The sequence below is a fragment of the Ruegeria sp. CDSA034 genome, from assembly GCF_059612275.1.
Genome location: NZ_JBXWQH010000001.1, coordinates 568,207 through 625,273 on the forward strand (window position 1 = coordinate 568,207; position 57,067 = coordinate 625,273).

Annotated in this window: 50 protein-coding genes, 1 tRNA gene, 2 pseudogenes and 1 riboswitch; of the genes and pseudogenes, 25 read left to right on the forward strand and 28 right to left on the reverse strand. The window is 57.2% G+C overall.

Annotated features, from left to right (window positions below; translation table 11 throughout):
- The first annotated feature begins 1 nt into the window (after position 1).
- The 4 genes from AC2FLJ_RS02725 to AC2FLJ_RS02740 all read left to right on the forward strand — a co-directional run bounded on the left by AC2FLJ_RS02725 (position 2) and on the right by AC2FLJ_RS02740 (position 2,298).
- Positions 2-856 carry a hypothetical protein gene (locus AC2FLJ_RS02725; RefSeq protein ID WP_496704379.1) on the forward strand — a complete coding sequence of 285 codons (855 nt, stop codon included), beginning with the start codon at positions 2-4 and terminating at the stop codon, positions 854-856.
- A gap of 229 nt (positions 857-1,085) precedes the next feature.
- Entirely contained in the window at positions 1,086-1,334 is a 249-nt protein-coding gene (locus tag AC2FLJ_RS02730) for a hypothetical protein (protein WP_496704380.1), read from the forward strand.
- 142 nt (positions 1,335-1,476) lie between these two features.
- A complete protein-coding gene (locus AC2FLJ_RS02735) occupies positions 1,477-1,638 on the forward strand; it encodes a hypothetical protein (RefSeq protein ID WP_496704381.1) in 162 nt (53 codons plus the stop codon).
- A gap of 240 nt (positions 1,639-1,878) precedes the next feature.
- Positions 1,879-2,298, forward strand: coding sequence for a hypothetical protein (locus AC2FLJ_RS02740; RefSeq protein ID WP_496704382.1), 420 nt, complete (start codon positions 1,879-1,881; stop codon positions 2,296-2,298).
- Between the two features lie 333 nt (positions 2,299-2,631).
- On the opposite strand, the gene AC2FLJ_RS02745 is transcribed toward AC2FLJ_RS02740, so the two are convergent.
- The gene (locus AC2FLJ_RS02745) at positions 2,632-3,972 is read right to left on the reverse strand and encodes a tyrosine-type recombinase/integrase (RefSeq protein ID WP_496704383.1); all 1,341 of its coding nucleotides are present in this window, start codon (positions 3,970-3,972) and stop codon (positions 2,632-2,634) included.
- Between the two features lie 100 nt (positions 3,973-4,072).
- Positions 4,073-4,159, reverse strand: a tRNA-Leu gene (locus AC2FLJ_RS02750).
- A 144-nt stretch (positions 4,160-4,303) separates the two neighbouring features.
- Here AC2FLJ_RS02750 and AC2FLJ_RS02755 point away from each other — a divergent pair.
- Both AC2FLJ_RS02755 and lipB read left to right on the forward strand, forming a co-directional pair.
- Positions 4,304-4,963 (forward strand): DsbA family oxidoreductase, encoded by a 660-nt coding sequence (locus AC2FLJ_RS02755; protein ID WP_496704384.1) that lies wholly within the window; start codon positions 4,304-4,306, stop codon positions 4,961-4,963.
- A gap of 39 nt (positions 4,964-5,002) precedes the next feature.
- A complete protein-coding gene (lipB, locus tag AC2FLJ_RS02760) occupies positions 5,003-5,659 on the forward strand; it encodes a lipoyl(octanoyl) transferase LipB (RefSeq protein ID WP_496704385.1) in 657 nt (218 codons plus the stop codon).
- Between the two features lie 298 nt (positions 5,660-5,957).
- Here the strand turns inward: lipB and AC2FLJ_RS02765 are convergent, their stop codons facing one another.
- Positions 5,958-6,905 (reverse strand): cation diffusion facilitator family transporter, encoded by a 948-nt coding sequence (locus AC2FLJ_RS02765; protein WP_472723536.1) that lies wholly within the window; start codon positions 6,903-6,905, stop codon positions 5,958-5,960.
- Between the two features lie 84 nt (positions 6,906-6,989).
- Between AC2FLJ_RS02765 and AC2FLJ_RS02770 the strand changes: the two genes are divergently transcribed.
- Positions 6,990-7,415 (forward strand): MerR family transcriptional regulator, encoded by a 426-nt coding sequence (locus tag AC2FLJ_RS02770; RefSeq protein ID WP_496704386.1) that lies wholly within the window; start codon positions 6,990-6,992, stop codon positions 7,413-7,415.
- Between the two features lie 11 nt (positions 7,416-7,426).
- Here the strand turns inward: AC2FLJ_RS02770 and AC2FLJ_RS02775 are convergent, their stop codons facing one another.
- The gene (locus AC2FLJ_RS02775; protein WP_282118720.1) at positions 7,427-7,846 is read right to left on the reverse strand and encodes an HIT family protein; all 420 of its coding nucleotides are present in this window, start codon (positions 7,844-7,846) and stop codon (positions 7,427-7,429) included.
- 289 nt (positions 7,847-8,135) lie between these two features.
- On the opposite strand from AC2FLJ_RS02775, the gene ctaD reads away from it, so the two are divergent.
- The 4 genes from ctaD (at position 8,136) to AC2FLJ_RS02795 (ending at position 12,230) form a co-directional block, all read left to right on the forward strand.
- Positions 8,136-9,809: a cytochrome c oxidase subunit I gene (gene ctaD, locus AC2FLJ_RS02780; RefSeq protein WP_058277640.1), complete on the forward strand. Its 1,674-nt coding sequence runs from the start codon at positions 8,136-8,138 to the stop codon at positions 9,807-9,809.
- A 148-nt stretch (positions 9,810-9,957) separates the two neighbouring features.
- Entirely contained in the window at positions 9,958-10,986 is a 1,029-nt protein-coding gene (locus AC2FLJ_RS02785) for a bestrophin family protein (RefSeq protein WP_496695075.1), read from the forward strand.
- Positions 10,987-11,091: 105 nt separating this feature from the next.
- Positions 11,092-11,691: a 2-hydroxychromene-2-carboxylate isomerase gene (locus AC2FLJ_RS02790; protein WP_282118722.1), complete on the forward strand. Its 600-nt coding sequence runs from the start codon at positions 11,092-11,094 to the stop codon at positions 11,689-11,691.
- Positions 11,692-11,735: 44 nt separating this feature from the next.
- Positions 11,736-12,230, forward strand: coding sequence for a DUF2244 domain-containing protein (locus AC2FLJ_RS02795; protein WP_282118866.1), 495 nt, complete (start codon positions 11,736-11,738; stop codon positions 12,228-12,230).
- A gap of 21 nt (positions 12,231-12,251) precedes the next feature.
- On the opposite strand, the gene AC2FLJ_RS02800 is transcribed toward AC2FLJ_RS02795, so the two are convergent.
- Positions 12,252-12,737, reverse strand: a complete 486-nt coding sequence (locus AC2FLJ_RS02800; protein ID WP_058274249.1) for a GatB/YqeY domain-containing protein — start codon at positions 12,735-12,737, stop codon at positions 12,252-12,254.
- 183 nt (positions 12,738-12,920) lie between these two features.
- Here AC2FLJ_RS02800 and carA point away from each other — a divergent pair, with 183 nt between their 5' ends.
- Positions 12,921-14,087, forward strand: coding sequence for a glutamine-hydrolyzing carbamoyl-phosphate synthase small subunit (gene carA, locus AC2FLJ_RS02805; RefSeq protein ID WP_496695072.1), 1,167 nt, complete (start codon positions 12,921-12,923; stop codon positions 14,085-14,087).
- 80 nt (positions 14,088-14,167) lie between these two features.
- Positions 14,168-16,036 (forward strand): glycosyltransferase, encoded by a 1,869-nt coding sequence (locus tag AC2FLJ_RS02810; RefSeq protein WP_496704387.1) that lies wholly within the window; start codon positions 14,168-14,170, stop codon positions 16,034-16,036.
- Positions 16,037-16,039: 3 nt separating this feature from the next.
- On the opposite strand, the gene AC2FLJ_RS02815 is transcribed toward AC2FLJ_RS02810, so the two are convergent.
- Positions 16,040-16,687 (reverse strand): GntR family transcriptional regulator, encoded by a 648-nt coding sequence (locus AC2FLJ_RS02815; RefSeq protein WP_058273905.1) that lies wholly within the window; start codon positions 16,685-16,687, stop codon positions 16,040-16,042.
- Positions 16,688-16,787: 100 nt separating this feature from the next.
- On the opposite strand from AC2FLJ_RS02815, the gene AC2FLJ_RS02820 reads away from it, so the two are divergent.
- From AC2FLJ_RS02820 to AC2FLJ_RS02830, 3 genes are all read left to right on the forward strand, one after another.
- The gene (locus tag AC2FLJ_RS02820; RefSeq protein WP_496704388.1) at positions 16,788-17,432 is read left to right on the forward strand and encodes a pyrimidine 5'-nucleotidase; all 645 of its coding nucleotides are present in this window, start codon (positions 16,788-16,790) and stop codon (positions 17,430-17,432) included.
- An 86-nt stretch (positions 17,433-17,518) separates the two neighbouring features.
- Positions 17,519-17,767, forward strand: a complete 249-nt coding sequence (locus AC2FLJ_RS02825) for a hypothetical protein (RefSeq protein ID WP_282150952.1) — start codon at positions 17,519-17,521, stop codon at positions 17,765-17,767.
- 76 nt (positions 17,768-17,843) lie between these two features.
- Entirely contained in the window at positions 17,844-19,040 is a 1,197-nt protein-coding gene (locus tag AC2FLJ_RS02830; RefSeq protein WP_496704389.1) for a UbiH/UbiF family hydroxylase, read from the forward strand.
- A gap of 13 nt (positions 19,041-19,053) precedes the next feature.
- Here the strand turns inward: AC2FLJ_RS02830 and AC2FLJ_RS02835 are convergent, their stop codons facing one another.
- Complete coding sequence (locus AC2FLJ_RS02835) at positions 19,054-20,181, reverse strand: aminotransferase class V-fold PLP-dependent enzyme (protein ID WP_496695063.1); 1,128 nt, start codon at positions 20,179-20,181, stop codon at positions 19,054-19,056.
- Positions 20,182-20,411: 230 nt separating this feature from the next.
- On the opposite strand from AC2FLJ_RS02835, the gene hutC reads away from it, so the two are divergent.
- Positions 20,412-21,113, forward strand: a complete 702-nt coding sequence (gene hutC / locus AC2FLJ_RS02840) for a histidine utilization transcriptional repressor HutC (RefSeq protein ID WP_496695062.1) — start codon at positions 20,412-20,414, stop codon at positions 21,111-21,113.
- Positions 21,114-21,119: 6 nt separating this feature from the next.
- Here hutC and AC2FLJ_RS02845 read toward each other — a convergent pair whose 3' ends face one another.
- Together AC2FLJ_RS02845 and AC2FLJ_RS02850 are read right to left on the reverse strand one after the other, a co-directional pair.
- Positions 21,120-21,578 carry an Lrp/AsnC family transcriptional regulator gene (locus AC2FLJ_RS02845; protein ID WP_113789069.1) on the reverse strand — a complete coding sequence of 153 codons (459 nt, stop codon included), beginning with the start codon at positions 21,576-21,578 and terminating at the stop codon, positions 21,120-21,122.
- Entirely contained in the window at positions 21,575-22,030 is a 456-nt protein-coding gene (locus AC2FLJ_RS02850) for an Lrp/AsnC family transcriptional regulator (RefSeq protein WP_108858913.1), read from the reverse strand. The genes AC2FLJ_RS02845 and AC2FLJ_RS02850 overlap by 4 nt, the downstream gene beginning before the upstream one ends.
- A gap of 132 nt (positions 22,031-22,162) precedes the next feature.
- On the opposite strand from AC2FLJ_RS02850, the gene ilvC reads away from it, so the two are divergent.
- Complete coding sequence (gene ilvC / locus AC2FLJ_RS02855; RefSeq protein ID WP_058273912.1) at positions 22,163-23,185, forward strand: ketol-acid reductoisomerase; 1,023 nt, start codon at positions 22,163-22,165, stop codon at positions 23,183-23,185.
- Between the two features lie 73 nt (positions 23,186-23,258).
- Positions 23,259-24,161 (forward strand): DMT family transporter, encoded by a 903-nt coding sequence (locus tag AC2FLJ_RS02860; RefSeq protein WP_282118730.1) that lies wholly within the window; start codon positions 23,259-23,261, stop codon positions 24,159-24,161.
- Here AC2FLJ_RS02860 and glmM read toward each other — a convergent pair.
- The 9 genes from glmM to AC2FLJ_RS02905 form a co-directional block, all read right to left on the reverse strand.
- Positions 24,158-25,501, reverse strand: coding sequence for a phosphoglucosamine mutase (gene glmM, locus AC2FLJ_RS02865; RefSeq protein ID WP_496695057.1), 1,344 nt, complete (start codon positions 25,499-25,501; stop codon positions 24,158-24,160). The genes AC2FLJ_RS02860 and glmM overlap by 4 nt on opposite strands.
- A gap of 34 nt (positions 25,502-25,535) precedes the next feature.
- Positions 25,536-26,534: a dihydropteroate synthase gene (gene folP / locus AC2FLJ_RS02870; RefSeq protein ID WP_496695055.1), complete on the reverse strand. Its 999-nt coding sequence runs from the start codon at positions 26,532-26,534 to the stop codon at positions 25,536-25,538.
- Positions 26,531-27,451, reverse strand: coding sequence for a dihydroneopterin aldolase (locus AC2FLJ_RS02875; RefSeq protein WP_472723519.1), 921 nt, complete (start codon positions 27,449-27,451; stop codon positions 26,531-26,533). Before AC2FLJ_RS02875 ends, folP begins: the two co-directional genes overlap by 4 nt.
- A 103-nt stretch (positions 27,452-27,554) precedes the next feature.
- Positions 27,555-28,925: a multicopper oxidase family protein gene (locus tag AC2FLJ_RS02880; RefSeq protein ID WP_496704390.1), complete on the reverse strand. Its 1,371-nt coding sequence runs from the start codon at positions 28,923-28,925 to the stop codon at positions 27,555-27,557.
- Between the two features lie 73 nt (positions 28,926-28,998).
- Positions 28,999-29,640, reverse strand: a complete 642-nt coding sequence (locus AC2FLJ_RS02885) for a cell wall hydrolase (RefSeq protein ID WP_145975887.1) — start codon at positions 29,638-29,640, stop codon at positions 28,999-29,001.
- A gap of 186 nt (positions 29,641-29,826) precedes the next feature.
- Complete coding sequence (locus tag AC2FLJ_RS02890) at positions 29,827-32,388, reverse strand: putative PEP-binding protein (RefSeq protein WP_496704391.1); 2,562 nt, start codon at positions 32,386-32,388, stop codon at positions 29,827-29,829.
- Between the two features lie 43 nt (positions 32,389-32,431).
- Entirely contained in the window at positions 32,432-34,651 is a 2,220-nt protein-coding gene (gene glyS, locus AC2FLJ_RS02895; protein ID WP_496704392.1) for a glycine--tRNA ligase subunit beta, read from the reverse strand.
- Between the two features lie 9 nt (positions 34,652-34,660).
- Complete coding sequence (gene gltS / locus AC2FLJ_RS02900) at positions 34,661-35,875, reverse strand: sodium/glutamate symporter (protein WP_496704393.1); 1,215 nt, start codon at positions 35,873-35,875, stop codon at positions 34,661-34,663.
- A 7-nt stretch (positions 35,876-35,882) separates the two neighbouring features.
- Positions 35,883-36,407, reverse strand: a complete 525-nt coding sequence (locus tag AC2FLJ_RS02905) for a DUF6446 family protein (protein ID WP_496704394.1) — start codon at positions 36,405-36,407, stop codon at positions 35,883-35,885.
- 91 nt (positions 36,408-36,498) lie between these two features.
- Here AC2FLJ_RS02905 and AC2FLJ_RS02910 point away from each other — a divergent pair, with 91 nt between their 5' ends.
- On the forward strand, positions 36,499-37,131 hold the full coding sequence (locus AC2FLJ_RS02910; protein WP_058277621.1) for a MarC family protein: 633 nt from the start codon (positions 36,499-36,501) through the stop codon (positions 37,129-37,131).
- An 8-nt stretch (positions 37,132-37,139) separates the two neighbouring features.
- Here the strand turns inward: AC2FLJ_RS02910 and AC2FLJ_RS02915 are convergent, their stop codons facing one another.
- Entirely contained in the window at positions 37,140-38,069 is a 930-nt protein-coding gene (locus tag AC2FLJ_RS02915) for a glycine--tRNA ligase subunit alpha (protein WP_496704395.1), read from the reverse strand.
- 205 nt (positions 38,070-38,274) lie between these two features.
- Here AC2FLJ_RS02915 and AC2FLJ_RS02920 point away from each other — a divergent pair, with 205 nt between their 5' ends.
- Positions 38,275-40,008: a serine protease gene (locus tag AC2FLJ_RS02920; protein WP_496704396.1), complete on the forward strand. Its 1,734-nt coding sequence runs from the start codon at positions 38,275-38,277 to the stop codon at positions 40,006-40,008.
- A gap of 55 nt (positions 40,009-40,063) precedes the next feature.
- Here the strand turns inward: AC2FLJ_RS02920 and AC2FLJ_RS02925 are convergent, their stop codons facing one another.
- From AC2FLJ_RS02925 to metZ, 5 genes are all read right to left on the reverse strand, one after another.
- Positions 40,064-41,638 carry a thiamine pyrophosphate-binding protein gene (locus AC2FLJ_RS02925; protein ID WP_496704397.1) on the reverse strand — a complete coding sequence of 525 codons (1,575 nt, stop codon included), beginning with the start codon at positions 41,636-41,638 and terminating at the stop codon, positions 40,064-40,066.
- The gene (locus tag AC2FLJ_RS02930; RefSeq protein ID WP_496704398.1) at positions 41,638-43,086 is read right to left on the reverse strand and encodes a TrkH family potassium uptake protein; all 1,449 of its coding nucleotides are present in this window, start codon (positions 43,084-43,086) and stop codon (positions 41,638-41,640) included. The genes AC2FLJ_RS02925 and AC2FLJ_RS02930 overlap by 1 nt, the downstream gene beginning before the upstream one ends.
- Before the next feature lie 51 nt (positions 43,087-43,137).
- Positions 43,138-43,833: a hypothetical protein gene (locus tag AC2FLJ_RS02935; protein ID WP_496704399.1), complete on the reverse strand. Its 696-nt coding sequence runs from the start codon at positions 43,831-43,833 to the stop codon at positions 43,138-43,140.
- A 279-nt stretch (positions 43,834-44,112) separates the two neighbouring features.
- Positions 44,113-45,216 (reverse strand): GTP cyclohydrolase FolE2, encoded by a 1,104-nt coding sequence (gene folE2 / locus AC2FLJ_RS02940; protein ID WP_496695036.1) that lies wholly within the window; start codon positions 45,214-45,216, stop codon positions 44,113-44,115.
- Positions 45,217-45,385: 169 nt separating this feature from the next.
- Complete coding sequence (gene metZ / locus AC2FLJ_RS02945) at positions 45,386-46,576, reverse strand: O-succinylhomoserine sulfhydrylase (protein WP_496704400.1); 1,191 nt, start codon at positions 46,574-46,576, stop codon at positions 45,386-45,388.
- Positions 46,577-46,641: 65 nt separating this feature from the next.
- Positions 46,642-46,719, reverse strand: a riboswitch (SAM riboswitch).
- 121 nt (positions 46,720-46,840) lie between these two features.
- On the opposite strand from metZ, the gene AC2FLJ_RS02950 reads away from it, so the two are divergent.
- Positions 46,841-47,530 (forward strand): glutathione S-transferase N-terminal domain-containing protein, encoded by a 690-nt coding sequence (locus AC2FLJ_RS02950; RefSeq protein ID WP_282168565.1) that lies wholly within the window; start codon positions 46,841-46,843, stop codon positions 47,528-47,530.
- Positions 47,531-47,765: 235 nt separating this feature from the next.
- Positions 47,766-48,413, forward strand: coding sequence for a PAQR family membrane homeostasis protein TrhA (gene trhA, locus AC2FLJ_RS02955; protein WP_496704401.1), 648 nt, complete (start codon positions 47,766-47,768; stop codon positions 48,411-48,413).
- A 309-nt stretch (positions 48,414-48,722) separates the two neighbouring features.
- Here the strand turns inward: trhA and AC2FLJ_RS02960 are convergent, their stop codons facing one another.
- The 4 genes and pseudogenes from AC2FLJ_RS02960 to AC2FLJ_RS02975 all read right to left on the reverse strand — a co-directional run bounded on the left by AC2FLJ_RS02960 (position 48,723) and on the right by AC2FLJ_RS02975 (position 53,895).
- Positions 48,723-50,750 carry an oxidoreductase gene (locus tag AC2FLJ_RS02960; RefSeq protein WP_496704402.1) on the reverse strand — a complete coding sequence of 676 codons (2,028 nt, stop codon included), beginning with the start codon at positions 50,748-50,750 and terminating at the stop codon, positions 48,723-48,725.
- A gap of 84 nt (positions 50,751-50,834) precedes the next feature.
- Positions 50,835-51,530: pseudogene (locus AC2FLJ_RS02965) on the reverse strand (tyrosine-type recombinase/integrase).
- Positions 51,531-51,731: 201 nt separating this feature from the next.
- On the reverse strand, positions 51,732-52,514 hold the full coding sequence (locus AC2FLJ_RS02970) for a lysophospholipid acyltransferase family protein (protein WP_496704403.1): 783 nt from the start codon (positions 52,512-52,514) through the stop codon (positions 51,732-51,734).
- 481 nt (positions 52,515-52,995) lie between these two features.
- Positions 52,996-53,895 carry a LysR family transcriptional regulator gene (locus tag AC2FLJ_RS02975; protein WP_496695024.1) on the reverse strand — a complete coding sequence of 300 codons (900 nt, stop codon included), beginning with the start codon at positions 53,893-53,895 and terminating at the stop codon, positions 52,996-52,998.
- A 157-nt stretch (positions 53,896-54,052) separates the two neighbouring features.
- Here AC2FLJ_RS02975 and AC2FLJ_RS02980 point away from each other — a divergent pair, with 157 nt between their 5' ends.
- Together AC2FLJ_RS02980 and AC2FLJ_RS02985 are read left to right on the forward strand one after the other, a co-directional pair.
- The gene (locus AC2FLJ_RS02980) at positions 54,053-55,627 is read left to right on the forward strand and encodes an arylsulfatase (protein WP_496704404.1); all 1,575 of its coding nucleotides are present in this window, start codon (positions 54,053-54,055) and stop codon (positions 55,625-55,627) included.
- A gap of 446 nt (positions 55,628-56,073) precedes the next feature.
- A pseudogene (locus AC2FLJ_RS02985) lies at positions 56,074-56,787 on the forward strand (TRAP transporter large permease subunit); the annotation flags it as partial.
- Between the last annotated feature and the right edge of the window lie 280 nt (positions 56,788-57,067).

A 57,067-nucleotide genomic window follows, 5' to 3' on the forward strand; every position in this document is an offset into this window, starting at 1 on the left:
CATGAACCAGAACAACAGCCCACCAACTATGAAAATAGGGGCCGACCAAATCGGTCAAGATGACAGGTTTAACGTCCGTTTCGTCCTACTAAACCACGACAATGTAGAGGACCTCTCACGGGTCTGGGCTGCATGGAAAAAACGCCCCGACACCCATATGCCACCTCCACCTGTAAAGGTCTGGCATGATGGCGAGAACTATATCGTCGTTGACGGGCACCATCGTTTGGCCGCCTTCAGGAAAACCTTCAAGCCAAACCGCAAGGGCACCAGATGCACAGCTAAAATCGAGTGTGAGGTGGTCATTGGGGGGCTGACTGAGGCGCTGATCGCTACGGTCCGTGACAACAAACAGAAGCAAGCCGGTCTCTCCAAAACAGAGCGGACCAATGCGGCGTGGAAGCTGGTAAGGTTGACCGACCTATCCAAGAACCAGATTGCCACCGAGACAGGTACCGGAACCACGACAGTTGCTAGGATGCGAAAGGCATACCTCAGGCACACATCAGGCGAAATTAAAGAAGAACCTAAGCCGACTTGGAAGCTACAGGCAGAGTTCATCCAGCAGGTTGATATGACATTGGAAGAGATCAACGCTGAGCTTGACGGTGAACCCAAAGGGGGAACCAAATGGGTTCTCGAAGGTGAGGCTAGAAGTAAGTTCATATCGCGAGCCTCAAGCCAGCTTCGCAACAACCTCAGACGTGAATGCTGGTATGATGATGAGCTACTAGCTGAAGTCATACAGGCCACTATTGGCGAGAACCGCATGAACAGGGTTATGGATTGGCTTGTGGCACTTGATGATGACGAACACCCTAGCGCCCCTGTGGGCGATGGTGGTGAGGATTTCTGACCCCTCAAGCAGCACTAATGGACGCCCCTAGAGCGCCCTTCAGGGGTACCTAGGCTTCACCAAATGGTACAGGTGAAGGGCCTTTCAGAAAGTTAGGATGTAATAAAATCAACACCTTACGAAGGTGAAGAGGGCCCCAGGGTGTACCATTGGTATATGATCCAAAAACTTTTGCTCGATTTAACACTGTGAGCGTCGGGCACCAACAATAACCCAAGGAACAATCACGATGACAAAAGAAAAACAAATGCAAGTACAGGCGGCGTGGTTGCTCGTACTGAGCAAGAAACCGAGTACACGCCATCAAGTGGCAAACACTACAGGCATATCACCCAGTGCTGTGCGGCGAATGGTCAAGGTAAAGATGACGATGATCACAGCGGGTGTGATGCCTGCCGGTGATTGGATGATTGATCGAGACACTGCACAAGAACTTTTGGAGAAAGATTATGGAACACTCATCACAGAACCGCGCTGATAAGAAGCTGCGCCGAATTGGTTATGAAAACCGTAGGGCGTTCACGAAGCGTCTTAGAACGACCGCTCGTATTCGCTTGGGACACGAGAGGATTGACCGCCAACTTGCCCCTTGGGCCAACCGACCGGACCAATGGGGGAGCATGAGAGTTCGCCCTGAAGTGGTCGCTACGGTCAATGCAGTGCGGGAACACATGACGCAACAGATCGAACGGGAGGTCTCACAGAGTGAGGCGCTTTCATTCTTGGTGGAGCTTGGCGTGATCGCCATAACCGACCGCAAACGAAACACAACCAAAGACTAAACAGACTTCAAAGGACAAGACACACGTCAAAATGGTACACGCATCCGGTGACACAATTCCCAGCAATCTAGACACCTAAATGACCGTGGCATTGGAAGACGAGAAGACTGAGTTCAGGTTCTTTCTTTCAATAAACTCAGCATGGGTATTGTACTTTGTCTTAAAATACCAAGAATTTGACAGATTTTCGATTGCGTCCAGACAACACTGCAACGAAGTAATCTCCAAAAGGAGATCATCGTGTTTAGTAGCTATTTCCCCAAAATATCTCTGGTCAGTGCCGCTATCGGCACAGTGATATTGGCCGCGTGTGCACCTTCGCCCGCAGTAGAAGAATTTGCATCTGAGAATGCGATATCGCTGCGATACTCAGCTTGGGACACAGTTCCAACTCTCACAGCAGAAGCACGAGATAAAGCTGCAAGACACTGCGCGAAGTACGGGAAATACGCCAACTACAAAGGTGGAAACGCGGTCAGCCCTTTGACGGCTGAAGAAGTTCATACTTTTGCTTGTGAAAACGTCAAAACCGATGACAGCTTCATTATTGCCCAGCAAAGCGAACGACCCGACACCTATGTCTACCAAGTCCCGACTTACAGCCCAACGCAAACAAACTGTACGGTCATTGGCAACTACGCAAATTGCACAAGCTATTGAAGAAGCGTAGTTGCTAACTGCTGTCTCACCCCTATCAACTTCATATAGCTTAGTTCCCAATCCGAGCTGACTTGAGGCTTGTTCGCATGGGTTGAGGGGAACAATGGCAATCGAAAGCAGTAAACCGTTCACGCTGCGCCGGGTATCTGAACCAAGGGTCAATTTTGGCGTGGTGTAGTTTTCAACACGCTAGATTTACACTACGCAAAAAATATTAATTTCATTATTTTCCAGTTATTTAGATGAAAATATAGCTAGAATGTGTACGCTTCCTGCCGGGGTCACTAATCGGTGGAACAGCCCTTTTTGCATGACAACGACTTAACAACTAGCTTACAGCCCTGCCATCTCGCCCCACCTAGCGAACTCTCTAAGTCGCGCCTCACGCCCACCATAAGTATTCTCAGCGACCGACTGAGCAGAGTGCCCTAAATACCCTTGACGTACCTCTACAGGTGCCCCTGCATCCCTAAGTTTGTCACTGGCCCTGTGGCGCAGCCCGTGGACCTTCATACGCTTATCATCTGTGTTTTTTCTGACCGCCTTCATTAACGCAGCAGACGCGGCGCTAGGACCTCCGTCGCGACCATAAGAAGGGAACAGCGGCTCGTCACCTCCCCCCCCCCCCTCAACGCGCGCTCTTAGGGATTCCCTGAGGCTGTCTGAGGCTATCGGAACGTACCTGTCACTATTGTTGTTTTTGATGCCGTTGATTTCGTTGGGGGTAACAAAGATAGAAGGAGTTTCGCCGTTGAGTTCAACATCGCTAATGCGGAGCCCACACGCTTCGCCTAACCGCATGCCTGTTCCCTTCAGAACCTGCCACAAATCAGGCAAGTCTCTGCTTCGTCCACTTTCTAATGATTTTAGAACCGCATCAACGACGCTGTCAGGTAGTGGGACGTTCTTGTCCAGCGAGCTAACCTGTTCTTTTGGCCACGAAAGACGTTCGAATGGGTCTCGCCCTGCTGGTATTTCCAACTCCCTAACAGCGTGCCGATAGGCGGCAGCAACGATAATCATTTCACGCTGGCATGATTTAAGCGCCAGATGTTCGCCGTTGCGTTTCTTGAGGCTAAGTAAATGGTCTCGGAAGTCACGCGCTGCTTTACGGTCGATACTTTCAATGGTCACCTCTTCTAGAGGTTTCCTGAGAGCATCACTAAATCGACCAAAGGTTCGATCAATCCTGACCATCTCTTTGTGATCACCTGCAAGGCCGTTGTCCAGCGCGTAGGTATCACGCATGTCCACCAGCGTAGGCTTCGGAGGTTGCAGATCAGGGTTCAGGACAGCTGCTACAACTTCCGCCGCTTCCCCTCGGGCAGCGAGGCTTTCCCCGAGCACCCCACGGGTCCAGCTGTCCTCAGGGTCAAGCCCTTGAACACCAGCCATGTAATGCTCAGCGAGGCGCTGGGCGTCGATGAACTTTTGGGTAGGTGACCGATTATCAATCGTCGGGTTCCGTCTCAGGGTGTCCTCAACAATGGTATCGAAGTTTCGCATGTGCAGTTGATACTCACGCTGAAAAGCAACACCCTCACGCGCCTTTATGTGCTTCTGATAAGCATCTTCGCCACGGATTTCACGTACCCGTTTGGGCCAACGTCTACGGAACCGCCATTGGGTTTCACTTACGGTGTCGATGTATTTGATCTTCATTAACAGGGCCATTGTGTGCTGTCCGTGTGTGTTGTTTGCGTTATGCGACACACACGGAAAATGCTGAATGCCCTTGTTTATAAGGCCCAAAACTAGCTGATCAAGTAAGTTCTGGTGCGGTCGAGAAGACTCGAACTTCCACGGGTGTTACCCCACAGCGACCTCAACGCTGCGCGTCTACCAATTCCGCCACGACCGCACTGCCAATGACTTGGTTGAGGGGCGTATAGACGGTGGCGAACAGGATGTGAAGAGGCAAAAAACAAGCCGATTTGAATTCCGTGTTGCCATCCTTATCTGTACTGCAGACAGAGTTTATTTCCCCCTTCCCCGGAGCCCGCCCATGACCGCGCAAGATCCCCGCCCGATTGTCCAGATTGATATCGTCTCAGACGTTGTGTGCCCCTGGTGCATCGTGGGGTTTCGCCAGCTGGACCTGGCTTTGAAAGAACAAAACGTGCTGGCTAATCTCAGATGGCATCCTTTTGAGCTGAACCCAAATATGCCGCCAGAGGGCCAGAACCTGCGCGAACATATTATGGAGAAGTATGGCTCCACGGTTGAGCAGAGCCAGCAGGCCCGCGATCGGCTGACCCAGATCGGCGCCGAGCTTGGCTTCACGTTCAACTTCAATGACGACAGCCGGATGGTGAATACTTTTGCAGCACATCAACTATTGGACTGGGCCGAAACGCAAGGCCGCCAGCATCCGTTGAAGATGGCCCTGTTCGAAGCTTACTTTACCAATCAACAGGACGTATCCCAATCCCAGGTCCTGCTTGATGCGGCCCAAGCGGCGGGTCTGGACCGGGACGCTGCCCGTGCGGCTCTGACTTCGGGCGATCACATTGCGCCGGTTCGCGAAAAGCAACAGTTCTGGACCAGCCGTGGTGTTTCAGGTGTCCCGTCGATGGTGTTTGCGGGCAAGTACCTGGTGACCGGTGCGCAAGGGGCCGAAACCTATTCTGACCTGCTGCAACGGTGCCTGACCGAAGCTGCGTGACCTCTTTTCTTCGCCCTGCCCCGGCGGTAAGGAGCATTTATGGAATGGAAGATCACTGACGGGCTGACCGATTACAACGACGCCGTCGCCTTCATGGAGGCGCGCGTGGCCGCAATTGCGGCCGGTGAAGCAGATGAATGTGTGTGGCTGCTGGAGCATCCGCCGCTTTACACCGCCGGCACCTCGGCCCGGATCGAAGACCTGACCGACCCGGATCGCTTTCCGGTCTTTGAGGCCAAGCGCGGCGGTGAATACACTTATCACGGCCCCGGCCAGCGCGTGGCCTATGTGATGCTGGACCTGAACACACGCGGCAAGGACGTGCGTCGTTTCGTCAAGCAACTGGAAGAATGGGTGATCGCAGCGCTGGCCGAGTTCAACGTGCATGGTGAAATCCGCGACGGACGCGTTGGTGTTTGGGTGCGGCGCAATGACAAACCGCTGACCACTTCGGGCCAACCTGCCGAGGATAAAGTGGCCGCGATCGGATTGCGCTTGCGCAAATGGGTCAGTTTCCACGGCATCTCGATCAATGTCGAACCTGACCTCGAACATTTTTCGGGCATCGTCCCCTGCGGCATCACCGAACATGGGGTTACGTCGCTTGTCGATCTGGGGTTGCCGGTTACCCTGGTGGACGTGGACACAGCCCTACGGAAAACCTTCTCAGAGGTTTTTGCCCCCAATGGGGGCTAAATCGATACCTGCGAATCGTTCAGAATCAATGCGCTGTTAACAATCCCGCAATTTTTAACCCCGCTGTTTCCATACTGAGCCAAAATTTCCCAATGGCTACAGTACAAATAGGGCAAATGGGTGAAAAACTCACTCAAATGGATACATCCCGCGTGTTTGCGGGTAGTATAGATTTACCGTTCTTAGAGTGAGTGGTGTGTTAACCGGTGATCTTGGGTCATCCTGAGTAATCGGAAAATTTTTTGTTAACGAGTCTGCCGTTCCGACCCCAAATCGGAGCGGCAATTCGCATCCCGCTCTATAGTTTCTCTTCTGTATGCCCAAAACGAGTCGACCCGACACACGCGCGGTCGATCTGCTCAAGCTCAAGCGTGGCGTGACCAATGGCAAACCGGTCACGGAGCGATTGTCTGACGCTGGCCCTCACCCCTTCCGCATCGGCCCAGGCCGCCGCGTCCACGACCAGATGGGCCGTCAACGCTGGCTCTCTCTCTTGCATGCTCCACAGGTGGACATGGTGAACCTCGGACACACCCGGTATGTCCTCGATGGCCGAGGCGACCTCTTCCGGGTCCAGTTCGGGGGGCGCTGCCATCATCAGAACGCGGATCGTTTCGCCAATTTCACTTTTGACATGCCACAGTATGTAGACCGAAATCAGGATCGTGACGGCGGGGTCTACCCATGTCCAGTTGAACAGGATCACCGCGGTACCGGCAATGATCACCGCCACCGATCCCAAGGCGTCCGCCACGTTGTGCAGAAAGGCCGCCCGGATGTTCATGCTGTCCTTGGCCATCGAGTAAGTTAGCGCAGCCGTGACAAGGTCCACAATCAAAGCCAGTGCCGCGATCCAGACGACCATCCAGCCGTTAACCGGCTCAGGCTCAAAAAACCGCATCACGCCTTCGTAGAACAAGTACACCGACAGCACGACCAGAGTGGTGTAGTTGACCAGCGCGGCGACAACCTCGGCCCGGCCATAGCCGAAGCTCATGCGTGGATCGGCAGGTCGGCGGGCGATTTTGCGGGCGAAAAACGCGATGACCAGCGCGATGGCGTCAGAGAAATTATGCAGGGCGTCGGCGATCAACGCCAGCGACCCTGAAAAAATGCCCCCAATGACCTGTGCCAGCGTCAAGAACATGTTGACGGCAATGGCCCAAGCAACGCGCGCGTCCCCTGCCTCCGGGTCTATGTGGTGGTGCGCGTGGCTGTGCCCCTTATGAGAGTGATCATGTGCCATCTAAAATGTGTGTTCCTTGTTACGGCTGCACATTGCATGTAATTCCTCTAGTGACTAGAGGTTCAAGAGCCCTGAGGAAAAAAGATGTATTCAATTGGGTATCTGTCGCGCCACACGCAGGTCAAGATTCCGACCATCCGGTTTTACGAAGACAAGGGGCTGTTGCCGCGCCCGGATCGAACAGCGGGTAATCAGCGCCGGTACGACGACACTGCCTTAAAACGACTGCTTTTTGTTCGCCATTGCCGCGATCTGGGTTTACCGCTGACCGACATCGAAGGTTTGCTGTCTCTGGAAGGCGCATCTGGCGGCGACCTTAACCAAGCGCATGAAATTGCCGAAAGACAACTGGCCGACCTACGGGACCGTATTTCCCGCCTGCGCAGCCTCGAGGCGGAACTGACCCGAATTTCCAAAGCCTGCGATGGCAAGCACGACCATGTCTGCGCCGTGCTTCACGCATTTGGCGATCATAGTGAGTGCGCGGGGCCACACACGCACTTGAAGTAACTGCCTCCCAGTCAGCTCAGCGCAGCTTTGATCTTTTCGGCATGCTGCGCGATCAGGTCGAAATCGCCCATCGTTCCGGGTGCCCGCACAGCAACACCATCATGGCGCGGCAGAATATGGAAATGCAGGTGGAACACCTCCTGCCCTCCGGCGGCCTCGTTGAATTGCTGGATCGTGACCCCGTCCGCATCGAACGCTGCGACGACAGCCTTGGCCATTTTCTGGACCGTTGCGGTCACAGCCGCCAGTTGTGCAGGCGTTGCATCCAGAATGTTACGGCAAGGGGTTTTGGGGATCACCAGCAGATGCCCGTCCGCGCGCGGCATGATATCCATGAAGGCCACCGTATCGTCATCTTCGTATACTCGGCTCGAAGGGATCTCTGCGCGCAAAATCTTGGCAAAAATATTCTCGGGGTCATAGGCGGTCATTTCAATTCTCCGATTGACGCGTTGCCGACAGTTCTGCGGCGCACCCCGGCCCGGGTCAAGCCGGGAACGCAATTCCCAGCCGCCCCCTTGAATTCGGGGCGCTTATACCCAGATGAATGCGGAATTTGGTGAAAATTTCGCGGGTCGCCCTCCTGCCCGCGACAATTAATCTTGATCCAGATCAAACTCGACCATTGAAGGTCGTCCCCCCGCAATCTAAAACCAGCAGGAATCCCGCGCGTTGGAGAGGTCCAACTGCGCGGTGCAGTTGCAACAGGAGGCACCTATAATGGCAGACGCAGCCATTCATGGTCACGACCATGAAGACCAGCGCACATTTTTCCAGCGCTGGTTCATGTCGACCAACCACAAGGACATCGGGATTCTATACCTGGTCGTCTCGGCACTTGCCGGTCTGATTTCAGTTCTGATGACTGTTGTCATGCGGATCGAATTGATGGAACCCGGGGTGCAGCATATGTGCCTGGAAGGCTTCCGACTGTTCGGTAGCGGAGCCGAGCTCTGCACGCCTAACGGGCACCTGTGGAACGTTATGATCACCTACCACGGTGTTCTGATGATGTTCTTCGTGGTCATCCCCGCGCTTTTCGGCGGATTTGGCAACTATTTCATGCCGTTGCAGATCGGTGCACCGGACATGGCCTTCCCGCGGATGAACAACCTGTCTTTCTGGCTTTATGTCGCTGGTACGTCGCTGGGTGTGGCCTCGTTGCTGAGCCCCGGTGGTAACGATCAGCTCGGTTCGGGCGTAGGCTGGGTTCTGTACCCGCCGCTGTCTACAACCGAAGGCGGCATGTCCATGGACCTTGCGATCTTTGCCGTGCACGTATCGGGCGCCTCCTCGATCCTCGGCGCGATCAACATGATCACCACCTTCCTGAACATGCGTGCCCCGGGCATGACCCTGTTCAAGGTGCCGCTGTTCAGCTGGTCGATCTTTGTCACCTCGTGGCTGATTCTGTTGTCCCTGCCGGTTCTGGCGGGTGCGATCACCATGTTGCTGATGGATCGCAACTTTGGCTTCACCTTCTTTGATCCCGCCGGTGGCGGCGATCCGATCCTGTATCAGCACATCCTGTGGTTCTTTGGCCACCCGGAAGTGTACATCGTGATCCTGCCCGGTTTCGGCATCATCAGCCACGTCATCGCGACCTTCTCGCGCAAGCCGGTCTTCGGTTACCTGCCGATGGTCTGGGCGATCATCGCGATTGGTGTGCTGGGCTTTGTCGTGTGGGCGCACCACATGTACACCGTTGGCCTGTCACTGCGTCAGCAGGCGTACTTCATGCTAGCCACGATGGTCATTGCGGTGCCGACCGGGGTTAAGGTCTTCTCGTGGATCGCGACCATGTGGGGCGGTTCGATCGAGTTCAAGACACCGATGCTGTTCGCCTTCGGCTTCCTGTTCCTGTTCACCGTTGGCGGTGTGACCGGTGTGGTTCTGTCGCAGGCCGGTGTGGACCGTGCGTATCACGACACCTATTACGTGGTTGCGCACTTCCACTACGTGATGAGCTTGGGTGCCGTGTTTGCGATCTTTGCGGGAATGTACTTCTACTTCTCCAAGATGACAGGTCGCCAGTACTCGGAATTCTGGGGCAAGGTTCACTTCTGGATGTTCTTCATTGGCGCCAACCTGACCTTCTTCCCGCAGCACTTCCTGGGCCGTCAGGGCATGCCGCGCCGCTACATCGACTACCCTGAGGCATTCGCCCAGTGGAACTATGTATCGTCGATTGGCGCGTTCATCTCGTTCGCCTCGTTCCTGCTATTCTTCGGCATCGTGATCTACGCCCTGCTGCGTGGCAAGCGTGAGACCCGGCCGAACCCCTGGAACGAATACGCGGATACGCTGGAATGGACCCTGCCGACCCCGCCGCCCGAGCACACGTTCGAGCAGCTGCCAAAGCAGGAAGACTGGGATAAAGGCCACGCCCACTAATCCCGGCAAGATAGACTGACAAAGCCCCGCAGATGCGGGGCTTTTCATTTTTCAGACCTCGAGAATTAAACAACGCTGGCATAGACTTGCCCGAGAATAAGCCGTTAGACTGATCTGCAATCGCCAATTGCGCAGGACCCGGTCGGTCATGATCCTTCACGACGGAATAACTGTACGACAGATGGTCAAAGGCTCCTTTGGCTTTATCTGCATCGTGCTGACATGGACGCTGCTGGTTGTACTGGCGGATGAACTCACGACAATCGAGCTGATCTCGAACCCCAGCCCGCCCGTCACCATGCTCGGGCTGGCAGTGGCATTCTTTCTGGGCTTCAAAAACACATCGGCCTTTGCGCGCTGGTCCGAAGCGCGCAGCATCTGGGGCGATATCGTCAATGCCAGCAGGGACTGGGGCAACACTATTAGCAATCTGGTGCTGCGCGACGGCACACCGATTGATCCCGCGCTGCGCGACGAACTGATCGAACGTCACATCGCATGGCTCAATATGCTTGCCTTTCAGCTGCGCCAGCCCTCGCCGACAGGACGCAGCCGACGTCCTTGGATGTTTGGACACAAACCTATTTCAGACCGCACCGAGCTGCATCAAAAGCCCGAATGTTGGCGTGAACGCCAATTGGAAAGCGACTTGCCCAGGCTTGAAGGCAAGAGCAATCGCGCCGCCTATCTGTTGTTTCTTCAGGGCGAAAAGCTTGCTGAGTTGGCACGCAGCCGTGGGATTGACCCCTATTGGCACGTCGCCCTGATGGACCGCCTCGCGCGGTTTACGACGACACAGGGGCAATGTGAGCGCATCAAAAACACACCTTTCCCAAGACAGGTTGCCGAGGTCGGTCGCGTCTTCAGTTGGATCTTCATCTTCATGCTGCCGCTGGCGTTCAACGACGAGCGATCAATCATCCCCGGGGCAGATATCTCTGTATGGCAGCTTGTTATCTTCGACTGGCTGACATTTGCGCCAGTTGGGGCGCTGGTCTGCTGGATCTTCTTTGTCACCGAACGCGTCAGCGCCTCGATGGAGGATCCGTTCGAAGGGGATGTGACCGATGTTCCGATCTCGGCCCTTTGTCGCAGCATCGAGATTGACTTGCGGCAGATGACCGACTGTGGGGTTGCGCCTCAACCCGCGCAACCCATCGAAAAAGTTCTGTTTTAGAGCGACCCGATTTGGCGCGTGCGCAACGCCATTTCAGGGGGCGTTCGATAATCTGCCCATTTTAGGGTATCATGTATCCAGAAACCCTGGGATCGGAGCCATCAGATGCCCGAAATTGACTTTTGGTTTTCCATCGGCAGCACATACAGCTTCCTGACAATCATGCGCCTGGATGATTGGTGTGATGAGCATGACGCGACCGTCAATTGGCGACCGTTCAACGTGCGTACCGTAATGTCCGAACAACAGAACATTCCCTTTGCGGGCAAACCGGCCAAATCCGCATATATGTGGCGCGATATCGAGCGGCGCGCCGCAAAGTACCACCTGCACGCAACGCTTCCTGCACCCTACCCGATCTCGGATCTTGCGCTGGCCAATCAGGTCGCCGTGCTGGGTATGGCGGATGGCTGGGGCAAGTCCTTTACCCAAAACCTGTACCGCATCTGGTTCGAAGAAGGGATTGAAGCGGGCAGCGAAACAGCGCTGTCAGAAGCGCTGCATCGGTGTCAGCAGGACCCACGCCTGACCCTTGCACGCGCCCGCAGCCCGGACACGATCTCGGCGCTTGAAACCGAAACAGAACAGGCCACAAAGCTGGGCGTTTTTGGCGCCCCCAGCCTGGTCGTTCGCGGCGAGGTTTTCTGGGGCGATGACCGGCTGGATGACGCGTTGTCGTGGGCCAGAGTTGGGCACGTCATCTGATCTTTCCTGTTAGACACCGGCAGGTGTTGCGCTATTTTTGCACCATGCCGTATCGATGGAATCAAACCTCAAGTTCCGAGCAAGAGTTGCGCCTGTGGCCGCATAACTCTCTGCCCCCACGCTGGGCGATGCGTGTGGTGTTGGCGGTCTTCCTGTTTGGCTTGATTCCCCTGATGGCTGTTCTTGGGTCGGTTTTGCTGTGGGGTTTGCTGCCATTCATGCTGTTGACCGTTCTGGGACTGTGGTTCGCGATCCAGTCCAATTACCGTGCACGCAGCGTTTTCGAGGTGTTGACCTTGACCGGCTCGCAGGCCCGTCTGGTGCAGCATCACCCACAACGGGGGCAGCAGGAGTGGTCCTGCAACCGCTATTGGGCGCGTCCCGAAATGCATGAGCGCGGCGGCCCGGTCCCGAACTATGTCACACTGACCGGTGACGGCCGCGAAGTTGAAATTGGCGCCTTTCTGTCTGAGGAAGAGCGGATTTCGCTGTTTGATGAGCTCACAAAAAAACTGCGCGAACCTGTCGCGCAGCCTTAGCATCTTAGCAAACAATAATGCTTAGCAGCTGCCGCCTGGCGCAGCGCAGAGCTGATCTTTGACCATCGGGCCAACCTTGCCGAAATCCATCTGGCCGGTGTAACGGGTTTTCAGCTCACCCATCACTTTGCCCATGTCGCGGATCGACCCGGCGCCGGTGGCCGTGATTGCGGTCTGAATGGCCTTGCTCACCTCGTCATCGTCCAATTGCTTGGGCAGGAATTCCTCGATGACCTCGACCTCGCGCAGTTCCCGTTCGGCAAGATCCAATCGGCTGCCCTCTTCATAAGCGCGGGCGCTTTCCTTGCGCTGCTTGGTCATTTTACCAAGAATTTCAAGCACCTCTGTGTCGCCGCAGCCTTTGGCTTCTTCGTTGTCAGACGCGCGCGAGGCGATGTCACGGTCCTTGATCGCAGCATTAATCAGGCGCAGCGTCGACAGACGCTCGGCATCCTTGTCTTTCATCGCTTGCTTCAGGGCAGTGTTCACCCTTGATCGCATATCCATATGTTCTGTCCATCCCCATGGCAAAGGAACCCCGACCATATCGAAACAAAAAGCGCGATACAACAGGGGGTGCATGTGGTTAACTTATTGATTTTAAACAATAGCCTAAAAATTGAACAGACTTGACCCGAGCGTACAACCCCCTTAGGTATGCGCCGGTTTACCTTGCAGGAGAGTCGCGCCATGGCCCAGAACGCCCCGTCCAAGCCCACCGCATGTCTGGCATTGGCCGACGGTACATTGTTCTACGGTATGGGCTTCGGCGCCACCGGCCAAACCGTGGCTGAACTTTGCTTTAACACCGCCATGACCGGATACCAGGAAATCATGACCGACCCCTCTTATGCGGGACAGATCGTGACCTTCACCTTCCCTCATATCGGCAATGTCGGCGTGAACCCCGAGGATGACGAGACTGGCGATCCGGTTGCCGCCGGGATGGTGGTCAAATGGGATCCGACCGAGCCATCGAACTGGCGCTCGGCCGAAGAATTGAAAACCTGGCTCGCCCGCCGCGGCCGCATCGCCATCGGCGGTGTGGACACCCGCCGCCTGACCCGCGCCATCCGCCAGCAAGGCGCACCTCATGTCGCGTTGGCGCATGATCCCGACGGTAACTTTGATATCGAGGCACTGGTCGCCGCCGCGCGCGGCTTTGCCGGTCTGGAAGGTATGGATCTAGCCAAAGAGGTCACCTGCGCCCAAAGCTATCGCTGGGACGAAATGCGGTGGGCCTGGCCGGACGGGTACAAACGTCAGGAATCTCCGGTTCATAAAGTTGTCGCCGTGGACTTTGGCGCAAAGCGCAATATCCTTCGCTGCCTCGCCTCGGCCGGATGCGACGTCACGGTTCTGCCTGCAACGGCGACGGCCGCCGAGGTGCTGGCCCATAATCCCGATGGCGTGTTCCTGTCGAACGGCCCCGGCGACCCGGCAGCCACCGGTGAATACGCCGTGCCTATGATCAAAGAGGTTCTGGACGCCACCGACCTGCCCGTCTTTGGCATCTGTCTGGGACACCAGATGCTGGCGCTGGCTTTGGGCGGCCATACCGTCAAGATGAACCACGGCCACCACGGGGCCAACCATCCGGTCAAAGACCTGGATACCGGCAAGGTCGAGATCACCTCGATGAACCATGGCTTCGCGGTGGACGCCCAGTCCCTGCCCGACGGCGTTGTGGAAACCCACCGCTCGTTGTTTGACGGGTCCAATTGCGGCATCCGCATGACCGATCGCCCTGTCTATTCAGTGCAGCACCACCCCGAGGCATCGCCTGGCCCACAGGACAGCTACTATCTGTTTGAACGCTTTGCCGACGCTATGGCAGACAAGAAAGCACAGGCTTAACCGCCTCATCGTTTAGTGTTAACGCGCTGTTAACCTTGATTGAGCAACCCTGACGCGGGTCACCGAGTCAGGGTTTTTTTATGGTTGAACATAGCCTGCAGCAATTCGCGCGCGCCGCGCCGATTTCTGTTGGGGCGCGGAAACCCCTTGGCGCCTGTTTACTCGAACGTGGCTGCATCACCCCCGCCCAGCTCGAAAAGGCGCTGCATCTGCAATCCAGACAACAGGCCCCACTGGGCGAAATCCTTGTCGGAGAGGGCTGGATCAGCCGTCAGGAAGTCATGGATGCTTTGTCTGAGCAGACCAACCTGCAAATTGCCGATCTGAAAGACACGCCCCCCTCCCCGAGCTTATGTGACATCAAACCGGTCGAGTTCTGGCTGAAGCATAATGTGATCCCATGGCAACGCATCGGCCCAATCCTGCTGATCGCGACCGCTGATCCGAACAGCTTTGCCGCGGTACGCGCCGCCCTGTCCCACACCGAACACACGATTGCACCAGTACTTGCATCGACCAGCCAGATCGATCACGCGATTGCCAGCGCATTTTCCGACACTTTGGCAAAAGGCGCGGAAACACGGGTCGACAATGATCAGAGCTGTCGATCATGGACGCCGACAAAGCGCGCGGGTCCGATCGCGGCCCTTGCGGGACTTCTTTTCTTTTTTACAGCCTTTCCTCTGGTTGGTCTGGCTGCTCTTTTGACCACAGCCACCGTTTCACTGCTCTTGTTCATGGTTTTGCGCATTGTTGGCTTGGTCTCATACCTTATGAGATGCCGCCAAGTGTGCCCAAACCCCGAGCCTGTTCCACTGCGATTGCCGCGCGTATCGATGATGGTGCCCCTTTACAAAGAACGAGAAATAGCAGGCGCTTTAATAAAGCGGCTGCAACGCCTGACCTACCCAAAGGCGTTGTTGGACATCATTCTGGTGCTGGAGGCCTCAGATGAGGTCACGCGCACCACATTAAGCCGAGTGGATCTGCCCAGCTGGATCAGAACGGTGGAAGTCCCGGAACTGAACGGACTGACGACAAAGCCCCGCGCAATGAACTACGCGCTGGATTTTTGCCGTGGCGACATTCTGGGTGTGTGGGATGCCGAGGACGCCCCGCAACCAGATCAGATCGAACGGGTGGTCCGGCATTTTGCGCGAGCTGACGAAGACGTCGTCTGCCTGCAAGGTGTTCTCGATTATTACAACCCGCGCACAAATTGGCGGTCACGCTGTTTTACCATCGAATACAACAGCTGGTTTCGGATCATCCTGCAAGGCATTGCGAATCTGGGTCTGGTCATCCCGCTTGGGGGCACAACATTCTTTTTCCGCAGGGATAAATTGCTGGAGCTTGGCGGTTGGGATGCCCACAACGTGACCGAAGACGCAGATCTGGGTGTGCGCCTCAGCCGCGCGGGCTATCGAACCGAGATGGTTGATACCACCACTTATGAAGAGGCGAATTTTCGGGCCTGGCCTTGGGTTAAACAACGTTCGCGCTGGCTGAAGGGGTTCATGGTGACCTATCTGGTGCATATGCGCGCGCCGCGGCGCCTGCTTAACGAATTGGGATTCAAGCGCTTTTTCGGCTTTCAGGCGTTCTTCTTGGGCACTATTGGCCAGTTTCTACTGGCACCGGTCCTATGGCTGTTCTGGTTGGCGACACTGGGCTTGCCTGGCCCGTTCGATCCGCTTCTGTCTGATTGGACCTTCTACGCACTCATCAGCCTGTTTCTGGTGGCCGAGATCACCAATCTGATCGTTGGAATGCTGGCCGTAGCAGCACAAGAAAGACGGTTCCTGATGCCGTGGGTTCCAACAATGCCACTGTATTTTCCGCTAGGCGTATTAGCCGCCTACAAAGCCCTATGGGAACTGGCCAGCAACCCGTTCTTCTGGGACAAAACCCAGCATGGGCAGGCCCGCGAAGAAGTACAGCCGCACTGACGGTCATTTCTCGCGCAGCACCGCATCCTGTTTCAGGCGGGTCATGAAGGCCACCGAGATATGTTCTTTCAGCGCGCGCTCAGCCGCCTCTTCATCCCGTGCGGTGATCGCCTCGACAATGCCTTTATGTTCGCTCTGCGCAATCTCGCCGCGGCCCTGAACGGCAAGCGAGGTCGTAGCCATCAGAGCCATTGTGCGGTGCACAAGATTCAGTTGCTGCACCAGATACCGGTTGTGCGAAGCCAGATGGATCTGTTCATGAAACCGCCGGTTGGCCCGCGACAGCGCCGTTGGATCATTTACCAGCGCATCGTCAGCGGCGACCATGTCCTGCAGCACTTTGATCTCTTCTTCGGTGGCGTGTTTCGCGGCCAGCTTTGCGGCCAACCCCTCCAACTCGCGCCGGACCACGTACAGTTCGGCCATTTGGTTGTGATCCAATGAGGCCACGATCAGTGATCGTCCGTCACGCTCTAGCAGGGATTGCGTCTCAAGTCGCTGCAACGCTTCGCGGATCGGCGTGCGGGACACGCCAAACCGTTCTGCCAGCTCACTTTCGACCAACCGGTCGCCGGGCTTGTAAACGCCCACATCAATCGCTTCGAGAATAAGGCTATAGGCGTCTTTGTTGGGCTGACGGGATTGCGGCATGGGGTGTTTTTTCTCCTCGTTCGGACATGTCTATCCGCCTCAGGCCTGTGCAATCAAGTGTAGCATTGAAAACCTGTGCATGGCGGCCTAAACCCAACTCATGGTCAAACCTTCTTTTTCGCATGTCACCCAATGGGTGTTCGACCTCGACAACACGCTGTACCCGCCTCATATGCAACTATTCGACCAGATCGAGGTTCTGATGACGGATTACGTGGTGCAGGCCATTGGCGTCGACCGAGCCGAGGCGGATCGTCTGCGCTCGCACTATTGGCGGGAATACGGCACCACGCTGGCCGGCTTGATGGCCGAGCATGACCTGGACCCCGAACCCTATCTGTACGCCGTGCATCAGGTGGACATGAGCCACATGGACCCCGACGCCGAGTTGGCCGACAACATCCGGTGCCTGCCTGGCCGTCGCATCGTTTACACCAACGGCAGCGCGCCTTATGCCGAACGTGTGCTAAAAGCACGCGGTCTCAGCGGTTTGTTCGATGCGGTTTATGGCGTAGAACACGCGGGCTATCTTCCAAAACCTAAACAGGCCGCGTTCGAGGCGATCTTTGCACAGGATGGCATCGACGCCGACAAGGCGGCCATGTTTGAAGATGATCCGCGCAATCTGGCTGCTCCGCACGCGATGGGAATGCGCACAGTTCACGTCGCGCCCCAGCCGCACGAGGCCGATCATATCCACCATCACACCGACGACCTGACTGCGTTTCTGTCCCGCCTGCGATAGGCTGTCACACTGCGACGATCTGCACATTCTGCAGGTGCATCATCGACCCTATATGCGCCTCAGCGACGAACAGAATCGGAGACCCCATGAGCGCGATCGAGATGCCCGGACGCCTGCCCATCTTGCAGCGCCTGTTGTTTGCAATTCCCCTGTTTGGCTGGTTAGCCAAAGATGCCGCTCATGCAAAGGGCGAAGAGTGGGGTTATACAGCGGCCGCGATTTTCAGCATGTGGGGCTGTTCTGCCCTGTTGTTCGGTCTGCCGGGCCTATACATCCCAGCCGTGATGATGGTGCCGGTGATGTTCCTGATCCTCATCCTGATTTCACGCGGCTAACACGCGGGACAGGATGTCACTTGGCGCCCGATGCAGAACCGAACTAGGGTCTGCCAAACACTCGGAGGCCAAGGTCATGAAAGACAGCTGTGACATCCTGATTTCCGGCGGCGGAATCGCTGGTCTGACCGCTGCGGCGGCCTTTGGAACCGCCGGGTTCGACGTCATTTGCGTCGACCCGACGCCCCCGATAACCGAGCGCGACGTGGACGGCTCTGATTTGCGGACCACCGCCTTTTTGCAACCGGCGCACGGCTTGTTAGAGCAATGCGGGCTGTGGCAACGGCTGGACCCACACGCGGCCCCCTTACAGATCATGCGGATTGTGGACGCAGGCGGAGATGTTCCTGAACCCCGCGTGGTACGCGATTTCAACGCCGCAGATATTTCGGATCTGCCCTTCGGCTGGAACCTGCCCAACTGGCTGCTGCGGCGCGAGATGGTGGCACGACTGGCCGAACTGCCCAATGTCGATTTCCGCCCCGGTACTGGCACTGTCAGTCTGTTCACCCGCACTGCCGAAGCGCGTGTCGGCCTGAGTGACGGCAGCCGCATTCGTTGCAAACTGGTGGTCGCCGCTGACGGGCGCAACTCTCCCATGCGCGAGGCGGCTGGGATCAACGTCCATTCCACGCGCTATGGCCAGAAAGCATTGGCCTTTGCAGTCACACATCCCATCCCGCACGACAATGTTTCGACCGAGATTCACCGCTCGGGCGGGCCGTTCACCCTGGTCCCCCTGCCCGATTGGCAGGGGCAACCGTCTTCGGCGATTGTGTGGATGGAGCGCGGACCCCGCGCGGTTGAGTTGCTCAACACCGAGTCCGAGGCGTTTGAGGCGCTGATGACCGAACGGTCCTGTGGGTTGTTCGGACCGTTAAAACTGGCCTCGCGCCGGACCATCTGGCCGATCATCAGCCAGTCAGCAGAACGTCTGGCTGGCGAGCGAGTCGCGCTGATGGCCGAGGCCGCCCATGTGGTGCCGCCAATTGGAGCCCAGGGATTGAACATGTCGCTGGGCGATCTGAGCAGTCTGCTGGAACTGGCGCAGGCCCGTCCTGAAGGTCTGGGCGATGCGCAGATGCTCGAGGCCTATCACAAGGCTCGCCACACCGAAATCGAGATGCGGGTCAAAGGCATCGACCTGTTGAACCGCGCCTCGATGATCGAGGCGCGGCCGTTAAGGGACGTCCGGGCAATGGGGCTAAATGCGCTCTATTCTCTACCGGCTGTTCGCAAGACCTTGATGCAAATGGGCCTCGGCGTACGCTAAGGCCCGAATGGTTTCACAGAACCTGATCCAGCACGCGCTTGAGCCGCCCGATGGTGCCGTCGACGTCGTACAGTTTGTCCAGACCAAACAGACCAAGGCGGAAGGTGCTGAACCCTTCAGGCTCATCACATTGCAGCGGCACACCTGCTGCGATCTGCATGCCCAACGTCGCAAACTTCTTACCATTCTGAATATCCGGGTCCGAGGTATAGCTGACCACGACACCCGGCGCGCCAAATCCGTCCGCTGCTACCGAGACGATGCCCTTGTCCCGAAGCATCGCCCGCACTCCATCGCCCAACGCCCATTGGGCGTCCCGCAGCTTGTCGAACCCATAATCGCGGGTCTCGACCATCGTATCGCGGAACGCCTTCAACGCATCCGTTGGCATGGTCGCGTGATACGCATGCCCACCATTTTCATAGGCTTGCATGATCTGTCGCCATTTTTTCAGATCAACGGCAAAACTGTCGGACGTCGTCTCCTCCAAACGCGCTTCGGCACGCTCAGATAGCATGACAAGGCCAGCGCAGGGCGATGCACTCCACCCTTTCTGGGGCGCCGAGATCAGGACGTCCACACCGGTGGCCTTCATATCGACCCAGGCACAACCCGATGCGATGCAGTCCAGCACCATTAACGCCCCCACCTCATGCGCCGCGGCGGCCATGGCTGTTACGTAGTCATCAGGCAGAATGACACCGGCCGAGGTCTCCACATGTGGGGCAAATACAACGTCCGGACGCTGTTCACGGATTGTTGAAACAACCTCGTCAATCGGTGCGGGGGCAAAGGGCGACGGGCTGGAATTGCCGGTTTCACGGGCTTTGAGAACCGTCGCTGACGCCGTCAGATCACCGGATTCGATGATCTGGCTCCAGCGGTAGGAAAACCACCCATTCCGAACGACCAATACATTGGCGTTGCGCGCAAATTGCCGGGCCACGGCCTCCATCCCATAGGTGCCACCACCAGGGATAATCGCCACACCATCCGCATTATATACATCCTTCAGCAAGCCCGATATGTCCCGCATCACCTGCTGAAACTGAACCGACATATGGTTCAGAGACCTATCCGTAAACACGACCGAGAACTCTTCGAGCCCAGAGGGATCGACGGTGTCCAATAGCGCTGGCATGGTTTGTCCTTTCAAATTGTCGTCAGCGGCCTCGCGACCCGGGTTAATTTGCCCAGACCCGTACTGAACCCGAATATCTGACCTAAGGGAACTAAAAACAAAACACTCAAATGATATTTTGTTAGTCGAATCTGGCAAGAAATGACGCCAATTAGTGTCAGCTGCCCTTTACACTCTGACGTGTTTCTGACCAGATGCACTCACTTTACAGAAGAAAGGTATTTCGACAGGTGAATGCGCATAAGCGGATCAGTTTTCAAGTTGTTAGGGACGAAGTCAAACGGCGGATTGAAAGCCGCATTTGGCCGCAGGGATCGCTTCTGCCAACCGAAACGCAACTTGCCGAGGAATTCAATTGCGCACGCGCGACAGTGAACCGTGCCCTGCGCGAACTGTCCGATCAGGGCTTTGTCGAGCGCAAACGCAAAAGCGGGACCCGGGTCAAAAAGGAACCCAGCAAACATGCCAAGCTGGAATTTTCTTTGGCTCGTCAAACGGTTGAAAGCCAAAATGCAACCTATCGGTACTCGCTGGTTGAACGCAACGTGGTCGCAAGCCCCGGTTGGCTCGCCTCGCAGATCGGTGTATCGGCGGACATTCGCGTCCTGCATGTCATCTGTATGCACTATGCAGATAACCGTCCCTTCCAATTGGAAGAACGCTGGATCAACATAGATGCGGTGCCCGAAATCGAACATGCCGATCTGAGCAACCACGGCCCACATGAATGGCTACTGAACGCCTCTCCGTTTACCGAGGCTGAAGTCTCCTTTTGCGCGATCTCCGCGGACGGACGATTGGCGGAATTCATGGGAACAACCCCCGGAACGTCGATGATCCAGCTAGAGCGCACGACCTGGAAGAACGGAAATCCGATGGCATTTGCCCGGATAACGCACCATCCGGGATATTGCATCCGCACGCGGTACTGAGCGGGCTTATCCGATCGGTCCCGGCAAACGTTCCTCGCTTAGCAGGACGTTGGCTTCGACATCTCCTGCGCCGGGCAAGGTCATGATCCGACGGCGCAGGACCCGCTCAAAATCCGACAGGTCGCGGGCAACCACCCGCAGGCGATAATCGTACAAACCCAGCACATGCTCGACGGTCTGAACTTCTGGAATAGCACTGACGGCGCGCTCAAAATCCTCCAGACTGACCTGACCCTTGCGCGCCAGTTTCACGCCAAGGAATACCGTCACGCCAAATCCCAACGCCTCGGCATTCAGGCGCAGCCGGCGACCTTTGATAACGCCCGAGGTTTCCAGCCGGCGGATGCGGCGCCATGTCGCCGGTTGTGACAGACCCAGCTTACGCCCCAACGCCCCGGCGCTCTGGGAGGCGTCCTGAGCCAACGCACACAGTATTTTTCGGTCCAGCTCATCCAATTCGGTCATACCGGCAAGACCTCTTCGCTCTTGACCCTCGCGATATGCATCAAGGCCTCAATATCCGCGATATGCGGCAGGGTCAGAATGCGGTCACGGTAGAGTTGTTGGTAGTGTGACATGTCCCTGGCAATCACCGACAGCCGCACATCTACCCTGCCCAGAAATGTTTGCAATTCGATCACCTCGGGCACTTGCCGGGCGGCGGCAGTAAATTCGTCAAACGCGCGCGATTGCGTCTTGTCCAGCGTTACGCGCAGCGAAACCTCGACCGCATACCCAAGCGCCGCCCAATCGATCACGGCCTCCTGCCCCTGGATTATTCCGGTTGCCTGCATCTTTTCGACCCGGCGCCAGCAGACACCCTGGCTGATACGGCAACGCTCGGCCAGTTCCGCAGCAGTCAGGCTGGGATCGGCCTGAAAGTGGCGCAGGATTCGGCGGTCTATGTCATCAAGCATGATTTTTTTGCATTTCTGGTGTTACACGAATTATTCTTCATCTTTTTCACAAATACTCAAGTGCAACCCTATCGCCAATACAACATCCGGCAGGTAAAACCCTCGGCAATCTAACCAGAAAGGACCGGCGACATGCGCGTCTATTACGATCGCGATTGCGACATCAACCTGATCAAAGACAAGAAAGTGGCGATCCTGGGCTACGGCTCGCAAGGCCACGCCCACGCACTGAACCTGCGCGACTCGGGCGCGAAGAACCTTGTCGTCGCTCTGCGCGAAGGCTCCGCATCGGCCAAGAAAGCTGAAGCCGAAGGCCTGGAAGTCATGGGCATCGCCGAAGCGGCAGCCTGGTGCGACGTCATCATGTTCACCATGCCCGACGAACTGCAGGCCGAGACCTACAAGAAATACGTGCATGACAACATCAAGCCCGGCTCGGCCATTGCTTTTGCCCATGGCCTGAACGTGCACTTCGGATTGATCGAGCCGAAAGAAGGCATTGACGTCATCATGATGGCCCCCAAAGGCCCCGGCCACACCGTACGCGGCGAATACGTCAAAGGCGGCGGCGTGCCTTGCCTGGTAGCTGTTGACAGCGACGCGACCGGAAAGGCTCTGGAAATCGGCCTGTCCTATTGCTCGGCCATCGGTGGCGGCCGCTCGGGCATCATCGAGACCAACTTCCGTGAAGAATGCGAAACCGACCTGTTCGGCGAACAAGCCGTTCTGTGCGGCGGCATCGTCGAACTGATCCGTTGTGGTTTCGAAACTCTGGTTGAGGCAGGTTATGCGCCTGAAATGGCCTATTTCGAATGCCTGCACGAAACCAAGCTGATCGTTGACCTGATCTATGAAGGCGGTATCGCGAACATGGATTATTCGATCTCGAACACTGCCGAGTACGGCCAGTACGTCACCGGCCCGCGCATTCTGCCTTATGAGCAGACTAAGAAAGCGATGAAAGAGACGCTGTCGGACATCCAAACCGGCAAATTCGTGCGTGACTTCATGCTGGAAAACGCTGTTGGTCAGCCGACCATCAAAGCAGCACGCCGTCACAACGATGAGCATCAGATCGAGCAGGTTGGTAAGAAACTGCGCGACATGATGCCGTGGATTTCCGCCGGCAAGCTGGTCGATCAGGAAAAGAACTGATCCTGCCAAGCGAATGCGAAGGGGCGGCCCATCTGGCCGCCCTTTTTTGTCCAAGCCTCTAAGCGAAACGAAGATGGTCCAGCACCCCACATCCCGCGATTGGAGCGGTGTTATCACCCTCGGCCTGATCTGGGGCGGGACGTTCATGGTCGTTGCCATGGCACTAGAAGGGTACGGACCTATCACCGTCGCCACCGCGCGCACTACGTTGGGTGCCATGATGTTGCTGGGGTTGATGGCGGTCACAAACCGCAAGCTACCTTCCGGATCCGCCGCCCTTTGGACCTCGGTCATTGTGATCGGTATCTTGTCGTCTGCCCTGCCCTTTGTTTTGCTAAGCTGGGGACAGCAATACGTGCCTTCGGCCTTTGCCGGCCTGTCGATGGCCGCGATTCCGCTGATGGTTCTGCCGCTGGCACATTTCTTTTCAGACGAGCCTTTGAACCTGAGAAAACTGGTGGGCGTGACCCTTGGATTCAGCGGTGCGTTGGTGTTGATTGGCCCCGGTTTGGCGCAACTCGGCCACGGGTCAGAACCTCTGGCGCAGCTAGCATGCATCGGGGCCGCCTTGTGTTATTCCCTGGCGTCGATCTTCACCCGTCAATGTCCGCCCATTGATCCTGTGGTTCTGGCCGCCCTGACCCTGCTGGTCGGCGCAGTAATCCTGCTGCCGATCATGTTCGTGACTGAAGGCGTCCCGACATGGGAAGGTACCCGCCCAAGCATTGCCATCATCGTTTTGGGGTTGGTCCCTACGGCATTCGCAACACTGCTGCGCGTATCCGTCATTCGCAGCGCAGGATCGGTGTTCATGACCCTCGTTAACTACCAAGTGCCAATCTGGTCGATGGTGTTCGGCGCATGGGTTCTGTCCGAGGCGTTGCCGGTGCGCTTTTTCGTGGCGCTGGCTATGATCCTGACCGGGCTGGCCATCAGTCAGTGGTTCAGCCTGCGAAAGATGCTGACCGGGCGCTAGCCTGTGACGGCCTCGACCTCGGCAACGATGCCGTCGACAACCTGGGTCAACAGCGCGTCATCTTCACATTCCGCCATGACGCGGATCAGAGGTTCCGTACCCGACTTGCGGATCAGCAATCGCCCCTGCCCGTTCAGCCGCGCCTCGGCGTCAGAAATTGCAGCCTGCACGCTGGCGGCCTCAAGCGGGGCTTGTCCTTCGCCGTAGCGCACGTTCTTCAGCATTTGCGGTACGGTTTCGAACTGCACCGACAATTCCGATGCTTTGCGACCCGTATGCACCATCTCCGCCAGGAAATGGAGGCCCGCCATCAGGCCGTCACCTGTGGTCGCGTAATCGCTCATGACGATGTGGCCTGATTGTTCGCCGCCCAGATTGAACCCGCCTTCGCGCATACGTTCAACGACATAGCGGTCCCCGACGCCGGTGCGCTCCAGACGCAGACCATGGTTTTCAAGATGACGTTCCAGACCTAGGTTCGACATCACCGTTGCAACCAACGCACCGCCTTTCAGGCGGTCTGCCTCGGCCCAACTGGTCGCCAAAAGCGCCATCAACTGATCGCCATCCGCGACTTGGCCATTCTCATCGATCATAACGACGCGATCGGCGTCACCGTCCAGACAAATCCCGACATCTGCACCATGGGCCACGACGGTTTCGGCAGCCATCTGCGGTTTGGTGGAGCCACAATTGAGGTTGATATTCTTACCATTCGGCGTAATGCCGACCGGGATCACCTCGGCACCCAATTCCCACAAAACCTCGGGCGCCGTGCGGTGCGCGGCCCCATTGGCGCAATCGACTACAACTTTTAGCCCGTCCAAACGCAAGTCACGCGACAGCGAAGATTTGACGCGCTCACCGTATCGGAACCGCGCATCATCCACCCGTCTGGCACGGCCGATATTCCTTGCCTGCGCAGGTTTGACACCTTCTTCGATCAGCCTTTCAATCTCGAGTTCCGCCTGATCAGACAGCTTGTATCCGTCAGGACCAAAGAACTTGATACCGTTGTCCTCGGCCGGGTTATGGCTGGCCGAGATCATCACCCCAAGATCCGCGCGCATCGACCGTGTCATCAGACCGACAGCGGGCGTCGGAACCGGCCCAAGCAGCAACACGTTCATCCCGGTCGAGGTCAATCCGGCCGTCAGGGCGTTTTCCACCATATAGCCGGACAGGCGCGTATCCTTACCGATCACAACACGGTGGACGTCGGATTGATCGCGACGGAAGTAACGGCCAGCGGCGGCCCCGATGCGCAATGCCATTTCGGCCGTGATTGGATGGGTATTGGCGGTGCCCCGCACCCCATCGGTTCCGAACAGCTTGCGCATAATGTCACTCCGTCATTTCTTGCCTGCCTCCGGCTTACCGGACGGCGGCCCAAAGGCGCAAGGCCTGAGCGGTTTCTGCAACATCGTGCACGCGCAGAATTTGAACGCCTTGTGACAATCCAGCCAGCCCGACGGCGATTGATCCAGGCGCGCGGGCGTCCTTGCGCGGCTCTTTGCCAATTTGTCCAATAATACCTTTTCGGGACACGCCCAACAGGATCGGACAACCTAAACCATGAAACAGGCTGATCCCCTGCAGCAAGGCCAGGTTATGTGCCTCGGTCTTGCCAAACCCTATGCCCGGATCAACGATGATCTGATCCCGATCCAATCCGAGGTTTTCGAGACGATCCACCTGACCTTCAAGGAAATCGTAGACGTCCAGCAGAACGTCGTCATAGGTCGGGTTGTCTTGCATCGTGCCCGGATCGCCCTGCATGTGCATCACACAGACCGGAGCGCCAACTTGTGCGCAAAACGGTGCCAGCTGCGGATCAAAGGTAAAGCCGGTTACGTCGTTGATCAGCCCTGCTCCGGCCTCCCACGCTGCTTTGGCGACGGCGGATTTGCGCGTATCAATGGATATTAACGCATCAGTACGGGATTTGATGGCTCCGATCAGGGGGCGGGTCCGGGCGATCTCTTCATCTTCGGGCACGAAGGTTGCTCCGGGTCGGGTCGATTCGCCGCCAATATCCAGAATGGTTGCATCTTGTGAAACCATCTGTTCAGCCGCAGATTGGGCCGCGCTGACCGAATTGTGCACACCGCCATCCGAGAAACTGTCCGGCGTTGCATTCAGAATGCCCATAATGTGCGGGCGATCCATGGCAAGGCCCGCAACATCGGTACGCGGACGCGTCAGACGGTCCAGCGCATCGTCTGGCACATCCTGCACAGCAATGACCCTTGGGGGCTCTTCACGGCTTAACCGTTCGACATGGGTAAACCACAGCGGCTGGTCAGCTAGCGGCACTGAACCCGGCGGACGGTTCGGACCATGCTGAACCAGAGGTCGAAAATAAGCGGTCACAGTTGTGCCTGATCCACCGAGATCGCACGCAAAGGGGTTTCAGGGGCGTCGGGCAGCGCGCCGCCGATCACCATCATCTCACTCGCCTCAAAAGTGGCAGCAAACCATGCCGCCAGCGCGACCGCATCCGAAGGTGCCGCCGATTGGCCGTCAACAGCATCCAGCACAATTTTCGAGGGCGCCCAGACGCAAATCTGACCATTTTTCATGGCCCAATCCAGCTCAGTCCGCGTTGAAACGACGACACAGCGGTGATCGCGGGCAGCTAAAACCCAGGCATTCTGTTCAATCGCCAACAGATCAATTCGGCGTTGTGTCATCGCGTGGCCAGTCTGTGAAACAGGCATATCCGCCGCGCCGACACATAGGATCAACGGGCGTTCACGATTTTCCAGCTGATCGATCCACCCGGTCAGATTGGACGAAGCAATGGCCTCATTCGACAGGAAAGCCAGTCGGGGATGCGGACGCTCTTCCTCGACGACGTCGTGGTGAGCCTTGTCTTTCCCGCGCACGATCTCGACACCCAAAGCGCCAGGACCACGATCCAGTTTTTCTATTCTGACAAAAGCTCTTACGGCCTGCGGTTCAAGTAAAATTCGCTCAGCCACCCGGTCTGCCAAAGTCTCAAGCAGGTTAAGACGTTCCGCCGCAAGCTCATACGCGATCGCCTCAGTCACCCGGTCATAAGACAGGATGCGATCCACGTCATCGTCGATGGGATCACTCAAGGGGCGAACCTCGACCACGATGTTAAAGCAAATCCGCTGGGTCGTTCCACGCTCGGCCTGAAACGCGCCGATTTCAACCTCGACGATATGATCACGCAGAGAAATACGATCCAACGGCCCCCGGGCAGCGGTCGCTTCGGACCGCTCGGACGGGTGCGCAAAGGCAAGACGGATTTCAGAGCTCATACAGGCGGACCTTTTCGGGCTTTGTGGACGTGTTTGCCCAAAATAAACGATGCGCGGGCGTATAACACCGCAACATGCGTCTTTCCAGCCATCGAATGCGGCGTCAGGTTACGCGGAACCAGCTCATCATACCCGAAGCAGCGTGTCCCAGCATATGGCAATGCAGCAGCCAGTCTCCCGGATTGTCCGCGACCAACGCGATCTGACGGGTCTGGCCCCGGTCCACCAGCACGGTGTCGCGCCAGGGCCCCAAACTGCCATCCGGCAGGACGAGCCGGAAGTGGTGACCATGCAGATGCATCGCATGTGGAAAGACAGTTTCGTTCACAAACTCGATCCGGTGCAACTGACCCAGACGCGCATCCAGAAACGGATCCTTGGGTCGTTCCGCGTATCCGTTCAACGCCCAGAACCGGCCCAGTTGAGCCAGCTCACGGCCTGTCAGGTCCTGATCGCCAAGCTTGGCCCCTTCCAGCCATCGCATCGCACCGCCCTGCAGGGACATACGATGCAGCGGTGCCTGATCATACTGAAATTCAGGCATATTGTTCGCAGGCAATGGTTCAATACCCTGCCTTTGCGATGTGGACGCTTCGGAAACTTGAAAGCGTACCAAGCCATAGCCGCCATCCCGCTCGATACTGGCAAGACCCGCGACATCCCCGGACGCGGACGTCACATCCACGACAAGGTCCGCCCGTTGTGCGGGCGCAAGTGGAAAGCTGTCCTCTACAGGCAATGGAACTGCCAGCGGCATGCCATCCAGTGCCACGATCCAACCCGCCAGCCCGTCCAACGCCAAATCAAATATCCGAGCGTTCGATGCATTGATCAGACGCAATCGCAATCGTTCCCCCGATCCAACAGGGTAAGCCGGATCAAAGCTGCCGTTGACGGACACCAGATTACCCAGCCGCCCTGCATGGCTAAGGTCGTGTCCATTGTCAAAATCGTCCACGATATGCGCGGTTTCAGGGTCCAGCCGCCAATCATCCAGCATCAGCGTCAGATCCTGATCAACATCCGGCGGGTTAGATTCTTCAACGATCAGGGGTCCATAGAGACCTCGGGCAACCTGTTCGGTAGACCGGTTATGCGAGTGATACCAATAGGTTCCCGCATCGGGTGCAACAAAGTCATAGTCGAAGGATTGGCCCATCTCGACCGCGTCCTGCGTCAACCCGGGCACGCCATCCATTGCGTTGTCGATCCGAATTCCGTGCCAATGCACTGCCGTCGGTTGAGACAGGTTGTTTATCAGCTTGCGACTGACGCGCCCGCCCTGAGGCAATCGGATGTCGACTCCGGGAACGCGGCCGCCATAGGTCCAAACCGGCGTAGCTGGATATCCGTCAGGCGCAATCTGTTGCACCGCTTCTTGCGCGACCAGATCAGAGCTGACCGCATGTGCTACCTTTGGCAGCAGAGCAAGCGCGGTCGAAGTTTGCAGAAACCGTCTGCGGGATAACATCATGGCGGACCTCCTGGCCCGCTACATAAGGCAGAAAACGCCCCGCGCAATCAAGGTTCCAGCGCGGGTGCGTCAATCAGTTGCTCGCGGTCCGATAGTTGTGGCGGTAGAAAATGTGAACGCCGATCCGGGCCGTTTCTTTGTAGACACGTGACCATGACGGGCGCACCGCTTTGGTGTGGTAGTGGGTCGCCCCTTCGGTCAGCCCGACGCCAACGCCGTCGATTGCCGCGCGGGCAACCTTGGACACACGCTCATAGGCTCTTTTCTCGCGGATAACTTCTTTCTGACCATCGCAGGTGTAGGTGAACTGGCATTGGTACTTCTTACCGGTTCCCTGCTTGATCACCCCGCACAGCGAACTTGGAAAGCGGCTACTTTTGACCCGATTCAGGATCACCTCGGCCACGGCGAACTGACCGCGAACGCTTTCGCCGCGCGCTTCAAAGTACAGCGCCTCGGCCAGACATTTGAAGTTCTCGTCCCCAGTGGCGGTTGGCAATTGGTCTAGCCAATTCTTTGAATAGGATACTTTTTCAAGCACAGGCGATTTACGCGGCTTGAACAGGCCCAAATAATCGCGGAACTTTTGCCCGGGCAATTCGCTTCGGGTCACAAGTTCGCGTTTGGCAGATTCGGTGGCTTCCCTCTCGGCGATGGAAACACTCGGCAGCACGGTTGCTGCCAATGTGGCAACAGCCAATATGTATCGTAGCATCAGATAACCTCGCACAGGCACATTCAGCGCCAGACCCTCCCCCGGCGGGCGCGATGAGGCTCTTACCGAATTCAAACGGCGACGTCCAGTTCTGACGGAAAAGCAAGTGGAAAATCGCCGTTTCGTCAACAATATTTGACGACGGCGCTTTCTGTTACCTACTAATTCTAGAGTGCCACCCTTCTGTCAACCCCCAAGTCTGGACGAAATCGCCAGTTGAGCGGCAGCCAGCCGAGCGACGGGCACCCGGAACGGCGAACAGGACACATAGTCAAAGCCCAATTCCCGGCAAATGGCGATTGATTCGGGGTTACCGCCATGTTCGCCGCAGACTGACAATGTCACTTCTGGCTGTGCTTGCCTGCCGCGTTCAGCCCCCAGTTTAAGCAATTCTCCAACTCCGTCCGCATCCAACACATGAAACGGATCTTCGACAAAGACACCCTGCCGGACGTAGGCCGACATGAACCGACCAGCGTCATCGCGGGACAGGCCATAGGTCATCTGCGTCAGGTCGTTGGTTCCGAAACTTAAAAACGCGGTTTGCGGCGCGATCTCGGCTGCCCGTAAACAGGCCCGAGGGGTTTCGACCATCACGCCTAGCCGATACTCAAATTCCTGCCCGCGTTCACCGGCGACGGCTGCTGCCACAGAATCGATGCGCGCCTTGACCAGTTCGACCTCGCGCTTGGCGGATACCAGCGGGATCATCACCTCGGGCACCACCGGTGCGCCGTCTTTGCTGGCTTCAAGCGTCGCCTCGAAAATCGCACGCGCCTGCATGTCGTAGATTTCGGGAACCGTCACACCCAGACGTACGCCGCGCAGGCCCAGCATCGGGTTATATTCGGTCATGGCGTCGACCCTGCGTTCGACATCTGAGACCGGCAGGTCTAGCGCTTCGGCAAGTTCGCGTTGGCCGGTGCGCGTGGTTGGAAGAAACTCGTGCAACGGTGGATCGAACAGACGGATACAGACAGGCTGTCCCTCCATGATCCGGAAAAGCTGCGCGAAGTCATCGCGCTGCATCGGCAACAAGCGTTCCAACACCGCTTCGCGACCGGATGAGGTCTGCGCAAAGATCATTTCGCGCATTACGATCAGACGACCGGGGTCAAAGAACATGTGCTCGGTCCGACACAACCCGATCCCTTGCGCCATGAAGTTCCGCGCTGTTTGTGCGTCTGCGGGTGTGTCCGCGTTGGCGCGAATTGCAATGTCCCGTTCTGCGTCCGCCCACCCCATCAGGGTCTGAAAACAATCATCCAGCGCGGCCTCGAGCATCGTCGGCCTCCCCGCCAACACCTGACCCGAGCTGCCGTCGATGGTCAATGTGTCGCCTGTTTTGAAAACCCGCCCGTCGGGAGCCATCAGCTGTTTTTTCTTTGTCTGAAACCGCATCTCGGACGCGCCGACGATGCACGGCAGGCCCAAACCCCGGCCAATCACGGCCGCGTGGCTGGTCATGCCGCCCTTTTCCGTCAGGACCGCCACGGCGGCATGCATACCGCGCACATCTTCCGGGGAGGTTTCACGGCGCACCAAAATGCACGGCTCTCCCCGCGCGGCGCTTGCCTGAGCCTCGGCCGAGGTGAAAACGATTTTGCCGGTCGCAGCACCCGGACTGGCGGCAATTCCGGTGGTCAGGGTGTCGCGTTCCGCATCAGGGTGAACCTGCCGGTGCAACAGCTCGTTCAGGGAATGTGGATCAACCCGCATTACAGCCTCTTGCGGAGGAATGATCCCGTCTTCGGCCAGGCGCACAGCGATCCGCATCGCCGCGCGTGCGCTGCGTTGAACCCGGACACCATCCAAAATGTGAACGTGGCCGTTTTCAATCACGAACTCGACCTGCATTTCCTCGCGCAGCTTGACCCGCATCAGCGCCGCATGCGTTTTGAGGTCCGCAAATGCCTTGGGCGCGACCTCCTCCAGGGACTTTCCGCGCGGATCCTTTTCCAGGTACAGCGCCGCGACGCCTTCCCCCAGCGCATCCCGCCCCTGACTTTGGCTCAGATACCGACCGGTGATCTGAGGCAATCCAGTGGTCGGATCAATTAGTTGCAGCACACCCGATCCGCACTCGCCCTGCCCAACGCCGGGGATCATCTCTTGGATCACCAAACCCAGACCCGCGTCCGCCGGCGCCCCCTTTGCCTGACGCAACAATCGCGCCGAGGTGCCCTCCCATGCGCGTGCCATCGAACGCAGCACGGCAATCAGCTGCTCTCCGCGATCCTGTGGAAAGGCTTCGTCCGTCTCGTCTTCGTAAGCCCTCAGAGATTTCTGCAGCCCCTCACGGCCATCTGCATCGATCTCGTCAAACACATCCGGGTCCAGCCGCGCAACATGAACCGCGTAGCTTTGGACAAAGCGCAGATACAGCGCAGCCGCGGCTTCGACCCCCATCGAATCCGACAGGTCAACATAGCGCGCGTCATTCATGCCGATGTTCAGGATGGCACCCGGGCCGCCCCAATCGGGATCTTCTGAACTGGGCCGGACACACAGTAGCGCGGTCTGTTCAAACTGCTCAAGAACAGCGGCCAAATCCGGCACCTGCCCATCCGATATCTGATGCACCGCATCAAACGACAACGCGACCGTTCGTGGAACCGGCAGTTCCAGACGAACCAGACGTTGCAGACATTTCGCCCGCCCGCCATGCGTGTTGGCAGCAACGGGCGCTTCGGACGTGATAAGCGTAGTATGCGGATTATTCTGCACTGCGGCACCTTTTGATTTCACCGCAGCATAAGCCCCTGCACCAATGGCGCAAGGGCGTTCTGGATCAGCCTTCGATGCGGCTCAGATCAGCAACACTGGAGCAGACCTGACGGATCTGGCTTAGCAGGTTCAGGCGGTTACGGCGCAGGATGTCATTGTCGGTATTGACCTGAACATCCTCAAAAAACGCATCCACCGGGCCGCGCAGGTCGGCCATGGCCGACATCGCACTTGGGAAATCCTCAGCTTTCAGCGCCGGGTCGATCTTGGCCTGTGCTGCTTCCAACGCGCCGAACAGAGCCTTTTCGCTGTCGGTCTCCGCAAACTTGATATCTGCGCCATAGGAATACTCGACCCCATCCTTCTCCTCGGCCTGGGTCAGGATGTTGTTGGCGCGTTTGAACCCCTGCACGAGGTTTTCGCCATCCTCGGTCGCGATCACGGCATTCAGCGCGCGGGCGCGCTTGACCAGCAGGTTGAGGTCATCATTGCCGTCCATCGCGATGCAGGCGTCGATGATGTCGTGGCGAATGCCCTCGTCGCGGAGGAAGGTTTTGAGTCGGTCGTGGAAGAAGGAGAGGAGATCGTCGGACGCGTCCGGGACTTTCTTCTCCAACCCCAGAAATTCGGCGGTCGGCTTGTCGCCGAGATTGTCTTTGACCGCTTTGAAGGCTGCACCGAAGACGCCGTGACCCGCGATTTCTTCCAGCAGGTCCTCGACATCTGATTTCGGCAACGCGTCATTGATGGCACCCTCTGCCCGAACCAACTGGCTATCAAAGAACCGATCCAATCTTAGACGCAAATCGTTTTCGAGTATCAATCGCGTCACGCCCAACGCCGCGCGGCGTAGGGCAAACGGGTCTTTCGATCCCGTGGGCTTTTCCTCAATCGCCCAGAACCCGGTCAGCGTGTCCAACTTGTCGGCCAGCGCCACAGTTACTGACAACGGCGCGGTGGGCACATCATCCGACGGCCCCAACGGCGAGTAATGTTCCTGCGCCACGGCGGCCACGGCGGCGTCCTCGCCGGCGGCTTCGACGTAATAACGACCCATAAGCCCCTGAAGTTCCGGGAATTCATAGACCATCTCGGAGCTTAAATCGGCCTTGGCCAGAAGCGCAGCTTTCTCGGCCTGATCGGCATCCGCGCCCGTCACCGGGGCCAGTTCGCGGGCCAACGCGGCGATGCGGTCGATCCGCTCGGCTTGAGTTCCCAGCTTGTTGTGGAAGGTCACATTCTCCAGCGCGAGGGTCCATTGGGCGATGTCCGATTTGGCAACGCGGAGGTCATTCTCCCAGAAGAACTTGGCATCGGCCAGACGGGCCGACAGCACCTTTTGGTTCCCTGCCAAAATGGTCGCGCCATTGTCGGTGGTTTCACGGTTCGCAACAGTGATGAACCGCTCAATCCGGCCCGTTTTGGGGTTCTTCACGGAAAAGAACTTCTGATGCTCTTTCATCGAGGTCTGCAGAACCTCGGGAGGCAGTTCCAGAAACTCGTCGTCGATCTGCCCCATCAGGACAACCGGCCATTCGACCAGACCCGCAACCTCGGCCAGCAGGCCCTTGTCGTCGACCACTTCCAGACCCGCCGCAAAGGCAAGGTTCTGGGCATCGTTCCAGATATGCTCAGCCCGTTCCTCAGGCGACAGCACCACAAAGGCGCGCTTCAGCTTGGCGGCGTAATCCTCGAATGACGACACAGAAAAGCGACCCGGCGCCATGAAACGATGACCCTCCGTGGTATCGCCGGACTGGATGCCGTCGACCTCCATTGGCACAACCTGCGTGCCGGTCTCGTCGGTCAGAATGCACAGGATCGAGTGCAACGGACGCACCCAGCGCAGACCGCCGTTGCCCCATCGCATGGATTTCGGCCAGGGGAAGTTGCGGATCGTCGCCTCGAGTACCTCGGCGATGATCTCGGCAGCGGGACGGCCCGGTTTTTCGATGGTGGCGAAATAGACCGCGCCTTTGGGTGTTTCACGCTCTTCCAGCTGATCGCGTGTCAGACCTGCGCCCCGAAGAAATCCTTCGATGGCTTTGTCCGGCGCGCCGACTTTCGGACCTTTGCGTTCCTCGCGGATCATAGGGCTTTCCGAAAGCAACCCTTCGACCGCCAGCGTCAGGCGGCGCGGCGTTGTCAGCGTAGCAGCAGAGGCGTAGGTCAACCCGGCCTCGACCAAACCATCGGTGATCCGCTTTTTCAGGTCTTCGCCGGCACGAGTCTGCATGCGCGCGGGGATTTCCTCGGAAAACAATTCGATCAGCAGGTCGGGCATATTCGGTCCTTAGAAATTAACGATCGTCTGAATGACGATGGCATTAGCGATATCCACAAAGAATGCGGATACAAGGGGCAATACGATAAAAGCAATAGGCGATGGGCCATATCGTTTGGTGACAGCGGTCATATTTGCAATAGCAGTCGGGGTGGCGCCTAGGGCAAAGCCTCCGAAGCCCGCAGCCAGAACTGCGGCCCGGTAATTGCTGCCCATGACCGGAAACAGAACCCAGATCACAAAAGCCACTGCGAACAAGGTCTGGGCTGACATGATGACCGCGATCGCCAGACCCAGTTCCGCGATGGTCCAAAGCTGCAGACTCATCAGCGACATCGCCAAAAACGCGCCCAGCGAGAATTCCGAGATCAGCGCCAGTGAGGGTGTACGTTCGATCGGTGGACGGCTGGGGAAAAACGTTGCCCGCAGATTTGCGATTACGATGCCCATGATCAGACAGGGCACAAACAGGGGCAGCTTCAGGCCAGCGGCGCTGATCACCTCCCCCAAGAAATACCCCGCGATGATCGCCAGATTGAGATACAACAAGACCCGCATGATTGTGACATGGTCGATCTTTACTGCCGTTTCGTCGGAATCGATCGGCAGGCCGACGGTGTGGTCCTCGTCCGGGCGCGCGGGGCTGAGGTTGCGCCCTTCGACCAGAAGCCGCGCTATCGGTCCACCAACCAAAGCAGCCAGAACAAGCCCAAGTGTTGCAACGGCAACGCCTAGCTCAGTCGCGCCGTCCAGGCCGGTGGCCTCGGCAACCTCGGGGGCCCAGGCAATCGCAGTTCCGTGCCCGCCGATCAGAGAAGCCGAGCCGAACAGAACCCCAGCCTGCGCCGGATACCCGAACATAGACGCCCCAATTGCCCCGATCCCGTTTTGCGCGACTATCGTCGCCAAAGTCAGGATCAAAAGTAAAAACAGAGGCTTGCCGCCTGATATCAGGTCAGAGAGTCGCGCGTTTAACCCGATGCCCGCAAAGAACACCACCAATAGAAAATCCCGTGTGGCAAGGTCAAAGGACAGCTCAAGATCGAAGGCCAGATACAATATCAGCACGACCAGTGAGGCCAGCAGGCCACCCGTGACAGGTTCGGGAATGTTAAACTGGCGTAGTGCGGCGACGCGCGCATTGATCTCGACCCCCAAAAGATACACCGCAAAGCCCAACGTAGCGGTCAGGAAATCAGGTATCTGCAGGGTCTCGGCGGTCATCATATCCTCAATTCTGTGGTCGGTCCGGGCAATCTTCGCCAATCACGGTGCCGTCATAGGCCTTTTCGCCGCAATTGTTCAGCGCGTGCCAGACATAGCCTTTGCCGCCATTTGTAACGGCAACAATTCGGTCAACGCCAAAGTGGATGTTTTTTGCGCCCAGAAAGGCTTTGGCCTCACCTGATTTCAGGGCATCTGCCACCGCCACGGCGTCAAAGCAATCGAACCATCCGGGCGCGGTCAGCGGCTCTGCATTCTCGACCGTGACATAGTTTTCCTCAATCTGCGCAAGCGTCAGATCCGTTTCGAAACAGGCACGGTAGCGGATGGGTGAGCTGTCCGCGTCAATCGCCTGAAACGCACTGTAGGATATAGGCGTGGGCGCCTCGGCCCCTTCCGTCATCAACATGACATCCTGCCCGGGCTTGGATTCCACGTCATAATAAAATCCGTAGATCTGCAGGTAATACATCCCAAAACCGGCTACTGCCGCCGAGATCAGCACTATGATCGCAAGCACTTTTCCTGTCATCGTCTTTTCCTTTTGCTCACGATGCCTCTTTCACGATCGGTAAAAATAGGACAGGTTCCAATTGATTACAGGCCGGAAAGAGACTTTTGAAATGGACAGCACCCTTGCCGTAGGATTCTTCGGAGCGCTTTTTGCGATCATGAATCCAATCACGAACCTGCCAGTATTCCTTAGCGTCACCGACGGCCTTGCCCCGGCTGAGCAACGCAAAGTGGCTACAAAGACGGCGCTCTACTGCCTGATCCTCGGCGCATCGTTTGCGGCTGTGGGAAGTCAAACGCTCAGCCTGTTCGGCATCAGCGTCGATGACCTGCGCGTCGCGGGTGGTCTGGTTGTTCTGATGATTGGCCTGAACATGCTGAACGGAAAGCCCAGCACGTCGCATCACGGAACCGAGGGGGAAAGGCAATCCTATCCTGAACCTGATACGGTTGCCTTTTATCCGCTGGCCTTTCCGATCCTTGTCGGGCCGGGCACAATTACCACGTTGATCCTGTATGCAAGCCACATCCATAAACCGGTAGATGCCATTGTTTACGCTGGCGTTTTCCTGGCCGTCCTGCTGTTGCTGTTCGTGACATTCTGGAACGCCGCAGCCATTGCCAAACGTCTGTCTGACAATGCTCGTGTTATCATGAGCCGGTTCATGGGCATGATCCTGTCGGCCATCGCAATCAGCATGATCGCGGCTGGCCTTAAGGTCTTGCTGCCCGGACTGGCCTGAGCGGCGCATTAGGCCTGAAACCCGGCGGCCTCGGTCAGCAGGAATGCGTCTGCGCATTGCTTCGCCAAGGCCCGCACGCGGCCGATATAGGCCTGGCGCTCGGTTACCGAGATCACGCCCCGTGCGTCCAGCAGGTTGAACACGTGACTGGCCTTGATGCACTGATCATATGCTGGGTGCGCCATGATGATGCGCTTGCCAGTTTTTGGGTCGTCACGCTCCTGTGCCAGAATGGCGGCGCACTCAGCCTCGGCTTCTTCGAAGTGGCGCAACAACACTTCGGTGTTGGCCACGTCAAAGTTCCAGCGGGCGTATTCTTCTTCGGTCTGCTTGAAGATGTCGCCATAGGAAAGCGGGCTTGGTGACTGCGGATCGTTGAACGGCATGTCCATCACGTGGTCGATGCCAAGCACGTACATCGCCAGGCGCTCCAAGCCATAGGTCAGCTCGCCCGAGACCGGCGCACAATCATGGCCACCGACCTGTTGGAAGTATGTGAACTGGCTGACTTCCATGCCGTCACACCAAACTTCCCAACCCAGACCCCATGCGCCAAGGGTGGGGCTTTCCCAATCATCCTCGACAAACCGGATGTCATGCAGGGTCATGTCGATGCCAATCGCCTCAAGCGAGCCCAGATACAGGTCCTGCAAATCCGGCGGACTGGGTTTGATCAGCACTTGATACTGATAATAATGCTGCAACCGGTTGGGGTTCTCACCATAGCGCCCATCCGTAGGGCGGCGCGAAGGCTGCACATAAGCTGCGGCCCAAGTTTTCGACCCAAGCGCGCGCAAGGTGGTCGCCGGGTGGAACGTACCTGCACCAACCTCCATGTCATAGGGCTGCAGAATGGCGCAGCCTTTTGAGGCCCAATAGGTCTGAAGCCGCAAGATAATCTCTTGAAAAGAACGTGGTGCGCTGGACTGGTCGGTCATGACATTCCCTTTGGACGCCACTGCGCCCGGTTCCGTTGGGTTTTGTCCTTCCTATGCAAGGGGCCGTTGGGCGTCAACGGGCGGCAAAGCCTATGCTGTCACTGCGCAGCCACACTGGAAATTCCCCGTATTCCGGGCATGGCTTTCGGTACGTTGTTTCGCGTAGGGTCCGGCAAAGATAAAACACTGCAGACACGGGCAGACAATGACTCGCATATTTACGGCAATTTTGTTTCTTTTTCTCATCGGCGCGCGCGCTGTTTTTGCACAGCAGGACGCAGGTGTCTGGGTGCAGGTCGAAGCGCAGCCCTCGCTGCGCGAAGCGCAGGAACGTGCGCGGGCCTATGCCGGTACCTTGCCGGACGTAAACGGATTTCGCTTGAACTCTGGATGGTATGCCATTGTTATCGGGCCATATTTGCGCACCGATGCGGAACAGGTTCTAAGCGTTTACCGCGCCGAGGGGCAAATCCCTGCGGACAGCTATATCGCGTTTTCTAGTGCACTGGGTCAGCAATTCTGGCCGGTCGGAGAGAACATTCTGGATCGGGGCGTCGTGACGCCACCAGTTGAACCTCAGCCGGAACAGCCGGTTGTTGGCGTAACACCGCAGGCCTCTGACGAGACACGCTCACAAGCGTTGCAAAGCGAACGTCTTCTAAGCACGCTGGAACGCATGAATTTGCAAACCGCCCTGCAGGCCGCGGGTTTTTACAATTCAACGATCGATGGCGCATTTGGCCAAGGCACGCGGCGCTCCATGGGCGACTGGCAACGGTTCAATGGCTTTGAGGCTACCGGCGTTCTGACGACTGCGCAGCGCAAGGCGTTGATTGACGACTTTAACGCCCCCCTTCTGAGCGTCGGGATGGAGCGTTACTCCGACCCGCAGGCCGGTATCGATGTGGATCTGCCGCTGGGTGTCATCGCATTCGACCGTTATGAGGCCCCGTTTGTTCACTTCAAAAGCACAACCGATCTGGACGCCAAGGCCCTGTTGATCAGTCAGAAAGGCGACAAAGCCACGCTGCGCGCCCTTTATGAGGTGCTGCAATCGCTGGAAATCGTTCCGCTCGATGGCCCACGACAACTGCGCGGCGACAGCTTTACGCTGGAAGGGCGCGGTAATGGGATCGTGACCTATAGCGAAGCACGGCTGGACGATGGCCAGATCAAAGGCTTTGCACTGGTTTGGCCCGAGGGTGACGATGCCCGGCGCGCCAGAGTGCTAGCCGCAATGAAGACCGGCTTTACCGCAACTGGCACGGTGCTGGACGCCGCAGCGGGTGCCAAGGCCGAGCAGCGGATTGATCTGGTGTCCGGACTGCAGGTACGCACACCGCGCCTGTCCCGTTCGGGCTTTTTCGCTGATACAAGCGGCACGGTTCTGACCGTATTTGAGGCAGCGGACAGCTGCACACGCATCACGCTTGATGACGATCAGGAGTTCCAAGTCGCCTTGTCAGATGCAGATCTGGGCGTGGCGGTTCTGCGCCCCAGCCGCAATCTGGTTCCGGTCAACGTGGCAGAATTCAGCGCCGATGCGCCGCGTATTCAATCTGAGATCGCGGTGTCGGGCTTCTCGTATGAAGGCGCCTTGGGCGCACCGACACTCACCTTTGGTCAGATCGCTGATGTGCGCGGCCTGAACGGAGAAAACGGCGTGAAACGTCTGGCATTGGCGGCCCAGCCCGGCGATGCGGGCGGACCGGTATTTAACGGCAATGGCCAGGTTGTCGGCATGCTGCTGCCGACCCCGACCGAAGGACGCACCCTGCCCGCGTCCGTCAGCCTTGCTGCAACGGCCAACAGTCTGAACGAAGTTCTGGCCAAGGCGGGTGTGTCCGGTCAATCGGGTCAGCCGACGGCGCAAATCTCGCCCAATGAACTCAGCCGCCGAGCCACCGGAATGACCGTGTTGGTTCATTGCTGGGATTAAGAACAATACCAAAACGAAAAAAGCGCCGCTCTTTCGGGCGGCGCTTTTTTGTTGGCTAGAGGATATCCGGCGTGATGCGTATCAGCGTCGGAACAGGTGCGGAAAAGGCTAACCGAACCGCCTCTTGCATCTCGGGCAAACTGGAGGGCGCAGAGGACAACGCGCCAAAGGCCTCGGCGAGTTTGCAGAAATCCGGGTTCCGCGCGACAACCGCATTCGGGGCGATCTGACCTCGGACCATGCTGTCCTCGATCTCTTTGAGCTTTCCGTTGTCCCAAAGAATAATCGGCAGAGACAGGCCCAGTTCAACTGCTGCCCCAAGCTCTTGCATCGTATAGTGAAAACCGTAGTCCCCGGCGATCACCGCTGTAGGCTTACCTCGGCGCGCCACAGCCCCGCCAATTCCGGCCGGCAGCGCATAGCCAAGCGTGCCGAATCCGGTCGGATGGTGCCAGTGATAGGGATAGCCCATATCCCAAACCTCTTTGGCGACATAAGCGAACTGGGTCATGTCAGAATAGATCATGGTGTCGCCGGGCATCGCCGCGCGAAGGGCATCCAGGACCGGGACGATACCTGGTCGTTCCGCATCCACTTCGGCCCGCCAACGGCGGCGCGTGTCGGCTACTTCTTCCGCTGTCCACCCCGTTGCAGGTTTGACATGATCAATGGCAGCCCAAAGTGCATGGGCAAAGCTTTCCCCATCAGCCTGCAGCTTGACGGCTGCGCGATGGTGGTCGGACAGAACCTTCGGGTCCAGATCTATACGCACCAGATTGGCCGTGTGGCCCAATGTGTTTCGCCACAGGTCGACCTCGCCCAATTCCGCGCCCACGACGACCACAAGGTCGGCGGAAGCGACAACATCGGCGCTGCCCGGTCGTGGCAACATGGCTCCGTAGTCCAACGCATAGCCCAACCCCGCCATTCCGCGCCCGGCATACGTGGTAAAACAGGCCGCTCCCAACTGCGTCAGGATTTGCCGCCACAGATTCGACCGCGCGCCCCCACCCAGAATAAACAACGGGCGCCGTGCGATGTTCAGCATGGACAATACCGGAGCCAAGTCCGGCGGCAGAACTTTTGAGCGCAAACCAGGTTGGTTGGGAAACGGTGCGGGATCTGCATCGGCCTCAAGCTGTGCAATCGGCACTTGGATGTGTTTTGGGCGTGGACGATTTAGTTCGAACTCCTCAAAAGCACGCTCGACCAGATTGTAGGCTGCCTGCGCCGTATTGGCCTGATGCGACCAGTCCGTCACGGTTTCAGCCGCAGCACGCTGGTCTTTCATCTGGTGCAATTGCCCGTACACCCCTTGCGTTTCATCAAGGCACGAGGACATCACCAGCATCGGGACCGAGTCCGTATAGGCCTGCCCCATCGGCGTCATGATATTGCACAACCCCGGTCCGGTGATGACATATGCAACACCCGGCTTGCCGGTCGCACGGGCATAGCCGTCGGCCATGAACCCCGCCCCCTGCTCGTGCCGGGCCAGCACATGGGTGATTCCGGCCTCTTCGATCCCGCGATACATTTCCTGATTGTGCACGCCGGGAATACCAAAGATCACATCCACTCCGCGATCCCGCAGCATATGCGAAATCTGCGCACCAAGGGGTCTTTTCATCAATTCCTCCAGAACTGGACAGTGAAGAGTGCATAAACGGCCAAAAGCTCAAGCCGCCCTACCAGCATTCCGATTGAAAGCAGCCATTTCGCGGTGTCGCTGAGCCCTGCAAAGTTGCCGGCCGGTCCGATTTGATCCCCCAGCCCCGGCCCTACATTGGCCAGCGCTGTGGCTGCCCCAGAGACGGCAGTTATGAAATCCAATCCCGTCAGTGCCAGCGCCCAGGCCAGCACGCCCAACGAGAGCACAAAAAACATAAAAAAGCTCATAACCGAGGTCAGGACGTCCGGACCAATCGAACGGCCATCATATTGCGGCTTGAAAACACCATGAGGTGAGCGGATGCGGCGGATCTGGGTCTTGATCGAAGCAAACAGTAATTGATACCGGAAGATCTTGATGGAACAGGCGGTTGAACCCGCGCAGCCGCCAATCAGACCGATCAGGAAGAACATCATGATCGGGAAACTGCCCCAGCCCATGTAATCGACGCTGGCATATCCGGTACCCGAAATGATCGAGGTGATGTTGAACAGGGATTCTCGAACAGCCTGTTCCCAATGATGCGGGAAAACGGAGGTCAGAAAGACCGCCATAATGACCACCAGCACCAGAATGGTCGCCAGAAAGGTCCGTATCTGGCTGTCGCGGAAAATGGACGTCGTATTGCCATTGGCGAACTGGACGTAGCGCACGAAAGGCAGTGCAGCGAGGATCATGAAGACCGCGGCCGCATATTCTGCCGGGCCAGAAAACGTGCCAAAGGACGCGTCATAATTTGAAAACCCGCCCGTTGAGATCGTCGTCAGGGCGTGCACCACGGCATCAAAAAAGCCCATCCCCAGACCTGCATAGACCAGCGCGCAAACAATCGTCAGAAAGACGTAGATCAGGGAAATCTGGCCCGCGATCTCTTGCGCACGCGGTAGAATTTTCCCCATGGTTTCAAATCCTTCCGAGCGGAAGATTTGCATCCCCCCGACGCGAAGTTCGGGCAGGAACACCATGGCCACGACGATGATGCCGATGCCGCCCAACCATTGCAGCAGCCCGCGCCACAGCAACAACCCCTGCGGCAGGTTATCGAGGCCGGAAATCACGGTCGAGCCTGTCGTCGTCAGGCCCGACATCGCCTCGAAATAGGCATCTACAAAGCGCAGTTCAGTCTCGCCGAACAGAAACGGGATGGCGCCAAAAAATGGCAGTGCGACCCAGACCCCTGTGGTCAGCAAAAAGGTCTGACGGATCGTCAGACCTTCGCCCACCCCGTTCGAGCAGCTCATCGCCAGAATGACGCCGGTCAGAATCGTGATGACGCCGCTTTCCAGAAAAACGTGCCATTCGCCCCGGCCTTCGATGAAGTCCGCAAGCATAGGCAGCAGCATGGTCGCCCCAAGAATGGCGACCAATAGGCCAATCACATATCCAACCGGGCGCATATCCGTCATGAGGCGCAGCGTTGGCGCGCCTGCACGACTGTGTCAAGCCGGTGTCGGGTTTTACCCGTCCGTTTTGCGGGCCGTTGTTGGCATCGCGGGCGGATTAGACGGGGCGCGCGGGCGACGTGCCGGAGTTGCCTGTGCCCCCTCGAGCTTTGTGGCAACGGCTTTTGCAGGCGCAGGCTGCGCCGCGACCGGCTTGGGTGCGGCCGGTTTGGCCGGGGTCTTCGGCACAGTGGTGTTTGCTGCCACAGGTTTCGGCTTGGCAACCGCTGCCGGTTTTGGCGCAGGTGTTTTTCTAGCAACGGCAGGCTTTGGTTTGGCTGCCGCTGCGGGTTTGGCCGCTGGCTGCCCTTTGGCGACGGCAGGCTTGGCGGCAGGCTTTTCTGCAACTTCGGTCGATTTGGCTGCAACCAGAGTGGGTTTGGTTACAGCAGCCACCGTTTTGGGCGCGGTCGGCTTGGGTGATTCGACCTTAGGTTTTGCGGCGGCTTTCTTGCGGGCTACAGGCTTGGGCTTGGCCACCACCGCAGGTTTTGCCTTGGCAACCGATTTGGCCTTCGGCGCGGGTTTTGCCGAGGGTGCAGCCGGGGCCGGAGCAGCAGCCGACGCGTGCAAGGCACTAACCGACACAAACGGCAGCTCCATCGCCGAACGGGTCAAAATCTGCATAATTTTCATTTGGTTGCTAACCGCATAGCCGGCCATTCGGATGGCCGCAGCCTGAAATTCCAGCGGTTGGGAAATTGGATTCATACTTTAGTTCTCCTCTGAAAGCGATGCAGCCTACAAAAGAGTGAATTGAGCTGCCCGTCCCGATTTTTCGGGCGGATCAAGCAGTCACGAAGTCCTGAGCGTCGCACGTCTCAGCTTCCTTTCAGAGTGGCAGACGCACGAACAGAAATTCGCCTGCCACGGCTGCATTCCACAGCAGTGTTACTTGAATGACCGTGCAAATGCAGCATGAATTGCCGCGCTGCGGCGGAAAACCGCTCTTGGTCTAAAAATGATACTTTATTGATCCACCCTGCCCCGTCACCCGACGTGGAACAGGGTGGTGAACAGCCGCGGGTCCAGGCTGGGTGACACAAAGGTCGGACCTTCGGTCAGAACCGACACCGCATCGTGGCTGTGCAGGCTTTCCTGGTGGCTTGCGACCACGCGGAAATCGCCGATATGGTGATCGGCCAGCAATTCGGCACAGAACAAACGGGCAGCGTCTTCGACAAAGATCGGATTGGCCGCGTTAAGCTCGGCAAATGCCTGTTCATCCTCGCGTTTGACCATCACCTGCGTTTCTGTCGGAACGGCACGGCGGCACATGGCAATCAGATCCTCGAACCAAAGGCAATCCGCGTCGCAATCGACCACTACAGAAATCCGCGCCACTGAGCGTTGCGAATGCGGTGTGGCCAGCTGTCCACGTGTTGCGCGTGCGTGCTCACTGAGTTCCAGCGAACAGGGACATGTTGAGGAATATACGTAGTCCAGATGCATGATCTTCTGGCGCACTCCGCCCTGTTCAACCAGCTCAAGTGCTATGTCGTAATACTGGTACCCTTCCAATCCGGACCGCAGGCTTTGCACACGGTCGGGATAAGAAAAGCGCATCTGGATACGGGCGTCAAAGCTATCCAGATCGGTCATATAATCATCCAGCGCGGCCTCCATGACCTCAAAGCTGAACGTACGCTCGGCGTGTTTGTAGAACGAACGCATGATCCGGGACATGTTGATGCCTTTCTTTTCGGCATCCAGGCTAACAGTCCCGGTCACCGAGGTCTCTAGCGTCAGGTCATCGCCGCGCTTTCGATGAAACCGGATCGGTAGGCGGAAGTTCGAGATACCAACATGCTGGATTTGTTGCTTTGCGCCCCGGATCAAGCTGGACGGGCCATTCTGCAGGTCCGGCAAGGTCGCACGATACGCGCTGTCGACCGTGAACCCATCAGGGTATTCGCGCGACAGGGACGGATAATTCACGGGCACCAGACCAGGCACAAGGCGCGCAATCGCCGGGTCGAGCTGGCTGATCTCGGCCTCGGTTGCGGACTCGGCCCATTTGCGCAGCGTCTTCAGAGCGGCTGCGGCTTCGTCATTGTCGGGCGTGTCCTCAATGTCGCGGGGGTGCACGTTCATCGATCGGGTTCCTCGGTTGGTCGCCGGACCATATACGTGTTCGGCTTGCTTTCCAGTGTATCTTTATACGCTGAAAAACACAGCCCGGATCGAAATTCGGCGAAAATCGCATGACTTACGTCTTTTTCATCTAGTTTCGACCCGGTTGTCAGTAAACCGCTGCCGTTAGTTAACGTTGCGACACATCCAGCGCGTGTTTGATGTCTGCAAGCAGATCGCCCGCGTCCTCCAACCCGACGGAAAAGCGGATCAGGCCGGGCGTGATGCCCAATTCGTCTTTCTGATCGTCGCTCAGACGCTGGTGCGTAGTCGTTGCGGGGTGTGTCGCGATTGATTTGGCATCGCCCAGATTGTTCGAAATGACAGGGATCGTCAGCGCGTTCAGGAATGCAAACGCTGCGTCCTTGCCGCCCTTGATGTCCAGCGACAGAACTGTTCCGCCTTTGCCACCCAGCTGGGCTTGGACCAATGCGTTTTGCGCATGGGTTCTCAGACCCGGATAAAGCGTCCGTTCCAGCGCCAGATGCCCCTCAAGCGCTTCTGCAATGGTCTGTGCCGTCTCGGCCTGAGCGTTCACGCGCAGTGCCATCGTTTCCAGACCTTTCAGCATGACCCAGGCGTTAAACGGGCTCAGCGCTCCACCGGTATGTTTCAGATAGGGCTCAACCGTACCCCGGATGAAATCCTTGGTACCAATGATGACACCGCCCAAAGCACGCCCCTGCCCGTCGATATGTTTGGTCGCGGAATAGACCACGACATCCGCCCCCTGTTCGATCGCGCGCGAGAAGACGGGCGTGGAAAAGACGTTATCCACGATGACAAGCGCGCCAACCGCATGGGCCAGTTTGGCAACCGCCTCGATATCAATGACCTCAAGCGTCGGGTTTGACATGGATTCGAAGAAAACCGCCTTGGTCTCAGGGCGGATCGCCGCTTTCCAAGCGTCCAGATCGGTGCCGTCAACAAAAGTGACGTCCACACCATAACGGGAAAGGATGTTTTCGAGGATATAAAGACAGGACCCGAACAATGCCTTGGCCGACACCACATGGTCGCCAGCCTGCAACATCGAGGTCAGCGCCGCGTTCACCGCAGCCATGCCGGATGCTGTGGCAAACGCGTCCTCGCCACCTTCCAGCGCCGCGATGCGCTGTTCGAACATCGAAACGGTCGGGTTGCCATAGCGGGCATAAATGAACTCATCCGGGCCGGATTCGATGAACCGCGCCTCGGCTTGTTCGGCTGTCTCATAGACAAAGCCCTGTGTCAGAAAAATTGCTTCGCTGACTTCGTTGTATTGGCTGCGACGGATGCCGCCATGGACGGCTTGGGTGCGTTTGTTCCAGCTCTCGCTCATCTCATTCCTCTCGACCCTTGTCTGGCAAGGGCATCAAAAAAACCCCAGACGCGGTCAAGCGAAAGGGGCCTTTCATCCTGACCTTTTAGCGGTGTTGTTTAGCGTGGCCCGCAATCCGGTAACAAATCGCCACGTAGCTTCTGCGATGCAAATACGCCGCGTGTACATGGCCGTCAAGCCCGGTTGCCCTGTGTCACGCTTTCGTAACCGCCTCTTGCCGATTGCGCAGAATACCGCATGATCGCTTCAACCTGAGGAGGCACCATGATCGATCTGTATTTCTGGCCCACGCCGAATGGCTGGAAGGCGTCCATCGCTTTGGAAGAGATGGACCTTCCCTACACCACTCACCTGATCAATATCGGCAAGGGTGATCAGTTCGACCCCGAGTTCCTGAAAATTGCGCCCAACAACCGGATGCCTGCCATCGTTGACCCGGACGGCCCGGATGGCGCACCTATCTCGGTGTTCGAAAGCGGCGCGATCCTGATGTATCTCGCCCGCAAGACCGGGCGCTTTTATGGCAAAACCGAACGTGACCGGATCGCCGTCGAGGAATGGCTGATGTGGCAAATGGGCGGCGTCGGCCCAATGGCCGGTCAGGCGCATCACTTCCTGAAATACGCGCCAAACCTCGAGCCACCGCAGGACCTGCCCTATGCCAAGGACCGCTACCGCGCCGAAGTCGGGCGGCTGTACGGAGTATTGGACCGGCGGTTGGCCGAAAACGAATATGTCGCGGGCGATTTCTATTCCATCGCGGATATGTCGATCTGGGGCTGGGCAAGCCTGTGGGAAGGGCAACAACAGGTGTTGGAGGACAAACCGCACTTTGCCCGGTGGCTTGAGACAGTAAGTGCCCGTCCGGGCGTTCAATCCGGGCGCGCGTTACACGCCGAGCTGCGCGGCGATCACAGGGACAAGCAGGCGCAGGGAGTGTTGTTTAAGCGTTAAGGCACGTTGTTCCAATGTCCTCTATGAGCCCAGCGCCGACCTTGACCGATGCTTTTTACTTGGCTCGTGCAGCACTCGCGAACAACACAAACTGGACGTTGGACATATTGAAGAACAAAGGCGAGATAGCGGACGGGGCAGTCATCTGTCGTAGAGCCGAGAACTGACGCGCCGGAAGCATAGACACTCCACGCGTCTGGATGTAGCGCGAGACAAACCTTTGCCCGGAACCAAAATGACGGAAACGACATATCCTAGCCCTATCCGATCGCACCGCCATGCCGACATTGCCGTCCATGCGTTCGGGCTGGTAGCGATCCTGACGGCCGGGGGAGTACTTCTTTCAAAATCAATCCTCGGCCTCGAACCTAAACTGGTTCTCGCGGTCGTGGTTTACGTTCTTTGTGCGCTGTCATCCAACTTAGCATCCGTCGCCTATCACTTTTCCACGTGGCACCACGGGCGCAAGCTGATGCGGCGCATTGATCACGCAGCGATCTACCCCAGCATCTCGGGCACCTTCACACCGTTTTTCGTCTTGGCAGGCACGACATGGACGATGGCCTTGCTGTGGATTTGTTGGGGGCTGACAGCCGTGGCCATCTGGAACAAGATCACGAACGAAGCGGTCAAGTCACGATGGTCAACTGCATCCTACCTTGGACTGGGCGCAATTGGGTTGAGCGCCCTTCCAGACCTCACGAAAGTACCCATCACAACATTGTGGTGCATTTTGGCTGGGTCCTCAGCCTACGTCATTGGAACGGTGTTTTACGCCCAAAAAACTGTGCCTTATCGGTATGCTGTTTGGCACACATGGGTGAATATTGGCGGAGCGCTGATGTTTGCGGGCATATGGATCGCCCTATCCACTCAATGGTAGATTTTGTAGAGGCAGGGACTAACAGTTTCGCAACCGGTATGTTGGATAATGCCGCGGAATAATAGGTCTGCTTTGGGCTTATAGGACCTGTTATGTCTCACCGCAGAGAACGGCTGCGTTGAGCCCTTAAGGAGCGATGCAAAGTCCGCTATGCGGATGAATCCGCCCTTCGATCTTCTGGCACTTAGGTCAACTATTTGCTCTTCGCAGCCGCTGAAAAAAACACCACCAGCCGAGAGCGGAAATTCGCTGCGTTCCGTCTGAACGTCCGCTTTCGCAGCAACTGATGAAAGATACTCCGAGCGCAGTTCAGGCTAAACAGCAAATACGCAAAGCGTCTAGAATCGCGGCGTGCATATTGCGGCCTGCGATCGCGTCACCAATTCGAGCCAGATAGAACTGGCCATCCGGCTCTTCGTCCCTGAACGGGAATGAGCCATTGATCAGCGCCTTGTGATCGACCTGCCCAAGGTTTCGCGAACCTGGCTTTAGATCGTGATAGAGCGCGTCCATCGGGATTAGACCATGCTCGACAACCACGTGGTCGACAAGACGCTTGGTGATATCACCGGTCAAGATATTGCGCAGGCTGGCGCACACCCGGTTTCCCTCTTGGCTTAGAGCACCGAGTTCGTGGAGGCAGGTAAAGGTCACCCCGTTTGCTGCCAGATCGCGCAAAGCAACGGCGGAGGTTGTTGGGCCAAGGTCATGCATAAGCGCACGGTCGGGGGTCACAAGTTCGACGCTGTGGCCGGCCCTTGCCAACGTGTCGGCCGTGACTGCCGCGGGATGGTCTCCGACCTCGTCGAACAACAGAACTTCGCCCGAGACACGTGCTTCTCCGGACAGAACTTCCCAGCTGGAGAGCGCCAGATCGCCGCCCGGAATGGATAATGGCTCGGGCCATCCGCCGGTAGCAACTATGACCAACTCCGGGAGTTCTCTTAGCACGTCACTGGCCTCGACATAGGTATTCATGCGGAGATCAACATCGAGGGCGGTCACCTCGGAAATCAACCAATCGGCAACACCCCACACCTGCCTACGTGTCCCCCCCTTGGCTGCCAAAACAAGCTGCCCGCCCAGTCGATCTGATGCCTCGAACAAAACCACATCGTGACCGCGCAAGGCACTGACCCGCGCCGCCTCCAGCCCACCAGGCCCGCCACCGACGACAACCACCTTCTTTCGGGTGCGGCTGGCAGGAATAACATGGGGTAAAGTTTGCTCCCGCCCGGTGGCGGCATTGTGTCCGCACACGGCAGGCTTGCCCTGATTGACGCGGTCTACGCAATACCCGAGGCCAACACAGGTGCGGATACGTTTCTCTTCCCCGCGTGCCAGTTTTGCGACCAAATAAGGATCAGCCATTTGGGCGCGCGTCATGCCGACAAGATCGACATGACCGCCGGTAACCGCGTGTCGGGCCGTTGCAATGTCCGCGATGCCGCCTGCATGCAGGATCGGCAAGTTGACGGCTTCGCGGATGCGCCCGGCCACAGTAATATGCGGGGCAGCTGGCAGACCCATCGGGCGCACCCATTCAGCAAGACCAAGGTCATCGTAGGGCGCCCCGACCAGGATGTTGAGCAGGTCGACATGGCCACTGTCTTCCAGCATCCGGGCGGCGGCAACACAATCCTCGGCGCTAAGCCCGCCCTCTATCAACTCATCGCCGGTGATACGCATGGACAGTATGAACTTTGGACCAACCTCTGCGCGCACCGCATCCAAAACCTGCAGGGTCAGGCGCATGCGGTTTTTCAACGTTCCACCAAAGGCATCGTCGCGTTGGTTGGTAAGCGGAGAAAGAAACTGGCCCAGCAAATGCGAATGGGACAGAAGCTCGATTCCGTCGAACCCGCCCTGCTGACAACGTCGCGCCGCAGCGGCAAAATCGCAGACCACTCGTTCAATGTCCTCTTGTTCCATTGCTTTGGGAAAGGCACGGTGCGCGCGCTCGCGCACGCCGGATGGTGCCAAAACCGGCAGCCAATGACCGTCATCCCAAGCGGTTCGACGCCCCATATGGGTGATCTGGCACATGACCGCGGCCCCGTGCGTGTGAACGCCATCCGTAAGCTTCCGGAACCACGGAATGATACTGTCATTGCCAGCATAGAGCTGGCCAAAAACCGAAGGGCTGTCGGGGGCAATATTGGTTGACCCGCCGATCATGGTCAGGGCTACACCCCCCTTAGCCTTCTCTTCGTGATACAGCCTGTATCGGTCTCGAGGGTGACCGTCTTCGACATAGTTGGGTGCATGAGATGTACTGACGATGCGGTTGCGCAGCGTCAGGTGCTTGAGCTGAAATGGATCAAGTAGTTTCGCCATGATCAACTCCCTTCGGTAACCACACATAGCCCCGGGTCGGGCCCGTTTGCCGCCTTCTGTGACTGACGACGTTTGCTGTCAAAGTTATGCTACTTGGGAAGTACGGGGAGAGAGTTCACTAATTCCGACACTGATCCACAAAATGACGACCAGACTAAGAAATGCAATTGCAGTAACTTCTTCGGACAAGGGAGACCGGACTGTACCGTTCATCTTGGTATGGCCTAGCAAGAGCTGGACCGCTTTGAGGTTGCCGGTTTTCTCCTAGATTTGGGTGACTTTCTTGCGCCTCATTGAATGGGTTCCGTTTGCGCTTGCTTCCAGGCCGATCGATGTAAACTTACCTCGAACAATCCGCGCATTTTTGACGCGTCGAGATGTGTAATCTTTCGTGGAATCCGCCAGGCCAAAGGTATTCTGAATCGACCATGAGTTCATCTTCCATCCATTTCTGGACAGAGGCACGGGTGCCCTCGGCATCTCAAAGCGCACAGGTTTCTGCGTCTTGCTTTGCAGTACGAAAGTGCGTGCCTTGATCTGCCCCGATGACATAACATCGACCATCTTCACCAGATCACAGCCGCGAAGCTTGCTGTCGATTGCCATGTTGAAGAGTGCAAAATCGCGATTGTTGCCGACAAGCTCGAGGCGAATTCGGATTGCCCAGACGTGTTTTGGTTTGAGCGGGTGCTTTTGACTAACGATACGGCCTTCGTTCCAGGCTGGGTGAAGTGCCCGAATGACAGGTAAGATTGGTGTTCCCGTGACTGATCCTCCGATCCGCCATGCCCAGCCACAACGACAACCCGAATTTGACGCGGTCCAATATCACAGGATGCCGCGATTGCTCCGAGGTCCTCTCAGAGCCCGTTTTTCCAAATGCTGCAATGCGTCAGGGTGACTAGGATGGGCGCAAAGCTGACAATGAGCAGTATCGTTCCAATCATTCGTCTGGCGCTGCGCAAAATGAGCCTTCAAGAACTACCGACCTACCCAATCATCAAAAACTGCCATCATGTCGCTTCTCAGGCGTGCGACATCCTCGTCCACTGATGCGGAAAGATCGCATTCGAATGAGGGCAAGACCTCGACGCGGATCGTTCCGCTTTTGGGTAAGTGTTTGCCGCGGGGCAGCAGGCGGTCCGAGGCGTGGATGACGATGGGCCGTATTGTACGGCCAGTAGCGCGCGCAGCCATCACCGCACCCGCCTTAAACGCACCAAGACTTTCGGACTTAGTGCGCGTGCCCTCAGGGAAAAGCACGACTGAGCAGCGCGCGGGCATTGCGTGCACGGCTGCCGTGAGTGTTTCGAGCGCCACCGTGCCGCTTTTGCGGTCAATCTCCACCAGGCCCGCGCCTTTAAACCCTCGGCGCAGGAGGGCTGCGTCGCACAGTTCCTTTTTGGCAGCGAAGGTGATCCACTTGGCGTCGGGCACCACGTCCATCAGAACAAAGCCATCTAGGTGGCTGCGGTGATTGATCACGATGATGCTGCCGGTGTCGACGGCCAGCGTGGCCCTGTCGGCCTCTGTAATGTTTGTCCGGATACTCAACAGCCATAAGAGTCGCGAACATGCGCGTTTGACTTGCCGCCAGTACCAACCGCGAAAGCCTCGCCGTTTACCGCAAAGCAGGGGAACAAAGGCGATGAAGAAGAAATAGAAGGGACCCATCAGGAACAACACGGCGCGCTTTATGGCGCGCAGGCCTGCCTGGTCTGTGGCCGCTGGAGCGGCCCGTAAGTTCGGAGGTTGGAGTGACATGGGTCCCCGTTGCGCATGCTGTCTGCCGGGGGAAGTTCACTAGGACCCTTCGCTTGGCTTTCGCTGCCTGCCCTTTGAGCGCGTGGCCCGACAAGCACCCTGCGCCCCACCTCTATGGGGCAATGGGCGGGTCCAATCAATAGAAAGTCAGATATTGGCGATTGGCTTCAATGGCTGGTTTGAGATCAATGTGTTCATTCGATTTTATGCTGTGAGCGCAGGCCGCATCAAATATTCTGCAACTGTGTAGTTCCTGGTCCCGCCATGCGGCGGAGAAGTCAGCCGTTCGGTCGGCCTGCAGCGATTGTAGGACTGCGAATTCGCGCAGTACGCAGCATTGCCGCCATTGGCCATTTTCAATCAAAAGCCGCTCTGCGGTGTAATGCGAAACTTTGGCAAGCTAGCTGAGCTCGCGAAAACGTCTTAGTCGAACCACGATACGTCCCAGTTGGGCGTCTTTTATTGTTCTTCACATCACTGGTCACGCCCGGTGTTTGGCCAGTTCACTCCAACACAGTTCAAGAGCAGCCGACGTGTTTTGGGACTTGCGCGCCGCGCAGATGTTCCATGAAAGGCTCTGCTTCATCGAAACAGGTTTGACTTTCTTTGTGCTGATCAGTTCTGAAAAAGTGTCTGGCATCCCTCCTACGATATAGTCTGGCTCTGCCAATAATCCGGTCAGAAAGTTGTAGTCGTCGCATTCAATATTCGGCTGGGCATTGACCTTATTGACCGCTTCGGTGTTGCCGCCAAGTGACTTTATCAGGGTCGCTCTCCAGTGTTTATGAAGATGCGGTGATGCAAAGGGAAAGTCGAAAACACCTGCCATTGTTTGTGGGCCGCGTTGGTGAATTTCATGATCGGGGTGCGCAACAAACTGAATTTGCCGTTTTTCCATCACCATGATTTCGACATTGTCGGCATCCGGTGTGTAGGTCAGATCGCCCAGAAACACATCGAACTGCCCCGCTTGCAACAAGTCGAGCGGACGCGCGTAGGCGCTCACCAGTATTCTGAATCGAAGGTCGGGCATTACCTGCCGCACAGATCGCAGGACGGGCACGATCAGAGATCTTGTGGTCAGAGGCCCGCAACCGATCAGAAAAGTGCCAGGTCCGGCGTCACGCAAACTGGCGACACGCGTCGCATAGCGATCCAGGTCTTGCCGCAGAGCCTTAGCGATAGGCAAAAACTCCTGCCCCGCCCGCGTCAGCGTACTGCTGTTGCGCCTTCGATGAAACAGCACGAGCCCTGCATGGTCCTCGGCTTGCCCGATATAGCGGGAAAACGACGCGTTGGAGACACCCATCACGCGGGCCGCGTGTTGGAAGCTGCCAGTTTCAGCCAAAGTGAGAAAGGCGGTTAATGCGTTTTCATTCATCGTACGGTCAATATCATCTCAGTTATCGGTTTTTAACTTTCATAATGTGAAATCCTAGTAAAGCTTTGTTGCAGCATTAAAGTTTCGACCGTTATCCCTGATGAACCTTCCGATATTCCCATCATCGGTATCGCCTTCCACTTCCGCAGAGGTCAAAATGTTCAACCTTCGATCCATTGCGTTTTCGGCAACGGTGGCCACAGTTTCGGTCTGTGCTACACCTGTTTTGGCCGAAACCGACCAACCCAATATCCTTGTCATCATGGCCGACGATGTGGGGTGGGCCAGTCTTGGCAGCTATCATCAGGGGGTTAAAAGCATCAAAACCCCCAATCTCGATCAACTGGCAGCGGATGGCATGCGCCTGACGGATTATTATGCTCAGCCAAGCTGCACGGCGGGGCGTTCGGCCTTTATCACCGGGCAGTTGCCGGTTCGTACCGGGATGCATACCGTCGGCCTACCCGGAGACCCCGAAAAGGGTCTGAGTGATGACGATCCCACCTTGGCCAACATGCTGAAATCCTTGGGTTACACGACCGGCCAATTCGGTAAGAACCATTTGGGCGATATGAACAAGTTTCTGCCAACAGTGAAAGGCTTTGATGAATATTGGGGTTGGCTCTATCACTTGAACGCGATGGAATACACGTCTGACCCGGACTGGCCCAAAGATCAGAAATTCAACGACACTTTTGGTCCTCGGAATATCATCCACGCCTATGCGACAGATACGGTTGATGAAACGGTAGACCCGCGCTGGGGTCTGGTCGGCAAGCAACGCATCATCGACGATGGCCCCGCTCCGCCTGAACGGCAAAAGACGCTGGATGACGAAGTGACGGCCCATACACTGGGCTTCATCAACCGCGCGGTTGAAAGCAACACTCCGTTCTTTGTTTGGATGGCACCAGCGCGTGCGCATGTCTGGACACACCTGAGCCCTGAATACGAAGCCATGCTCGGCGATGGGCGCGGGCTGCAAGATGTGGTGATGAAGGAACTTGACGACAACGTAGGAAAAGTCATGGCTCGGCTGGAAGAACTGGGCGTTTCCGACAATACGATTGTTGTATTCACGTCCGACAACGGCCCCGAAACCATGACTTGGCCCGACGGGGGAACAACGCCGTTCCACGGTGAAAAGGGCACGACCTGGGAAGGCGGTTTCCGCGTGCCTGCCATTATTCGCTGGCCCGGGAAAGTTCCCGCCGGAACCGTGAGTAATGGCATCTTTGCCGGGCTCGACTGGATGCCAACCCTGGTCGCGGCTGCAGGTGGACCGGATGACTTGCCGGAAGCTTTGTTAGAGGGTCACGAAGGCTATCAGGTGCATCTTGATGGTTACAATCAGTTGTCGTTCTTGACCGGCGCGAGCGACAGCAGCCGCGAAGAAATCGTCTACTACGAGGGGCCGGACCTGCAGGCCGTACGTCACGGTGACTGGAAAGCGCATTTCACAATTCAAACCGAAGGGTGGGCTGGCCCCAAAGAGGAACTGAATGCTCCGCTTCTATTCAATCTGCGGCGTGATCCTTATGAAAAGGCGGCCGAGGAGTCGGGGATGTATACCCGGTGGATGGGCAACAAAATGTGGGCCTTCGGTCCTGCAGCTAAGATCGTTCAGAACCACCTGTCTACGTTCAAGGACTATCCTCCGCGGGGATCGGACATAACCAATCAAACTCACGTGGAAGAACAAATCTCGACCGAAGGCGGGATGTCACAGTAAAAAAACAATAGTCGGGAGGCATCCAATGGTGCCTCCCGATCTTCGCAATCGAGTACGGGAAAATATCTGCGCACGTGGATCCGCTTTGATACCTTGCCCGGCCACTCGCGTATGCCGCAGCATCAAAAAGTCTGGGCTCGATGCTGATGTGGGAGCAATCGCGGCATCATTTCGACTGCCCCACCTGGATCAGGTTTGGAACGGTTCTTACGGCGCGCGCTCACTCCGCCGTTAGCCAATCCGGAACGGTTCTTTTTCGTCTGTGCGGCATCGGGCCGTTTTGACCCCTTTTTCTTTAGACTGCAGTGCGCACGAAAGGCAAAAGTCCCCAGATTACTGTTATTCGTGACCGGATGGGAAATCCAAACCAAACTTGACGAACGACCCAAACTCGCCAGGTCGCAATAAGCAAATTCGCTTCACCACATGAGTTTCTGGTAAACACGTTTCACCCCACCGAAGCCGCCGCTGTGGCCGCAATCTATGCCTTCTTCATCGCCACCTTTGTCTACAAAGAAATGGGGCCGCTCGCCGCCCCCAAAACCCGTAGCCTGTTCGCCGCCGCTGTGATCGAAGACGCGCCTGCTGGCCCACGCATTCCCCTGAAGAGCAAGCCTTGGGCAGTTTTCACCGCGATTGTGCATCCGGACACTCAAAAGACCTTGTTTGATGCCGGCAAACTGACGATCACACCGCTGTTTGTGATCGCCAACGCGCTGATCCTGAAACACGTTTTGATGGATGAGCAAATCCCGCAACAGGTCGCCAATGCGATGCTGTCGGCGGGCTTTGGGCCTGTGATGTTCCTGGTCGTCGTAAACATCGTCCTGCTTATCGGTGGTCAGTTCATGGAACCCTCGGGCCTCTTGGTCATCGTGGCGCCTCTGGTGTTACCGATTGCCATCGAGTTAGGCATCGACCCGATCCATCTGGGTATCATCATGGTGGTCAACATGGAGATCGGCATGATCACCCCGCCGGTCGGCCTGAACCTCTTCGTCACCTCGGGCGTTGCCGTAATGCCGATGATGAGCGTGGTCAAAGCAGCCCTGCCGTTCCTGGCCGTGCTGTTCGTGTTCCTGATCATCGTTACCTATGTTCCGTTCCTATCTACATTCCTGCCCAATTCGTTCATGGGACCGGAAATCATAACCCAGTGACGCGGAAGGCGCTGGTCAAGTCTTAGGGGTGTTGTGAAGCGAACCCAGGGGGTGTTGATGTTAAACCGACCAAGGTCCGCTTAGTCCGCACAGCAAACATCGGCGCTCCTTATTGTAAACTGTCCATGGGTTTCTATCGCTCTCTACTTCCCACCATTTGTTCTGAAGTAGTAGAGGTAAGCCAAAGCTATGAACACCAATGAAAAAGCTAAGTCGACACCGAGATAAGAAGCACCAGTTGCCAACCTGACTACAACCATGGCCGCAACCATCACGCACA

What these genes read in the sequence shown, in the direction of transcription:
- AC2FLJ_RS02730 (WP_496704380.1), top strand. Translation starts at nt 1,086, where the DNA reads ATGACAAAAGAAAAACAAATGCAAGTACAGGCGGCGTGGTTGCTCGTA.
- AC2FLJ_RS02755 (WP_496704384.1), top strand. Translation starts at nt 4,304, where the DNA reads ATGACCGCGCAAGATCCCCGCCCGATTGTCCAGATTGATATCGTCTCA.
- AC2FLJ_RS02775 (WP_282118720.1), bottom strand. Translation starts at nt 7,846, where the DNA reads ATGACCGCCTATGACCCCGAGAATATTTTTGCCAAGATTTTGCGCGCA.
- metZ (WP_496704400.1), bottom strand. Translation starts at nt 46,576, where the DNA reads ATGAGCGAGAGCTGGAACAAACGCACCCAAGCCGTCCATGGCGGCATC.
- AC2FLJ_RS02915 (WP_496704395.1), bottom strand. Translation starts at nt 38,069, where the DNA reads ATGACCGACCAGTCCAGCGCACCACGTTCTTTTCAAGAGATTATCTTG.
- AC2FLJ_RS02845 (WP_113789069.1), bottom strand. Translation starts at nt 21,578, where the DNA reads ATGACCGAATTGGATGAGCTGGACCGAAAAATACTGTGTGCGTTGGCT.
- AC2FLJ_RS02790 (WP_282118722.1), top strand. Translation starts at nt 11,092, where the DNA reads ATGCCCGAAATTGACTTTTGGTTTTCCATCGGCAGCACATACAGCTTC.
- AC2FLJ_RS02950 (WP_282168565.1), top strand. Translation starts at nt 46,841, where the DNA reads ATGATCGATCTGTATTTCTGGCCCACGCCGAATGGCTGGAAGGCGTCC.
- lipB (WP_496704385.1), top strand. Translation starts at nt 5,003, where the DNA reads ATGGAATGGAAGATCACTGACGGGCTGACCGATTACAACGACGCCGTC.
- AC2FLJ_RS02795 (WP_282118866.1), top strand. Translation starts at nt 11,736, where the DNA reads ATGCCGTATCGATGGAATCAAACCTCAAGTTCCGAGCAAGAGTTGCGC.
- AC2FLJ_RS02830 (WP_496704389.1), top strand. Translation starts at nt 17,844, where the DNA reads ATGAAAGACAGCTGTGACATCCTGATTTCCGGCGGCGGAATCGCTGGT.
- AC2FLJ_RS02820 (WP_496704388.1), top strand. Translation starts at nt 16,788, where the DNA reads ATGGTCAAACCTTCTTTTTCGCATGTCACCCAATGGGTGTTCGACCTC.
- AC2FLJ_RS02880 (WP_496704390.1), bottom strand. Translation starts at nt 28,925, where the DNA reads ATGATGTTATCCCGCAGACGGTTTCTGCAAACTTCGACCGCGCTTGCT.
- gltS (WP_496704393.1), bottom strand. Translation starts at nt 35,875, where the DNA reads ATGACCGCCGAGACCCTGCAGATACCTGATTTCCTGACCGCTACGTTG.
- ilvC (WP_058273912.1), top strand. Translation starts at nt 22,163, where the DNA reads ATGCGCGTCTATTACGATCGCGATTGCGACATCAACCTGATCAAAGAC.
- AC2FLJ_RS02970 (WP_496704403.1), bottom strand. Translation starts at nt 52,514, where the DNA reads ATGTCACTCCAACCTCCGAACTTACGGGCCGCTCCAGCGGCCACAGAC.
- AC2FLJ_RS02925 (WP_496704397.1), bottom strand. Translation starts at nt 41,638, where the DNA reads ATGAAAAGACCCCTTGGTGCGCAGATTTCGCATATGCTGCGGGATCGC.
- AC2FLJ_RS02800 (WP_058274249.1), bottom strand. Translation starts at nt 12,737, where the DNA reads ATGGATATGCGATCAAGGGTGAACACTGCCCTGAAGCAAGCGATGAAA.
- AC2FLJ_RS02875 (WP_472723519.1), bottom strand. Translation starts at nt 27,451, where the DNA reads ATGAGCTCTGAAATCCGTCTTGCCTTTGCGCACCCGTCCGAGCGGTCC.
- AC2FLJ_RS02935 (WP_496704399.1), bottom strand. Translation starts at nt 43,833, where the DNA reads ATGAATCCAATTTCCCAACCGCTGGAATTTCAGGCTGCGGCCATCCGA.
- AC2FLJ_RS02825 (WP_282150952.1), top strand. Translation starts at nt 17,519, where the DNA reads ATGAGCGCGATCGAGATGCCCGGACGCCTGCCCATCTTGCAGCGCCTG.
- trhA (WP_496704401.1), top strand. Translation starts at nt 47,766, where the DNA reads ATGACGGAAACGACATATCCTAGCCCTATCCGATCGCACCGCCATGCC.
- glmM (WP_496695057.1), bottom strand. Translation starts at nt 25,501, where the DNA reads ATGCGCAAGCTGTTCGGAACCGATGGGGTGCGGGGCACCGCCAATACC.
- AC2FLJ_RS02725 (WP_496704379.1), top strand. Translation starts at nt 2, where the DNA reads ATGAACCAGAACAACAGCCCACCAACTATGAAAATAGGGGCCGACCAA.
- AC2FLJ_RS02960 (WP_496704402.1), bottom strand. Translation starts at nt 50,750, where the DNA reads ATGGCGAAACTACTTGATCCATTTCAGCTCAAGCACCTGACGCTGCGC.
- AC2FLJ_RS02770 (WP_496704386.1), top strand. Translation starts at nt 6,990, where the DNA reads ATGTATTCAATTGGGTATCTGTCGCGCCACACGCAGGTCAAGATTCCG.
- AC2FLJ_RS02980 (WP_496704404.1), top strand. Translation starts at nt 54,053, where the DNA reads ATGTTCAACCTTCGATCCATTGCGTTTTCGGCAACGGTGGCCACAGTT.
- AC2FLJ_RS02975 (WP_496695024.1), bottom strand. Translation starts at nt 53,895, where the DNA reads ATGAATGAAAACGCATTAACCGCCTTTCTCACTTTGGCTGAAACTGGC.
- AC2FLJ_RS02745 (WP_496704383.1), bottom strand. Translation starts at nt 3,972, where the DNA reads ATGGCCCTGTTAATGAAGATCAAATACATCGACACCGTAAGTGAAACC.
- AC2FLJ_RS02810 (WP_496704387.1), top strand. Translation starts at nt 14,168, where the DNA reads ATGGTTGAACATAGCCTGCAGCAATTCGCGCGCGCCGCGCCGATTTCT.
- AC2FLJ_RS02815 (WP_058273905.1), bottom strand. Translation starts at nt 16,687, where the DNA reads ATGCCGCAATCCCGTCAGCCCAACAAAGACGCCTATAGCCTTATTCTC.
- AC2FLJ_RS02885 (WP_145975887.1), bottom strand. Translation starts at nt 29,640, where the DNA reads ATGCTACGATACATATTGGCTGTTGCCACATTGGCAGCAACCGTGCTG.
- AC2FLJ_RS02835 (WP_496695063.1), bottom strand. Translation starts at nt 20,181, where the DNA reads ATGCCAGCGCTATTGGACACCGTCGATCCCTCTGGGCTCGAAGAGTTC.
- AC2FLJ_RS02850 (WP_108858913.1), bottom strand. Translation starts at nt 22,030, where the DNA reads ATGCTTGATGACATAGACCGCCGAATCCTGCGCCACTTTCAGGCCGAT.
- carA (WP_496695072.1), top strand. Translation starts at nt 12,921, where the DNA reads ATGGCCCAGAACGCCCCGTCCAAGCCCACCGCATGTCTGGCATTGGCC.
- AC2FLJ_RS02905 (WP_496704394.1), bottom strand. Translation starts at nt 36,407, where the DNA reads ATGACAGGAAAAGTGCTTGCGATCATAGTGCTGATCTCGGCGGCAGTA.
- AC2FLJ_RS02735 (WP_496704381.1), top strand. Translation starts at nt 1,477, where the DNA reads ATGAGAGTTCGCCCTGAAGTGGTCGCTACGGTCAATGCAGTGCGGGAA.
- AC2FLJ_RS02860 (WP_282118730.1), top strand. Translation starts at nt 23,259, where the DNA reads ATGGTCCAGCACCCCACATCCCGCGATTGGAGCGGTGTTATCACCCTC.
- folE2 (WP_496695036.1), bottom strand. Translation starts at nt 45,216, where the DNA reads ATGAACGTGCACCCCCGCGACATTGAGGACACGCCCGACAATGACGAA.
- AC2FLJ_RS02765 (WP_472723536.1), bottom strand. Translation starts at nt 6,905, where the DNA reads ATGGCACATGATCACTCTCATAAGGGGCACAGCCACGCGCACCACCAC.
- ctaD (WP_058277640.1), top strand. Translation starts at nt 8,136, where the DNA reads ATGGCAGACGCAGCCATTCATGGTCACGACCATGAAGACCAGCGCACA.
- AC2FLJ_RS02785 (WP_496695075.1), top strand. Translation starts at nt 9,958, where the DNA reads ATGATCCTTCACGACGGAATAACTGTACGACAGATGGTCAAAGGCTCC.
- AC2FLJ_RS02930 (WP_496704398.1), bottom strand. Translation starts at nt 43,086, where the DNA reads ATGACGGATATGCGCCCGGTTGGATATGTGATTGGCCTATTGGTCGCC.
- glyS (WP_496704392.1), bottom strand. Translation starts at nt 34,651, where the DNA reads ATGCCCGACCTGCTGATCGAATTGTTTTCCGAGGAAATCCCCGCGCGC.
- AC2FLJ_RS02920 (WP_496704396.1), top strand. Translation starts at nt 38,275, where the DNA reads ATGACTCGCATATTTACGGCAATTTTGTTTCTTTTTCTCATCGGCGCG.
- AC2FLJ_RS02910 (WP_058277621.1), top strand. Translation starts at nt 36,499, where the DNA reads ATGGACAGCACCCTTGCCGTAGGATTCTTCGGAGCGCTTTTTGCGATC.